We start from the raw sequence: 49,766 nt of genomic DNA, 5'->3' as shown, positions 1-49,766 counted from the left end.
CCTTTTGCACTTCCACGAGCTGTGCCACCCGCGCTGCGCCTGCCTTTTCCGGCGAGCCGCAGTCAAACGGCGGGGCGGGATCGTATTCAAACGCAAGCTGGAGCCGCCTGGCAACTTCTTCGCCCGCGAGCTCTGCCGCAAGGACCAGGCCGAAGTCGATGCCTGCCGTGACGCCGCCCCCGGAAAGGCGGTTGCGGTCGCGCACCACCCGTTCGGCCACGGGCTCGGCGCCGAACCGTGGCAGATAGTGTCGCCACATCCAGTGACAGGCGGAGCGGTAGCCCTGCAGCAGGCCGGCAGCGCCGAGAAGCAGCGAACCCGTGCAGACCGAGGTGACGTAGCGGGCGCTCGCACCCTGCTGGCGCAGGAACGCGAGCGTCGCCTCGTCGTTGAGCAGGGCGTCGATGCCAAACCCGCCAGGCACGCACAACACTGTCAGAGGCGGGCATTCCTCGAACGTGGTGGTCGGCACGATCTCGAACCCTACATCGGTCATGACAGGGCGGCGGTCCTTCCACAGAAGGTGGACGCGGGCGCCAGGCACCCGGCTTAGGACCTGCGCAGGACCGGTCAGATCGAGCTGCGTGACCTGGGGGAACAGCAGAAAGCCGATGTGAATGGAGGTGTCCATGCGATGACGTTAGAAGGCGATGACAGTCGTCATCATCGGCGCTGTCCCGGCTGCGGGCAATGCCAGAGTGGCTGCAGTTTCTGCCATCCAGACACGGTGCAATCGATGCCGCGGGGGAACCTTGAAGGGCGGGGTTGAGGCGTCGCTGCCCATCGGGCAACAGGCCTGCGAGCGCCACGCGGGATCAGCTGCTCGCGGGAGGCGAATGCGCGGCATGTGCGATCTGGCTGCGGCCGATGCCCAGGTCGCACAGCTCGAGGTCCGACATTGCACGCAGCTCACGCACTGCACTGCGATGGCACCGTGCCCGGGCTTGGTGCGCGGAACAACAAAGCCAGCCGGAATTTGAAAAGGGCCCGGATTGTGGAGGGTGCCATGAGATGGAGTTGCAAGGTGGTGGCTGGCACCATCATCGGGACTGCTCCTGATGCGGGCAATGCCAGAGTCGCTGCAGTTTCTGACATTCAGCCGTGGCGAATTCGATTCCGCCGGCATGGATGAGCAACCCTGTTCGGCATCGCTTTGAAAGGCGCCCTGTCTGGCGCGATGCAATCAGCGTCTAATGGCAGATTGACCTCCGTTCGGTTTTGCAGGAATCCCTACGATGCGACTGTCCAATTTCCTCAGAGCCAACACCGAGCAGATTGGCGCAGAACGTGATCGAGGAAACACGTGTACGCCACCCCGGCACGACGCTTGTCCTCGAGGGGGCGGATCAGGGCACCGACGGCGAATGGGACGAAGGGCGCATGGGCCAACTGCTCTCGAACCTGCTGGAGAACGCCGTTCTGTACGGCAAGCCTGGGAGTCCGGTGACCCTCACGCTGGCCGGTCGCGCTGACCACGTCACATTCACGGTGCACAACATGGGTGAGCCGATCCCGGAGCACCTGCGTGTCAGCATTTTCGAGCCGCGGAAACGGGGGAACGCCCAGGCCGAGCGGCGTGCGCCCAACGGCCTGGGCCTGGGTCTGTACATCTGCCGTGAAATCATGCGCTCGCACAAGGGCGCATTGGCTCTCCGGTCGACGCTGGAGCACGGGACGACATTCCAGGGCACATTGCCGCGGCATGCCGCGGCAGTTCCCTAAACCCCTAGCGGGTGCCGTGCACTTCGACCTCGACCCGGCGATCGGGTTGCAGACACTTGATCAGCGCTGGCGTACGTGGTTGCTAGCGCGTTCGTGCGAGTGCTTGGGCGTCGTGAAGAAGGCGTACGAGCGCCTGGTGCCAGACCTCTAAGTCACCTGAGTCTTCGGCTTCGAGGCCTCAGTTTGAAGTCCGGGTTCAGGCCGATGCGCCTAGGGCATGCGCCCAGAAGCATCCTGAGCGGATCTGCACCAAGAATCGTTGCCTGAACCTGGCTGCGAAGCGGGAGGCCGAGTCGTAGCCGACGCTGAATGCGATCTGGCCGATCGGCAGGTCCGTCACCTGCAACAAGGCCAGCGCCCGGGTCATCCGGACATCGATGAGGAGTTGCTGGAAGGAGAGGCCCTGCTCGGCCAGTCGACGGCGCAGGGTCGCTTCACTCATCGCCACCCGTGCGGCCACCTCCTGGGCCTTCCAGGGCCGCTCCAGGTCCTGGGCCACCAAGGTGCGAACGCGCTGGGCCAGGTCGGCGCGACGGTCCGGCCCGAACCTGAGACCTTTGTGCGCGAGCCAGATCAGGACATCGCGAACGCGGTTCTCCGCCACTTTCGGGGGAAGCAGGTCCGCCTCGGCGTGGGCTGTCACCGCGCGCTCGAATGAAGCCAGGAGGTCGGGTTCGAGGTCCCGGATCGCCCAGGCGTCGCAGAGCGCAGGCACGTCGGCGTACTCCGCGGCAATGGCCGCGATCAGGTGCGGGGCCGGGCTCAACAGCGTGGCGATGAATTCACCGTCCACCGGCGTGCTGACGAGATCGAAGGCGAGAGCCGTCGGCACCATCGCGGCCTGGCCGGCCTCGAGCTGGATGGTATGGGCGCCCCGTGTGATTTGCTTGCGTCCACGTCGCAGCACAAGCAAGGTGGGTCGTTCGGCCACCACGCTGTGGACGACCAGCCTCGTGCAATGCCGCGCGACAGCTGCAGCGCCTGTGTCGTCGGCCGGTTTGCCGTGCCGGGTGTGCGCAGGGTTCGTCGTCAAGGTCTAGCGTCCTTTGTCCGGAAAGCCTTCCGGTCCAGCGGCAATTGCACTGTTCTGATCAAGGTTTGCCGATAGAGGCACACCTCAAGCCGAAAGCCCACGTCGGACCATCAGGATCGAATCGGCCCCGCCCGATATGCGTCTGTTCTTTTGCACGCTTGCGCGCCTCTACAGCCCCAGGGCCCTCACGCGCGCTGTGGGTCTTTCGGGTATCGTTCACCCGCCGATGAACGAAAACATTCTGTCGATCTCCGGGCTGTCCAAGTCCTACGCCTCGGGCTTCCAAGCGCTTCGCTCGGTGGACCTGCAGATTCGCCGCGGCGAGATCTTCGCCTTGCTGGGCCCCAACGGCGCGGGGAAGACCACCCTGATCAGCATCGTCTGCGGAATCGTCAATGCGAGCGCGGGCCGGGTTCTGGTTGACGGGCATGACATCTCCACGGACTACCGCACGACGCGCTCCATCATCGGCCTGGTGCCGCAGGAGCTGACGGTCGAGGCGTTCGAAACGGTGTGGAACACCGTGAGCTTGAGTCGCGGCCTCTTTGGCCTGTCGCCCAAGCCCGCCCACATCGAGAAGGTGCTGAGGGACCTTTCGCTCTGGGACAAGAAGGACAGCCCGATGCGCACGCTCTCCGGCGGCATGAAGCGCCGGGTGCTGATCGCCAAGGCGCTCTCGCACGAGCCGAAACTCCTGTTCCTGGATGAGCCGACTGCAGGTGTCGATGTCGCGCTGCGCCAGGACATGTGGGCGCTCGTGCGCCGGTTGCGCGACAGCGGGGTGACGATCGTGCTGACCACGCACTACATCGACGAGGCCGAGGAGATGGCCGATCGGATCGGCGTGATCAGCAAGGGTGCCATCGTCCTCGTGGAGCAGAAGGCCGAATTGATGCGCAAGCTGGGTCGCAAGCAGTTGACGCTGCACCTGGTTCGCCCTCTGGAGAAACTGCCAGTCGCGCTTGCAGCGTATCCGCTGGCCCTTTCGGTCGACGGTACCCAGCTCACCTACACCTATGACGAAAGGGGCGAGCATTCCGGCATCGCGCAGCTGCTGCAGGACGTGGAGGGGGCTGGCATTGCTTTCAAGGACCTGCAAACGAGCCAGAGTTCGCTGGAGGACATCTTCGTCGACCTGGTGACGGAAAAGACCGCATGAACCTCCACGCAATCCGTGCCATCTACAGGTTCGAAATGGCCCGAACGTTCCGCACGCTGTTGCAGAGCATCGTCTCGCCAGTCGTGTCGACGGCGCTGTACTTCGTGGTCTTCGGCTCGGCGATCGGTTCGCGCATCCCCGAGGTGGGGGGCGTGAGCTATGGCGCCTTCATCGTGCCCGGCCTGGTGATGCTGTCACTCCTGACGCAAAGCATCTCCAATGCCTCCTTCGGCATTTATTTCCCGCGGTTCGCCGGCACCATCTACGAGTTGTTGTCGGCGCCCGTCTCCCCGCTGGAGATCGTCATCAGCTACGTCGGGGCGGCGGCCACCAAGTCGGTGATGGTGGGCCTGATCATTCTGGCCACGGCGGCGCTGTTCGTGCCGCTCAAGATCATGCACCCGGGCTTCATGTTGCTCTTCTTGCTGCTGACGGCCGTGACCTTCAGTCTGCTGGGCTTCATCATCGGCCTGTGGGCTGAAGGTTTCGAAAAGCTGCAGTTCATTCCCACCCTCGTGATCACGCCGCTCACCTTTCTTGGCGGCAGCTTCTACTCCATCGACATGCTGCCGCCCTTCTGGCAACGGGTGACCTTGGTCAACCCGGTGGTGTACCTGGTGAGCGGCTTCCGCTGGAGTTTCTATGGGACGTCCGACGTGGGCGTGGGTGTCAGCCTCGCGATGACGCTGCTTTTTCTGCTCGCCTGCTTGGCGGTGGTGCGCTGGATCTTCAAGACGGGGTACAAGCTCAAGAGCTGACGCAGAGGATGGCGTGTGCCAGATGTGCGGCTTGGGGTGGCAGGCGACGTCTGCTTGCGGCCAGAACCGGGCGACCCCGCGCTACCGCGTAGGACAGGTACTTGCGAGAGAAGCGCAGGGGGCTGTCACAGCCGCTGCGGGGACTGACCGAACGTCTCTCCTGGCATCCCAGGAGGCACCGACGATGAGCAAGCTCGACGAGAAGGACCGCGACAGTCTGGTCAAGACGCAGTTCGCATTCGAGAAACAACGCAAAGAGCCCTTGGAGGACGCGGACCATGTCCGCAGCGCTGTCGCTCGTTTCAACTAGGTGGAAGGGGTCACCGATGCGGAGCGGGATGCCGCGTGGAAGCGCATCCAGGCGGCAGCGAAGAGATTCAAGGTCGAGCTTCACGAAGCCGACTGGCGGGAAGTCGGCCGAGCCAGGAAATGGGCGCTGCACACAAGCGTTCCAGCGCAGCGGGCAGGGCGGGTGCCTCAGGCGACAGGCCTGGGACTGTGGCGCTCGAGGAAGCCCAGCAACTCCGCGTTGACCTCTGCCGCAGCCTCCTGCTGGACCCAGTGGCCCGCACGGGGAATGATCCTGGGCGGTTCCATACGGGTGCAGACGCTTTCGCGCAGCCGCTCGAGTCCGCCCGGGACCTGGTGATTGCCCCAGTCCCGGGCGCCTGAAAGGAAGAGCGCCGGAACATCGACCGTGCGACCCGCGAAGGCCCTCAGTTCACCCGACAGGCCGGTGTCCAGCATGACCCGGTACAGCTGCAGGCCGCCCTGGAACCCGGTGCGGGCGTACTCCTGCACATAGACGTCCAGGTCGGCGTCGGAAAGCCACTCGCAGGCGGCGATCTGCGCGGTGGAAGGCATGCACGGCGCGACCGATTCCGGCATGGTTCGGTCGGCGTCCATGACGTAATACCGGGGCAGCTTCGCCAACTCGGCGCTGGACCAGGCCTGCAGCGGGAAAGGCTGGTTGTCTTCCCAGTCACCGCTTTTCATGTGGAAGTAGGCCCGCAGGAAGCTGTGCAGCCCCTGCGGAGGGTGCATCAGGTGCTCATGGGCCAGCGGGCTGGCGAAATACGGCCAGTAGTGCTTGCGTGGCGGCGACAAGGCACCCAGCGCCACAAGCGCTTGCGCGGCGTCCTGTGCCGGCGCTGGTTCACCTTGCAGCGGTAGCGACGGCGCGCCCGGGAAGGTCGCGCTCATGAACGCCACCGAGCGAAAGACATCCGGTCGCAGCAACGCGCACCAGCCGGCCACATGGGCGCCGTAGTCATGGCCCACCACCAGCGCGACCTGCTCGTGCCCCAACGCACGCACCAGACCCAGCGCATCCGCCACTCGGTTGACACTGGAAAACGGGCGCAGGTCGTCCGCGTAGTGAACCATGGTGCCGCCGCTGCGCCCGAATCCCCGCAGGTCCGGCGCGATGACGTGATAACCCGCCTGCGACAGATGCACCAGTTGGCGGCGCCAGCTGTAAGCGAGTTCGGGGAAGCCGTGCAGCAGGAGGATGCATGGGCGATGCGGCGACTCATGACCGGCTTCGAGCACATGCATCTGGCAGCCGTTGTGGTTGTCGACCACCTGCGACCTGATGCCCAAGGGCAAGTTCAAGGATGTGTATCCGTCAAGGTCGTGTGCCATTGAAGCTTGAGGCTACCGGGATTTGCGCGGAAGTCCAAGGGCTTTCGCCCGCTCCCGGCCGAGCCCGTTCAGTTGCAGAAGAGCTGAGAATCCACGCGCAGGCAGTTGACCTGCACAGCGGCGTGTGCGGCGGAATGACTCGCCGCAAGAAGCGGGTCAAGCGTCGGCAGACCGGCTCCGACGGCGGAACGACGTGGCTGCGTTGACGGCCCAGGTGCTCGAGTAGCTCTTTGCCGGCAGCCTAGGGGCAGCTAACGTGGCTGAGACAGCGCCGCTACGGAAAACTCTGCTGGTTGACCCCAGGGCTGGGCTCGCCGTCCGAGGCGTCTGGCGACTGGGGATGCTCGAGCTCAGCGGCCTCCCGCATCTGGATCAGCCGCTCCAATGCCGTCTGAGATCCCTGTCCTGAGTGCCCCTCGGGTGGAGAACTGTCGTCGGGTTTGCCATGGGGCCGCGTCATAGGGGCGGACCCTAGCTGCTGATCCTTGCCTCGATGTCAGCATCGAGAATCAGTTGTAGAAAACACCGCCAACCCCGACGTCCTTGAGTAGATTGTTTTGGCTCTCGTCCTACAGGGAGCTCAAGCGCAACCGCATAGTCTCTTCAGCTAATGGGAGAAACGTCATCGGAACGCACACGCGCAGACAGCCGGCAGAAGATTCTGGCCCGCCTCGCGGTGCTTCAACGGCTGAGGGACGAGGCAAAGGAGTGCGGTCGTCTCCGGATGCTGGAAAGCATCGAAATGCTGATGCAAGGCGAGCAACGGGCACTGGCAGAAGCCCAAGAAGAGGGGACCCGGGCTTAACCCTCTGAGTTCGACGGCCGTTGTTCCATCTCCTGCTCCCACCAGCCACGCGTGCTGACTTGCGCGGCATCTGCTGCGGCTTCGAGTGCGCCCATGTCCTCGGGGCTGAGTTTGAGCTGGGCAGCCCGGGTCAGACTGGCCAGGTAATCCGGTCGGGTGACACCCACGATGGGCGTGGCCCCTTTGGCGAGTGCCCATGCGATGGCGACCTCGGCGGCCGCCGCGCCCAGCCTGTCGCCCGTTGACGCCAGCATCGTGTTGAGCCCGTCCAGCTGTGGCAGGACAGCGTTGTAGTGCCGCGCCCGGTCCGTGCCTTCTGGCAGGGGGTTTGCGCTGCTGTACCGGCCGGCCAGTGCTCCCTGCTCGAGCACCATGTACGCAAAGAATGGGATGCCGCGCTGGCGGCAGTAGTCCAGGATGCCCGCCCGCTCGGAGCTGCGGTGAAGGAGGCTGTAATGGTTTTGTACCGCTGTGACCTGGAACCCGGCCTCGCCAAGGATCTGGTCGGCGAGTGCGATCTGTGCCAGGTTGTGGTTGGAGACGCCGACGTGCCTGACCGTCCCCTGTTTCAGGAGCGGCAGCAGCCGCGGCGTCCACCGCTCCACATCGGCCGGGTTGTGGATCCAGTACAGGTCGATGTAGTCCGTGCCCAGCCGCTGCAGGCTCTGCGCCAGCATCTCGGCCACCGGATCCGGGCCGTTCCCCGCAGCCTGCGGCGTGAATTTCGTTGAGAGCTGGTAGCTCTCCCGGGGGTACCGGCTAAGCACCTGTCCGAGGACGGTTTCAGCCCGCCCCATGCCGTAGACAGTGGCTGTGTCCCACAGGTGAAAGCCGGCCGCCTGGGCGAGGCGGGCAATTTCGTCGTAGTCAGCTCGGCGCGTGCCGCTGCCGAAGTAGCCTTCGCCTGCCACGCCGCTGTCCCCCCAGGCCCAGGTGCCGAGCGCGAACGCGGGGATCTTCACAGGGATGGTTGTCATGGTGCTCCTTGGTTTCAGAACGGCGGGCCATCGCGGCCCGTCCCCATTGGCGTGACTGTGAAACAGCCGCGATGCGGGTGTGAGCCTGATGCGCCGCCATGCTTGCCTGATCCTCCGGCCGCGCGCCCTGGCGTTGCCGCCCGTGGCCGTGCATGACATGCTTGGCGGGATGAGTCGATTGGCTGATGTCGCGGGCCTGATTGCCGAGCATGCGCCCACGGATGGTTTCCATTCCACGGCGTTCGACCGGCTCATGCTCGCCCGAGCCTCCACGGTGACGTTGCCGATGCCGAACGTCTACAGGCCGCAGCTGTGCCTGGTTGCGCAGGGCCGCAAGGAGGTGAGCGTGGGCCCGCGCACCTTCTCCTACGCACCCGGGCGCTATGGGGTGGTGATTCACGACCTGCCAGTGACAGGGCGTGTGATCGAGGCCACGCCGGCGAAGCCGTACCTGTGCCTGTTCCTGGATTTCGACCCGGTGATGTTGGGGTCGCTGGCGAGCCAAATCCCCGTGGTTCCGGTACAGGCGGCACCGGCGATGCGCGTGTCCGAGGCCGGTGCTTCGCTGGTGGAGGCCATCCTGCGCCTCCTGCGACTGCTCGACGAACCCTCGGCGGTGCCTGTGCTGGGACCATCGGCCGAGCAGGAGGTTCTTTACCGCCTGCTCACCGGGCCCGATGGACCCCGGATGTGGCATGTCACCTCAAGCCAGGGGCGGCTGGCCCAGGTTGGGCGCGCAGTAGGGTGGATTGGCAGGCACTACCGCCAGGGGTGGAAGATCGAGCGCCTGGCTGCCGAGATCGGCATGAGCCCTTCAAGCCTGCATGCGCACTTTCGTGCGGTGACGGCCATGACCCCCCTGCAGTTCCAGAAGCAGCTACGGTTGCAGGAGGCTCGCAGCCTCATGCTGGTCAACGACCTGGACGCGGCCGCCGCTGCGTTCCGTGTCGGATACGAAAGCGCTTCGCAGTTCAGCCGCGAATACCGCCGCCACTTTGGCGAGCCTCCGGCGCGGGATATCGCCCGGCTGCGGGCGTCGGCTGCTTGAGAATTTGCGCCGAGCAGTTCCGGGAAACGCCTGGCCGTCGTGATATCCGCTTTCGGCCAGAAGCGGACGCGTGGCTCCGGGGACGTCCCGGCACACCCGACGGGTGGAGCGCACGTTTGCAGCTCTTGCCCTGCGGTGGTTGTCAGCCGGACTGGTGCATCATCAGAATGCAATGACCACGGCGACCCACCCACTGTTTGATCCCTTGCGCCACGAACCAGTGACGCAGGCGGGATGGGACAAAGCAGCGGCGCTCGCTGCGATCCATTCCATCGTGATGGACGCATCGGATGCGTTCTCGCCTCAGGGGCTGTGGCCCGCTCATCCGCTTGACGAGCCTGATCCACCAGAAGCGCGGTACTCCATGTTGTATATGGGGGCAGCAGGGGTCATCTGGTCGCTGAAGCGCCTGGCTCATTGGGGCCCGGGTACAAAAGGACTCCATGCCGGTTTCACGGATGTGGTGCCCACACTCATTGCACGCAACCGGGACCTTGGACTCATGCAACAGGGTGGAACGGCTTCATTTCTGATGGGCGATTCCGGGTTGCTCCTTCTGGAGTGGTCGCTGAAGCCGTCCCGGGATGTGGCTGATCGCCTCTTTGATGTGGTGCAGGGCAACCTGTGCCACCCAGCCAAAGAAGCCCTGTGGGGATCGTCAGGAACCTTGCTTGCTGCCATTCACATGGCAGAAGCAACAGGTGAGCGCCGGTGGGCTGACCTTTGTGAACGCGGCGCCACGCAGCTGCTCGACGCCACCGTCGCCGACCGAACGCTTGCGACACTGCAATCACTGGCCTTGCGCGACGAGAACTGCATGAACTGGCATCCGGTTCATGACCCCATCGGGGTGATCGGACGGGTCCCGCCGGTCCAGGATTGCCACGGCGCTCCCGGCATCGTTGTGCGACTCGCGACAATGCCCCGAAGCCCTGCCTGGGATCACCTTCTTCTCGCGGCCGGTGAGCTCACCTGGCGAGCGGGTCCGCTGCGAAAAGGCCCAGGCCTTTGTCACGGTACCTCCGGGAATGGATACGCGTTTCTGAAGCTATGGAGAAGAACCGGAGATGCCCAATGGCTGACCCGAGCGCGAATTTTCGCAATGCATTCTGCCGAGCAAGTGGAGCGCGAAAGGACAGCGCGGGGACATGGCAGATATTCGTTGTGGACGGGAGACCTTGGCGTAGCCCACTTCCTGGCCAGCTGTATCTCCGCAGACAGCGCGGTGCCTACGCTTGACGAGTTCTAGGTCGTTCGCTCGCCACGTCTGCCTTCAGCCCAAAGCGGTCGTTGCGTCGGACCTTGGGCCAAAACTTCTCAGAGACGATCAAGATTCAGGGGCCACTCCTTGCCCAGCCAGTACGCGTGCTCGGTGTGGTCCTTCAGGTCGTCTCCGCTCAGGCCGTGCACCAGGATGTCCAGTCCCCCACGGTGCTGGTCCAGCCAGGGGATGATGCGGTCGAACTCGTCGGCCGAAAAGGCGATCTGCCGGCTCCAGCGGGTGTGTGGGCCGACGTTCTGCTCGTGCAGGCGGCCCACGGCCACCTTGAACAGTGCCCCCGCCTGGTCGCAGAGTGCGCGTGCCTGCTCCACGGTGGAGGCGTCGAAGTAGACGTGGGCGTGGTAGGCGCGGTGGACGTTCGAGGGGCGTCGGGCCATGGCCGGATTGTGCCGGAGCGCATCCGGGCCACCAAGGCCTTCTTCGTCACCTCGGCATTGCGCCCTGCCGAGGGCCGCTTCCGCTTCGAGTCGAAGCGGAAGCGCTCTACACCCGGCGGCCCAGGCCTGCGCGGTCAGTCATCGGCTTTGCGGCATCCGCTCGCCCGATCCGTACCGCACGTGCGCGCCATCGCGCGCCCGTGCGGCGGGACCGCAATCAGCCGAGGGCTCGACGCAGGACTTACTTCAGCCCGGAGTAGTTGACCGGGATGAACGCGTAGCCCTTGTTCGGGATGGCCCGCAGGTGGCCGATGCCCGGGAATGCGAGGTGGGCGCCGGCGACCAGGTTGCCGTCGCGCGCCGCATCCGCATACGCCTGCTCGCGCGCCTTCTCGGCCTGCGCCGTGTCCGTGTCGAACGCGATGGTCACCGTGGGGTCGGTGAACTGCACCGCGGCGACGTGCATCAGGTCGCCCCACAGCACCAGGCGCTGGCCCTTGCTCTCCACCGTGTAGACGGTGTGGCCCGGCGTATGGCCGTACGCGGGTTGCGCGCTGATGCCAGGAAGGATCTCAGTCGGGCCGTCGAAGGTCTTCAGCTTGCCGGCCTTGACGTAGGGATTGACCGAGGCCATCGCGCCCTGGAAGAAGCCCTTCGCATCAGCTGGGGCGGCGTCCAGGTTGGCCTTCGCCAGCCAGTAGTCGGTGTCGTGCTTGTCGATGTGCAGCGTCGCGTTGGGGAAGGCGCGCCGCGCACCGGCCATCAGCCCGCCCACGTGGTCCGGGTGCATGTGCGTGATCAGGATCTGGTCGACCTGCTCGGGCCGGTACCCGGAGGCGCGCAGGTTCTTCAGCAGGTTGCCCAGCGTCGGGCCGAACAGGCCTGCAGCGCCCGTGTCGATCAGCACCAGTTGCTTGCCCGTGTTCACCAGGTAGCCGTTCACCGAAGTCTCGAGCGGGTTCTCCTGGAAGTTCTGGCGCAGCGCGTCGGTTTCGCGCGCCTTGTCGCCCTTCAGAAGGTCGAGGACCGGCAGCTTCACCGTGCCGTCCGACAGCGCGGTGATCTCGAAATCCCCCAGCGGCATGCGGTAGAAACCGGGCGCCTGGGTCTTGGCAAAAGGCGCGGCCGCCTGGACGGGCAGGGCCGTCGCGCCGAGGGCGAACAGGCACGATGCGAGAAGGGATGCGCGGAAAGAGCGGGACATGGAGGATTCCTTGTTCTAGGGGGCGTAACTTCAAATGTGGCGGGATGGTAACGAAGGTGGCGATCCCGTGCAGACGCAGGGTTACGGCCCAGCTTTACGCCTGACGCCTGGCGCCGGGTCACGGCAGGGCCCCGCGCTCGAAGTTCCGCCGGCAGTTCCCTGGCCCGGGTGCGTGACCCGATGAGAGGGGCAGGGCCTTGCGCTGATCGGTCTTCGAGCCGCCGTCCGACACCGGCGCGCTACCGCGGTCTTAGTCTGTGGCGACACCTCAGGAGACATCCATGTCCAGCAAGCAAAAGCTCGAGCCGACCGGCGAACGCGCCGAGGCGACCGAAGCGATGGCGTCCACCCCGATCAGCGGAAAGACCCATGAGTACCGCGCCGACGGGGATCACGATCCCCGCCCCGATTCAGCATCGTCAGGACGTGCATCAGGCAAGTCCAGCACTGATCGCTCGCCGGAGGCACAGGGGGCGCCGCAGGACGGTGTCGAGGCGGAGCGCCACATCAGCGAAGGCATTCCGGGCGCGGGCCGGTCGCCTGCCTAGGGCGGGCCCGAGTGCGCGGGGGTGCCACGGTCGCTGAAACACGAGGCGCCGGACCGGCGGTGTCGGCCGATCCCGTCCTGCCCGTGCGGCTGCTAACCTCCGGCCCATGACTGCCAAGACGCCGCCCCCGGACACCTGGCTGCAGGCTGCGCGCGACCAGTGGGTGTGGCGCGGCCAGGCGCGGCCGCACTTCGCCGAAGCGCCGAAGGCCGGCCAGCTGTCGGTGTGGGACTTTCCGCGGCCGCCGCGCCTGGCGCCCGAGCCCCGTGAGGTTCGCATCGTGTGGGATGGCCTTCTGGTCGCCTGCAGCACGCGCAGCGTGCGGGTGCTGGAGACCGCGCATCCCCCCACCTACTACATCCCCTGGGACGACGTGGCGCGCGAGCTGTTGCGGCCGGCGCCTGGCGCGTCGTTCTGCGAATGGAAGGGCCCCGCCCGCTACTGGGATCTGGTGCACGGCCCCAAGCGGCTTCCCTCGCACGCGTGGAGCTACCCGCAGCCGATGGCGGGCGCCCAAGCGCTGGCCGATGGCGTGGCGTTCTACGCCCACGGCCTGAGCTGCAGCGTCGGCGGGCTGCCTGCGAGGGCCCAGCCGGGCGGCTTCTACGGCGGCTGGGTCACGCCCGACCTGGCCGGCCCGTTCAAGGGCGAGCCGGGCAGCGAAGCCTGGTGAGCGTGCGCCGGGCAGGGCGCATGCACGGAGGCCGGGCCGTCTCCGGTCGCGTCGGCAGGACGGCTCAGCGGCGCAATGCGGACAGCGTCAAGCTGTCGCGTTCACCGTCGAAATAGCGCAGCAGGCACGCGTGGAACCGGGGCTCTTCGGGCGCGACGGCGTCGAAGAGGGTGAGGCAGGAGCGCAGCTTCATCGAGTCCACCTCGCCAAGGATCTCGCGGGCCTGCATGCCCTCCAGCGCCAGCAGGCTGTCGCAGCAGGCCAGCAGCCGCTGCCGCAGCAGGGGGTGCGCGAGGTACGCCCGGGCCTCGTCGGCATTGGCCAGGCCATAGAAGCGGGCTGTCTCGCTGCGTCCCAGCGACTTCAGCTGCGGGAACACGAACCACATCCAGTGCGTGCGCTTCCTGCCCTGGCTCAACTCCTCGCAGACCTCGGCCCAGACCGGGGACTGCGCCGCGACGAAACGCTCGAGGTTAAAAGGGTCGGCGGCCATCGCGCCAGCATACGGCAGCCCGCGGCGCAAGAGGTCGGCCGGGGCCGGGCGGACAGGCCTCCGGCCGATGGGCTGGAGGCTGCCGTGTCCCTGGCGCGGGGGGATAATCGAGGGCTTCTTATGCACGACGCAGCCCTCGTTCTTTTTTCTGGCGGACAGGATTCCACGACCTGCCTCGCATGGGCCCTGGACCGCTATGCCCGGGTCGAAACCATAGGCTTCGACTACGGCCAGCGCCATGCCGTGGAGCTGACCTGCCGCACGCAGGTCCTGGCACGCCTTCGGCAGGAGTTCCCGCAGTGGAAGGACCGCCTGGGCATGGACCACCTGCTCGACCTCTCGCTGCTGGGCCAGATCAGCGACACGGCCCTGACCCAGGACAAGGCGATCGAGATGTCGGCAGCGGGGCTTCCGACCACCTTCGTGCCGGGGCGCAACCTGCTGTTCTTCAACTTCGCGGCGACGGTGGCGTACAGGCGCGGGCTGACCGTGCTGGTCGGCGGCATGTGCGAGACCGATTATTCAGGCTACCCCGATTGCCGGGACAACACGCTCAAGGCGCTGCAGGTGGCGATCAGCCTGGGTCTGGCCGCGCCCGTGGTCATCGAGACGCCGCTGATGTGGCTCGACAAGGCGGCCACTTGGCAACTCTCGCACGCGCTCGGCGGCACACCCTTGGTCGACCTCATTCGCAGTGACACGCACACCTGCTACCTGGGCGAACGCGGGGAGCTCCATGACTGGGGCCACGGGTGCGGCGCCTGCCCGGCCTGCGAACTGAGGCAGCGCGGCTACCGGGCTTTTGCCGCCGGGCAAGCTGCCCGAAGCGAGGTGGCGCCGTGACCTACGCCGTCAAGGAAATTTTCTACACCCTGCAGGGCGAGGGTGCCAACGCGGGCCGCCCGGCCGTCTTCTGCCGCTTCGCGGGCTGCAACCTGTGGTCGGGCAGGGAGGCGGACAGGGCGGACGCGGTCTGCAAGTTCTGTGACACCGACTTCGTGGGCACCGATGGGAGCGGTGGGGGCAAGTTCGAGGACGCGCAAGCGCTGGCGGATGCCATCGAAAGCCACTGGCCCGGCGCCGACCGCTCGCACCGTTTCGTGGTCCTCACCGGGGGTGAGCCCCTGTTGCAGGTGGACGAGGCCCTGCTGGGCCGCCTTCACGACAAGGGCTTCGTGGTGGCTGTCGAAACCAACGGCACCGTGCTGCCACCGCCGGGAATCGACTGGATCTGCGTCAGCCCCAAGGCCGGGTCAGAGTGGCTGCTGCGGCACGGCAACGAACTCAAGCTCGTCTGGCCCCAGCCCGGCTTCGACCTGCAGCAGTTGAGCGAACTGCCCTTCGCGCACCGGTTCCTTCAGCCCATGGACGGGCTCGAGCGTCGGGCCAACACGGCTTCATGCATTGACGCGTGCCTGCGTCATCCGGCATGGAAGCTCGGCACGCAGATGCACAAGATGGTCGGCCTGCGATGAACTTCGAAGTCAGCCAGCGCTTTCATTTCGACGCGGCGCATTCGCTGCAGCGGGAGATCGACACGGTGTCCAGCGCCCGCATCCACGGCCACACCTACCACGCCGAGGTGACCATCGCCGGGACCCCCGATGCGCAGGGCATGGTGGTGGACCTGGGCATCGTGCGGCGCGAGATCGCCAGCGTGCAGCAGCAGCTGGACCATCACCTGCTCGATGAGGTGCCTGGCCTGGGCCCTGCGACCTTGGAAAACCTCTGCAGGTTCATCTCGGCGCAGCTGCGGCCCCGCTTCGCGGGCCTCGCCAGCGTCAGCGTGTGGCGCGAATCCGTCGGCGATTCCTGCCGATTGACGATCTCCTAGACGCCGCGCCGCCCGGCAGGGTGCCCGGCCTACATCGCCGGCTCCGTGGGTGTCGCGTCCCGGTCCTCGCGTTCCTCCATGGACGCCGTCGCCACCGGCAGGTCAAAGAAGATCCTCACGCTCATGCCGGCTTCCGCGCTGGCCCAGATGCAGCCGCCGTGGGTCTCGATGATGGAGCGGCAGATGGCCATGCCCAGGCCTGCGCCCCGCCGGTCCTCGCTGGCCTGCCAGAACGGCAGGAACATTCGCGACAGGTCTTCCGGCGGCAGCGGCGGGCCGCTGTTGGCCACCGAAAACCGGACGAAGCCCTCCTGGGCGCTGGCGGCCAGCAGCACGCGCCCGGGCCGCTGCGTGAACTTGAACGCGTTGTCCAGCAGGTTGGCGAACACGCGCAGGATGCGGTCCGCGTCGGCCTGCACATCGGGCAGCCCGTCCGCGGCCTCCACGCGCAACTCGATGTCGCCACGGGCGACCAGGGGCGCGAACGCTTCGCGCGAGCGCTGCAGCAGCCAGAGCGGGCTGACGGCCGCGAGCTTCAGCATGGACTGGCGGCGCCGCGTCGACACGGCCACGGCCAGCAGGTCGTCCACCATGCCCGCCATGCGACCGCCCGACTGTTCCATGCGCTCCAGCAGTGCGTACAGCGGCTCGCCGCCGGGGAGCTTGCGTGCCGTCCGCTGGGCGACCTGGATGTTGAGCATCAGCATCGCCAGGGGGTTGCGCAGGTCGTGGCTGACGAAGGCAAGGATGTCCTCGCGATCGCGCAGCATCCTGGAGGCGGCGTCCAGGGCGCGCCCTACTTCGTCCGCCTCTTCGAGATCCAGGGGCGGCACGCGCACGTTCTCGCCCCGGCCCAGGGCGGCCGCGTGGTGGGTGAGGGTGCTGATGGGCCGCACCATCCGCTCGCCCAGGCGCCGCGCCAGGGCGAAGCCGGCGGCCAGCAAGGCGAGCGTGCCCCCCAGCAGCCACGCCACCGACACCCACAGCTGGTGCTCGAACTGGGCGCGCGGGATGCCGATGGCCACGGACCAGCTGGAAACGCCCGAGCGGCTGAAGACCGAAACCACGGGCACGCCGTCCAGCGCGTCGGTCTCGAGCCGGCCCTCGGACGCGCCGGCCATGGCCTGCAGCAGCGCGGGCGCCGCCCGCTGCCCCACGTAGCGCTCGGCCTCGCGCGTGCGCGCGACCACGAAGCCCTGGCTGTCGAGGATGGCCCCCACCCAGCCCGCCGGCAGCTTCTGGCGCTTGAGCGTCTCGCCCAGGCGGTCCGGGAAGAAGCCCATCGACAGGTCGTAGAGGACCTCGTCCCCGCTGAGCACCGGCACGTCGATGCCGATCACCGGCTGGCGCGACACCGGGCCCAGGTACAGGTCCGACACAAAGGCCTGCCCGGTCTGGAACACGCGGCGCACGACCTCGGGGTTGCCGTTGTGGGGCAGGGCCTGGCCGAAGGGCTGCAGGGTGTTCAGGCGCTGCTGGCCCGACCGGTCGGTGAGGGTGATGTTGTTGCCGTGGATCTGGCTGAGCACCGCGCGCGCCTGGCGGTCGAAGGCGCCGATGTCGCCGGCGGCGAGGTGCGGCGAGGTCGCGAGCACCTGCAGGGCGGTGCGGCCGCTGGCGAGTTCCAGGTCCACGGCCTGCGTCAGGGCGCGCGCGGTCTCCAGCGCGCTCTGCTCGACGACGGCCCGCTGCTGGCGAAACGAATGGACGATCAGCAGCGCTGCGGCCAACGCGGCTGGCAGCAACAGGGCCTGGACCAGCCAGTTGAGCTGTTGTTTGGCTCTCATCGTGCGAAGTGGACGCATCCAGTATCGGCAGGCACCTGACGCTGCACTTGCGCCATGTCAAGGCCGAGCCCCGGTGTGGCCGGGCCACAACCGGCCGTGTGACGTGGATGAGTCGGGGTGCGCGGATGAGGTCGGGCTCGTGCCCGGAGGCGTCGCTGGCTCAGGCGGGCTGGGCCCCGCCCGTGAGCGCGGCCACCGGCTCGATGTAGATGCGGCGCAGCGTGGGAAAGCGCTCGCGCACGCGTTGCTCGATGCGGCGTATGGTCTGTGTCACCTCGCCGGCGCTGCAGTGCTCGCGCAGCGTGAGGTCCATGGTCACCAGGGCGTCCCCCGCGCCCACGTACATGGAAAGGATGGGCCCGACCCCGGTCACGCCCGGCTCCTGGTGCGCGATCTCCCGGATCGCCGCCGCGGTCTCGGGCCGTATGCCCTCGCCCACGAGCAGCCCGCGCGACTGGCGGATCAGCAGGATCGCGACGCCGGCCAGCAGCACCCCGATGAGCAGGGATGCGACGCCGTCCAGTTCCGGCATCCCCAGCGCCTGGCTCGCGGCGATGCCTGCCGCCGCGATCGCCAAGCCGGCCAGGGCCGCGCTGTCCTCGGCGATCACGGTGAAGGTGGACGGGTCCTTGCTGCTGCGCAGGGCCTTCCAGAAGGGCTGCCCTGCGTGCTGCCGCAGGAACTGCCGCAGCCCGATGCCCAGGCTGATGGATTCGAAGACCGCCGCGCAGGCCAGCACCACGTAGTTCCAGAAGGGGTCGGCCAGCGGCTCGGGCGCGCGGATGTGCTGCACGCCCTCGTACACCGAGACGCCGCCGCCCAGGCCGAAGATGAGCACGGCGACGATGAGGCTCCAGAAATACAGCTCCTTGCCATGGCCGAATGGATGGTCCGCCGAGGGCGCGCGGCGGCTGCGATGCAGGCCCACCAGCAGCAGGATGCTGTCGCCGGTGTCCACCAGGGAGTGCACGCCCTCGGAGAGCATCGCGGAGCTGCCGGTGACCCCGGCCACGGCGAACTTGGTGACGGCGATCGCGAGGTTCGCAGCCATGGCGCCATAGATGGCGGTTGCGGATTCGGCCATCCGGCGATGCTCGCCGCGCGCGCGGCCCGCGCGTGTCGGCGCACGGCGACGGGGTGCATCGGCCTTGCCGGACAGCCGGGGCGAATGGATGGGCCGACGTGCGCCGGGCGCGCCGCGCTGTGGCAAGCTCGCCGGCATGAACCCCCTCGGCGGACTGCATCGCATCCGGGCCGGCGTGCTCGACCTGGCCTTCCACGCCAGCGGCCCGCAGGACGGCCCGCCCGTGGTCCTGCTGCACGGCTTCCCGTACGACGTGCACAGCTATGAAGAGGTGGCACCGCGACTGGCCGCGCAGGGCTGCCGCGTGCTGGTACCGCACCTGCGCGGCCACGGGCCCACGCGCTTCCTCGCCGCGGACACGCCGCGCTCGGGCGAGCAGGCCGCCCTGGGCGCGGACCTGCTCGCCTTCATGGATGCGCTGGCCCTGCCGCGCGCGGTACTGGCGGGCTACGACTGGGGCGGCCGCGCGGCCTGCGTGGTGGCGGCCCTGTGGCCGCAGCGCTGCAGGGGCCTGGTCTCGGTCAACAGCTACAACATCCAGGACATCCCGCACGCCGGCGAGCCCGACACGCCCGAGGCCGAGCGGCGCCTGTGGTACCAGTACTACTTCCACACCGAGCGCGGCCGGCGCGGGCTGGCGCAGAACCGGCGCGCGCTGGCGCACCTGCTCTGGCGCGAGTGGTCGCCCACCTGGGCCTTCGACCCGGCCTGCTTCGAGCGCAGCGCGCCCGCCTACGACAACCCGGATTACGTGGAGGTGGTCATCCACTCCTACCGGCACCGCTACGGGATCGTGCCGGGCGATGCGGCGTATGCGGCCATCGAGCAGCAGCTCGCCGCCCAGCCGCGCATCGCGGTGCCCAGCCTCACCTTCGACGGCGCCGACGACGGCGTGCGGCCCGCGTGCGCGGCCGCCGCCCACGCGCGCCACTTCAGCGGCCCGCGCGACCACGACGTGGTGCCCGGCGTGGGCCACAACCTGCCGCAGGAGTGGCCCGAGGGGTTCGCTGCCGCCGTGCTCCGGCTGGCGCGCGGCTGAGCTGCATCCGGCCCGGCGGCACCCCGCCGCCGGGCTGGGCTGGAGACCTTCGAACCTCGCCAGGCTCTTGCAGGCCGGTCGCCCTGGAACGGTGCGCTCCCTATACTGCGTGCACGCCCGCAGCGCGCCGCCATGCCCGAGTCTTCCATTCCCCCCAGTTCCGTCGCCAGCATGCTCGCGCGGGAGACGCGCGCGGCCGCCTGGCTGCGCGCGGCCCTGCTGCTCAGCCTGCTGGGCCCGGCACTGCTCCTGGTCTTCGTGGGCTGGTCTTCGCACCGCCAGGCCGAGGCCGAGGCGCGCGCGCGGCTGACCCGCCTGGCCCAGATCGCGCAGGAACAGGCCCAGCGCATCGTGGAGACCAACGAGGTCATCTCGCGCGCCGTGCTCTCGCGCACGCAGGGGCAGTCGAACGCGGCCCTGCACGCGCAGAGCGCCGAGCTGCACGGCCAGCTCGCCGCGCTGGTGAAGAACCTGCCGCAGCTGCAGTCGGTGTGGCTGTGGGACGAAGCAGGCCGGCCCATCGCCACCAACCTGCGCCCCGACCCGCCGCCCAGCCTGGACGTGAGCGACCGCGAGTATTTCATCGCCTCGCGCGACGCGCCGGGCCGCAGCTGGTTCGTCAGCGCGCCCCTGCGCAGCCGCACCACCGGCGAGCTCTTCTTCGATTTCACGCAGCGGCGCAACGGGCCCGACGGGCAGTTCGCCGGCGTGCTGTCGGTGTCGCTGCTGCCGGCCTACTTCCGCGAGTTCTTCAGCAAGCAGCTGGGCGACGAGCCCGGGCTCACGCTCTCGCTGTTCCGCGCCGACGGCACCATCATCGCCCGCTACCCGGAGCCGCCCCAGGGCTCGCACCTGGGCGACGCCAGCCCGCTCTTGGCCGCCATGCAGCGGGGCGACGCCGCCGGCAGCCACGGCGGCGTCAGCTCCATCGACGGCCAGCCGCGCTGGGTGTCGTTCCGCCGTGTCGGCACGCTGCCCCTGTACGCGGCCGCCACCGGGCGGCAGGACCTGCTGCTCGCGCCCTGGCGCATGCGCACCTGGGTGCTGGCCGCCTTCACGCTGCCGCTGGCGCTGTGCCTGGCCGGGCTGTGCTGGTTCGCCCTGCGCGGCGCCCGCCGCGAGCATGCGATCGCGCTCGCGCACGAGCAGCAGTACGAGCAGCGGCTGCGGGCCGAGGAGGCGCTGCGGCAGGCGCAGAAGATGGAGGCGCTGGGCCGGCTCACCGGCGGCGTGGCGCACGATTTCAACAACGTGCTGATGGTGGTGCAGGCCAATGTCGCGCTGGCGCGCAAGCTGCAGGAGCGGGGCCGGCCGGTGGACCAGGCGCTCGCGCCCATGGACCGCGCTGTCGCGGCCGGGGCGCAGCTCACGCGCCAACTGCTGGCCATCGCGCGGCGCCAGCCCCTGCAGCTGCGCAGCGTGCAACTGCAGGACCTGCTGCCCGCGGTGGGCACGCTGATGACCAGCACCCTGGGGCGCGACCTCGCGATCGAGGTCGAGGTGGCACCGGACACGCTGCCGGTCACGGTGGACGAAGCCGAGCTGGAGCTGGCCCTGATCAACCTGTGCCTGAACGCGCGCGACGCCATCGCGGGCGGCGGCCGCATCCGCATCGTCGCCGGGCCCGCAGCGGCCCCCGAAGACGCGCCCGGCGGCCCGGCCGGCCTGCCGTGGGTGCGCGTGGCCGTGGAGGACACGGGCGAGGGCATCGCGCCCGAGCTGCTGGCCCGCGTGACCGAGCCCTTCTTCACCACCAAGCCCATCGGCAAGGGCACCGGGCTGGGCCTGAGCCAGGTGCAGACCTTCGTGCAGCAGTGCGGCGGCCGCCTGCAGATCCACAGCGAGCCCGGCCAGGGCACCACGGTCGCGCTGCTGCTGCCGGCCTCGCGCCGGGAAGGGGTGGCGGCGGTACGTGGCGCGCCGGCCGCGCCCGGCGCCCTGCATGCCCGCGTGATGCTGGTGGAGGACAACGAGGACATCGCGTCCTCCCTGCAGGCCATCCTCGAAAGCACGGGCGCCACGGTGTCGCGCTTCGGCTCGGCCGAGGCCGCGCTGGCCGCGCTGGTGGCCCAGCCGGTGCTGCCGCAGGTGGTGATCAGCGACATCTCGCTGGGCACGGGCATGACCGGCATCGACCTCGCACGCGAACTCGCGCAGCGCGCGCCGGCCCTGCCGGTGCTGCTGATGACGGGCTACACCGACCGCCTGCAGGACGCCGTCTCGCTGGGCCTGAAGGTGCTCGCCAAGCCGGTGCCGCCCGAGCGGCTGGTGCAGGCCCTGCAGGACGCGCTGCCGCACCACGGCCTGGCCGCGGCCGGGGCCACGGCCGGCTAGGTCACGGTCCTAGCGGGCCGGCGCGCTTGCCCCCGGCCGGGCACGGGCCGCCGTCGAGCTGCTGGAACTGCTGCTGCTCGTGTGGCGCACGGTGCGCCGCGTCACCACGGTCTTCCTGTGCACCACGCGGTGGTGCACCACCCGCACGCGGGTGAGCAGGGCCTCAGGCACCTGCACCTGCGCGCCGGGGGTCGCCGCGAGGGCGGGCTGCGGTGCCGGCGGCATCGCCGGTCCGGGCGCGGTTTCGGCCCCCGCACAGAGCGTGCACAGGGCGAGGCCCAGGCCCGGCAGGATGGAATGGAGGGGGTGGGCAGGCATGGTCGGTTCCTCTGGCAGTGGATTTCGTCACGCTGCCGTGGCCCGCATGCAGCGTCCATCGGCGGCCTTCGCGCGCGCCTGTAGGCCGCCACAGAGGAGAGCGGGCCAGCCCTAGGGAATTTCCTGAAGGGCTTAGGCATCCTGCTCATAGGGCAGGCCGGGCCGCTGCCTAGACTGGGCCGCAAGCTCATCGTTTCCCTGGCCTCCATGCGACCCCGCCTTTCCCCTTCCGTGGCCAGCCTGGCCCTCATGCTCGCCCTGTCCAGCTGCGGCGGCGGGGGCGGTGGCGGCAGCCCTGGGCCGGTGAACGCCTCGGCCAGCGCCACGCCCGCCACCGGCGTGGACACGCTGCCGGCCGCCGCGCCCGAGCTGCTGTTCGAGCAGGCGGCTGCGCTGGCCCAGGGCCAGCCCTTCGAGCTGCCCGCGCCCCCGCAGGAGCAGGGCACGTCCACGCAGGCGGTGGAGTTCGCGATGGCCGCGCCGCTCTCGCGCGTGCTGGCCCTGGACGGCGCGCCGCTGAACGGGCCGCGCGCGGTGCTGGCCGTGGCGGCCACGGGCACGGCGCCGGCGTACTTCACCCCGCCGCAGCTGCGCCAGGCCTACGGGCTGGACAGCGTGGCCGCCGCATCGCCCGCCGACCTGGGGGCCGATGCCGGTGCCCGCCTGGGCGCCGGCCAGACCGTGTACGTCATCGTCGCCACGCACGACCCGGCGACGCTCTCGATGCTGAACGCCAGCGCCAGCCAGTTCGGCCTGCCGGGCTGCAGCGCCACCAGCATCAGCTACACCAGCGCGCTGCCGCTCGCGCCGGCGTCCACCACGGGCTGCAGCTTCGCCGTGGTCGGTGCCACCAGCGGCGGCGGCTTCGGCCCGGTGAGCGCCAGCGTCGACCGCCGCTGGGCGGTCGAGGAGCAGCTGGACGTGCAGATGGTGCATGCCATGGCGCCGCTGGCGCGCATCGTGGTGGTCGTCTCGCCCACGGCCTACGGCAGCGACCTGGCCGGCGCGATCCAGCTCGCCAGCCGCATGGGGCCGGGCACCGTGAGCATGAGCTTCGGCGCGCCCGACAGCAGCGGCTGGGCCCTGTACGACGGCGTGTTCGGCGGCGAGGGCATGCTGTTCGTGGCCGCCGCCGGCGACAGCGGCTTCAACGGCGGCACCGTGTCCTGGCCCGCGGCCCACCCGAACGTGCTGGCGGCGGGCGGCACCTCGCTCAAGCTCGTCGATGGCGTGCGCACCGAGACGGCCTGGTCCAGCGCGGGCGGCGCCGCCAGTGCCTGGCGCGACGCGCCGGCCTACCAGGCCGGCTATTCCATGACCCGCCCGGCGCGGCGCCAGGTGCCGGACGTGTCGGCCGACGCCGACCCGGCCACCGCCATGATGGTCTACGCCGACGCAGGGACCGGGCCCTCCTGGTACCTGGTGGGCGGCACCAGCGCGGTCGCGCCGCTGTGGGCCGGCCTGCTGGCCGACGCCAACGCCCGGCGCCAGCTCGCCGGCAAGGCCGTGCTGGCCGGCACCGCCGTGCACACCGCGCTCTACCAGTCCATCGCGCGCTTCTCCATGAGCTACGGCGCCGGTTTCGACGACGTCACGTCGGGCAGCAACGGCGACTGCTTCACCTGCAGCGCGCGCCCGGGCTACGACCTGGCCACGGGCCTGGGCACGCCCAGGGCCGGCAGCCTGCTGCAGTCCCTGGCCACGTACTGAGCGGCAGGGGGCGGGGCCCCGGCCGCTCCGCTACCATCCCCCGATGCCCTTCACCGTCGCCGTCCGCACGCTCTGCGAATTCGCCGCGCGGCGGGGCGACCTGGACCTGCGCTTCACGCCCGCGCCCAGCGCGCAGGAAGGCATCGCCGGCCACCTGTGGGTGACCGAGCGGCGCGCCGAGGGCTACGAAACCGAGATCGCGCTGCGCGGCAGTTTCGAGGGCCTGGAGGTGCGCGGCCGCGCCGACGGCTTCGACCCCGCCCTGAACCGGCTGGAGGAGATCAAGACCCACCGCGGCGACCTCGCCCGCCAGCCCGCCAACCACCGTGCGCTGCACTGGGCGCAGGCGCGCTGCTACGGTGCGCTGCTGTGCGAGGCGCGTGGCCTGGCGCAGCTGGACATCGCGCTGGTCTACTTCGACATCGCGACGCAGCGGGAGACCGTGCTCACCGAGACCTGGGAGGCGCCGGCGCTGCGCGAGGCCTTCGAGGCGCTGTGCCGCGACTTCCTGGCCTGGGCGCAGCAGGAGTCCGCCCACCGCGCGGCCCGCGACGCGGCCCTGCAGGCGCTGGCCTTCCCGCATCCGGACTTCCGCACCGGCCAGCGCGAACTGGCCGAGGCGGTGTACCGCGGCGCGGCCACCGGCCGCTGCGTGCTGGCCCAGGCGCCCACCGGCATCGGCAAGACCGTGGGCACCCTGTTCCCGCTGCTGAAGGCGGCGCCCGCGCAGGCCCTGGACAAGGTCTTCTACCTCACCGCCAAGACCACAGGCCGGCAGCTCGCGCTGGACGCGGCGCAGGCCCTGGGCGCGGGGCGCACGCTGCCCCTGCGGGTGGTGGAGCTGGTCGCGCGCGAGAAGGCCTGCGAGCACCCGGGCAGCGCCTGCCACGGCGAATCCTGCCCGCTCGCCCGGGGCTTCTGGGACCGGCTGCCCGCCGCGCGCAGCGACGCGCTGCAGTCCGGCCTGCTCGATGCCCCGGCCCTGCGCGAGGTGGCGCGCCGGCATGCGGTCTGCCCGTACTACCTGTCGCAGGAGCTGTGCCGCTGGACGGACGTGGTGGTGGGCGACTACAACTACTGGTTCGACGGCAGCGCGCTGCTCCACGCGCTCGCGCTGGAGCAGGGCTGGCGCGTCGCCGTGCTGGCCGACGAGGCGCACAACCTGGTCGAGCGTGCCCGCGAGATGTACTCGGCCGAGATCGCCCAGGCCGACCTGCGCGCGCTGCGGCGCACCGTGCCGCAGGCGGTGCGCGGCGCGCTCGACAAGGTGCAGCGCGGCTGGTCGGCGCTGCGCAAGGCCCGCGAGGCGGCGGGCGACCGGCTGGACGGCCTGCCTGCAAACTTCCTGCAGGCGCTGCGCGGCGCCTGCACCGCCATCGAGGAGCATTTCGCGCAGGCCGCGCCGGGCGCCTCGCTGGACGAGGGTCTGCAGCAGGCCTGGTTCGGCATGCTGGGTTTCCTCAAGCTGGCGGAAACCTTCGGCGAGCATTCGGTGCTGGAGTGGCGCGAGCAGCCGGCCGCGCGCGGCGGACGTCCCGACGCGGTGCTGCGCATCCAGAACCTGGTGCCGGCCAGCTTCCTCGCGCCGCGCTTCGCCGCCACGCGCACCAGCACCCTGTTTTCAGCCACGCTCAGCCCGCCGCGCTATGCGCTGGACATGCTGGGCCTGCCGCAGCACACCGCCTGGGTGGACGTGGCCTCGCCCTTCAGCGCGGCGCAGCTGCAGGTGCGCATCGTGCAGCGCATCTCCACCCGCTGGGCCGACCGTGGCCGCTCGGTCGCGCCCATCGCCGAGCTGATCGCGCGCCAGTTCGAGGCGGCGCCGGGCAACTACCTGGCCTTCTTCAGCAGCTTCGACTACCTGGCGCAGGTGGCCGACGCCTTCGAGGCCGCGCACCCGCAGGTGCCGGCCTGGCGCCAGTCCCGCCGCATGGGCGAGGCCGAGCGCAGTGCCTTCCTCGCCCGCTTCCAGCCGGGCGGGCAGGGCGTGGGCTTCGCGGTGCTGGGCGGCAGCTTCGGCGAGGGCGTGGACCTGCGCGGCGACCGGCTGGTGGGGGCCTTCGTCGCCACCCTGGGCCTGCCGCAGGTGAACCCGCGCAACGAGGCGCTCAAGGCCCGGCTGGAGCAGGCCTTCGGCCGCGGCTGGGACTACGCCTACCTGGTGCCCGGGCTGCAGAAGGTGGTGCAGGCCGCGGGCCGCGTGATCCGCACGCCCGAGGACCGCGGCGTGGTCTGGCTGATCGACGACCGCTTCGGCCGGCCCGCGGTGCGCGAACTGCTGCCCGCCTGGTGGCGCATCGCGCCGGCGGGCGATGCGGTGGCTCAGGCCTGAACGCGCGCCAGCGCGCGGGCCTGCCGCATCCGGTGCGAGAAGGCCAGCGCGCCGGTCACGACCAGGGTGGGGAACACCACGGCCTCCAAGAGGCCGGCGATCATGTCCAGGTGATTCATCATGGCGCGCATTCCTTGCTGCGTCGGGCGCGACGCAGCGCCCATGGCCCAGGTATAGGCGCCTGCCGCGCTGCCGGCCAGGGGGCTTGCGCGCGGTTTGAGGGATGGTCCCGACAGGACAAACCCTCGCGCGGCACTAGGATGCGTCATCCCGAAGGAGAACGAATGCTGCATCCCCAGGCCCGTGCGCTGCTGCGCATGATGGAAGACAAGGGCGTCCCGCCCACGCACACCCTCAGCGTCGACGAGGCGCGCCGCTTCTACCGCGAGCGCCGGGCGGTGACCCAGCCCGCGCCGCCCGCCGTGGGCGAATCGCGCGACCTGCGCATGCCCGGCCCGGCCGGCGAGATCCCGCTGCGCCTGTACCGCCCGGCGGGCAGCGCGGCCGGCGCGCTGCTGCCGGTGCTGGTGTACTACCACGGTGGCGGCTGGGTGATCGGCGACCTGGACACGCACGACACGCTGTGCCGCGAACTGGCCAACGGCAGCGGCTGCGCCGTGGTGGCGGTGGACTACCGCATGGGGCCGGAGCACCGCTTCCCCGCCGCCAGCGACGACGCGCTCGCCGCCGCGCGCTGGGTGCGCGCGAACGCGGCCTCGCTGCAGGTCGACGGCGCGCGCATGGCGCTGGGCGGCGACAGTGCAGGCGGCAACCTCGCGGCTGTGACGGCGCTGGCCATGCGCGATGCGGGCGACGCACCGGCGGCCTTCCAGCTGCTGATCTATCCCGCCACCGACCAGCGCTGCCTCACTGCGTCCTACCAGGCCAACGGCCAGGGCTACCTGCTCACGCAGGACACCATGCGCTACTTCCACGGCCACTACTTCGGCGACGACACGCACAACCTGGACTGGCGCGCCTCGCCCATGCTCGCGGCCTCGCTGGAGGGCGTGCCGCCCGCGCTGGTGCTCACGGCCGGCTTCGATCCGCTGCGCGACGAAGGCACGGCCTATGCGCAACGCCTGACCGAGAGCGGCGTGCGCACCACGCTGGTCTGCTTCGAGCGCCAGATCCACGGCTTCATCCTCATGGGCCGGGTGCTGGACGAGGCGAATGCGGCCGTGCAGCTGTGCGCCGACACGCTGCGGCGGGCCCTGCAAGCCGGTTGAACGCGGCGCGCCGCGTTCTGTCGCAAGGGCTGCGGCCGCCGGGTCAGAGCGCGACCGAAGGCCGCTGCGCCATCGCCGCGCGCCAGCGCCGCAGGTGCGGGTGCGCCTCGCCCGGCTGCAGCTTGACCACGCGGGCGAAGTCCACGGCCACCACGGCGGTGATGTCGGCGATGCTGAAGGCCTCGCCGGCCAGCCATTCGTGGCTGGCGAGCTGGGCGTCCAGGGTGTCGAAGAAATGCGCGATGCGGTCGCGCCCGCGCTGCGCCAGCTCGGGGATCTGCGCGTAGTCGCGCGGGCCGGGCAGGGCGCGGTTGGCCATGGCGGGCGAGCCGTTGCGCAGGGCCTCGGCCACGGCCAGGAGGCCCTCGAACTCGGCCCGCCAGTGCCAGCTCGCGACAGCGGCTTTCTCCAGCGGCGTGCGGCCCATCAGGGGCGGCTCGGGTTGGGTGGCCTCGGCCCAGGCGGCGATGGCGGCGTTGTCGGTCAGCACCACGCCCTCGGGCGTGCGCAGCGCCGGCACCGTGCACAGCGGGTTGACCGAACGGAAGGCCTCACCCAGCTGTTCGCCGCTGCGCAGGTCGACCTGCACCGTCTCGTGCGCGATGCCCTTCTCGGCCAGCAGGATGCGCGCGCGGCGCGGGCTGGGTGCGGTGGCGCAGTCGTAGAGCGTGACCATGGCGCGGGCCTCAGCCGCCGGCGGCCAGCTTGTCCTGCGTCTTCGTGTCGAAGTCGGAGGCGTCGTGGCGCTCGTGCAGCTGGCTGGAGGGTTCGCCGAAGGTGCGGTTGACCATGCGGCCGCGCCGGACCGCGGGCCGTGCGTGCACCTCGTCGGACCAGCGCTGAACGTTCTTGTACTCCTGCACCTGCAGGAACTCGCCCGCGCCGTACAGCAGGCCCTTGGCCAGCGCGCCGTACCAGGGCCAGATCGCCATGTCGGCCACGGTGTAGTCGTCGCCCGCCACGTAGCGGCGGTCTGCCAGGTTGCGGTCCAGCACGTCGAGCTGGCGCTTGACCTCCATCGCGTAGCGGTCGATCGCGTACTCGATCTTCACCGGCGCATAGGCGTAGAAGTGGCCGAAGCCGCCGCCCAGGAAGGGCGCCGAGCCCATCTGCCAGAACAGCCACGAGAGGCACTCGGCGCGGGCCGCGCCCGAGGTCGGCAGGAAGGCCGAGCCGAACTTCTCGGCCAGGTACATCAGGATCGCGCCGGACTCGAACACGCGCTGCGGCGTGGGCCCGCTGTGGTCCACCAGCACCGGGATCTTGGAGTTGGGATTGGCCTCGACGAAGCCGCTGCCGAACTGCTCGCCCTCGTTGATGCGAACCAGCCAGGCGTCGTACTCGGCGCCGGCATGGCCGAGCGCGAGCAGCTCCTCCAGCATGATGGTGACCTTCACGCCGTTGGGCGTGGCCAGCGAGTACAGCTGCAGCGGATGCCGGCCCACGGGCAGGGGCTTCTCGTGCGTGGGGCCGGCCACGGGCCGGTTGATGCTGGCGAACTGGCCGCCGTTGGCCTTGTTCCAGGTCCACACCGCGGGCGGCGTGTAGTCGGGGGTCTGGGACATGGGAGATACCTTCAGGTGGGGGCGTGGCAGCGCAGGGGCGCGCCGCCGGAAGCCGGCCAGTATAGGGAAGCCGGCCCGGGCCTGCAGGCGGGGCCCCGGCCGGCGATTGTCTGGCTGAGCTGGATGGCCGAGAATGGGACCGGTCCCGTCCAGCTGCGCACGTCCCCTCCGCCCCCGCCCATGCGAATGATCCTCCTGCCCCACGGGGCCACCTGCTACGAGCTGGCCGGTCCGCGCGAAGGCGCCGTGGTCGTGCTCCTGCACGGCGCCACCGCGCCGCTGTGGACCTGGGACGCGCAGGTCGCGCCGCTGGTGGCCGAGGGCTTCCGCGTGCTGCGCTACGACATGTTCGGCAAGGGCCTGTCCGACTGCCCGCGCGCGCGCTACGACCGCGCCTTCTTCTGCGAACAGCTGCTCGGCCTGCTGGATGCGCTGGACCTGCAGGCGCCGGTGCACCTGGCGGGCTTCTCCTTCGGCGGCGCCATTGCGGCCCACTTCAGCATGCTGCACCCCGAGCGGGTGGAGAGCCTGGCCCTGGTCGCGCCCCTGCTGGATTTCGGCGAGAGCGCGCGCCTGGTGCGGCTGGCCCGGCTGCCGCTGCTGGGCGGGCCGCTGCTGCGGCTGCTGCTGCCACGCCAGGCCGGCGCGCGCGTCGCCCGGCTGTGGCAGGGCTCGGCACGCGCCGGCCAGTACGCGGCCCTGTTCGCGCAGCAACTGGCGCGGCCGGAGTTCCAGCGTGCCTTCCTGGCCTTCCTGCGCAGCGACGCGCTGGGCGACTATTCCGCTGCGTACCGCGCGCTGGGCGATGCCGGCCGCGAGGGCCTGCTGGTGTGGGGCAACGCCGACGAGGACATTCCGCGCGCGCACATCTGGCGCATCCTCCAGCTGAACCCGCACCTGCACGGCCGCGAGATCGACGGCGCCACGCACGGCATCCCGTTCCAGCACGCCGAGCGCCTGGGCGAGATGCTGGTCGATCACCTCAAGGGCAACGCCGGCAGCGCCTACGCCGCGACCGAGCTCGCCGGCCTGGGCCGCTGACCGGCCTCTCAGCCCGCGTCCGGGTCCGCCGCCGGGCCGGGGGCGGCGGGCGCGGGCGTGCTGTCCGGCACGGGCTGGGCCTGCTGTTGCTGCTGCGCGGCCACGCGCCGCAGGCTGTGCAGCTCCATCACGGCTTCACGGCTCTGCCCGGCGTCCTGCCAGGCGCAGATGGCCAGGTGGTTGGACACCGCCAGCACATCCATCACCGGGCCACTGCCGTCCCCTGCCTTCACCTTGTCGCCCTTGCGGATGCGTTCAACTGCCACGGAAGCCTTGTCTCGTTCCGGGCGATGCTAATCGGATGTGCATGCCGAGTCTGTAGGACGGCGCGCGGCTGAGTTGCGCGGATGCATCGGGGCCTGGGCCCGCGGACGGCCCCACGCCCCGCGGAGCCCACGGCGCGGCCCGGGTCGCCCGGTTATGGACAATCGATGTTTTCGCACCCGCGCCGCCATGCCCCCTTGCCTTTGCCCGACACCCGATCCCGCCCCGGCCGGAGGCCGGCCGTGAGCCCGGCCCAAGCGCAGCCGCCCGGCGTGCCGCAGGGCCAGGTCCAGGCGCAGGACCACAGCCTGCTGCTGCCCGATGGCGTGCGCCTCTTCGCGCGCAGCTGGACGCCGGCGGGCAGCGACCGGGATGGCGCGCCGGCGCCGCTGCTGCTGTTCCATGATTCGCTGGGCAGCGTGGCGCTCTGGCGCGACTGGCCCGCCCAGCTGGCGGTGGCCACCGGCCGGCGCGTGCTGGCCTACGACCGCTGGGGATTCGGCGCTTCGGACCCGCGCGTTCCACTGCCCGGCGTGGGCTTCGTCGCCGGCGAGGCGCAGGCCGTGCTGCCGGCGCTGCGCGACCAGCTGGGCTTCTCGCGTTTCGTGGCGCTGGGGCACAGCGTGGGCGGCGGCATGGCGCTGCACGCCGCCATGGACTTCGCGGGCGATTGCGAGGCGGTGGTCACGCTCGCGTCGCAGGTCTTCGCCGAGGCCACCACGCTGCAGGGCATCCGCGAGGCGCGCGAGGCCTTCCGCGACCCGGCGCAGTTCGAGCGCCTGGCCCGCTACCACGGCCCGCGCACCCGCTGGGTGCTGGACGCCTGGATTGACACCTGGCTGCACCCGGACTTCGCCCGCTGGAGCATGGTCGAGCAGCTGCCGCGCGTGCGTGCGCCGGTGCTGGTGCTGCACGGCGACTCGGACCCCTACGGCGCCACCGTGCATGCGCAGCTGATCGCCGCGCATTGCGGCGGCCCGGTGCAGCTGGAGATCCTGGCGCAGACCGGCCACTTCCCGCACCGCGAGCGCAGCGAGGACGTGCTCGCGCGCATCGCCCGTTTCCTGGCCTGAGCATGCAGGCGCCCGCGCCGGACCGGCCCTGGTGGCTCTACCTGCTGGAGTGCGAGGGCGGTGCCTACTACGCCGGCGTCGCGCTCGACGTGGAGGCGCGCTTCTACCAGCACCTGTTCGGGCGCGGCGCGAAGTTCACGCGGGCCTGGCCGCCGCTGCGCGTGCTGGCCGCGCGCGCCTACCCCAGCAAGGGCGAGGCCCTGCGCGCGGAGCTGTGCCTCAAAGCCCTGCCGCGCGCGCGCAAGCCCGCGTTCTTCGAGCCGCCCGGCTGACCGTGGGCTGACCGTGCCGCCCCTGTGCATGGGACCTGCGCCTGCGGCGGCGCAACCCCTTGTCCCACGCCCCTGCAGCCCCCATCTGTGCAGGCTATGGCCATGAAAGGAAGCAATGCCATGAGAAAGTCCGCCGCCTGGGCCGGCCTGGTCCTGTCCGCCCTGCTGCTCGCCGGGCCCGCATGGAGCCAGGGCGAGCCCACCATCGACCAGATCTACCAGGCCGCCTCCAGCGGCCAGATGCAGCAGGCCGACCGCATGATCGGCGAGGTGCTGCAGCGCCACCCCAACAGCGGCAAGGCGCACTACGTGAAGGCCGAGCTGGCGGCGCGCGAGGGCGATGCCGCCGTGGCGCGGCGCGAGCTTGCCGAGGCCGAGCGCCTGGCCCCGGGCCTGCCCTTCGCCAAGCCCGAGGCGGTGCAGGCCCTGCGGCGCGAGGTGGCCGTGCCCAGCGGCGGCGCCGCCACGCGCGGCCTGGGCGAGTCGGCCCGCAGCGTGGCGCCGCAGCCGGCGCCCGCGCCCGCCGCCTCGCACTTCCCCTGGGGCCTGCTCGCGCTGCTGGTGCTGGTGATCGTGGCGGCGACCGCCTTCATGCGCAGGCGCAACCCGCCCGACGCGATGGCGGGCGGCATGGGTGGCATGGGCGGTCCCGGCGGTCCCTATGCCGGGCCCGGCGGCTACCCGCCGCCCGGCTACGGCCCGGGGGCCTACCCGCCTGGCTATGCCCCTGGCTACGGTCCCGGCGCGGCACAGCCGCAGGGCGGGCTCGGCAGCTCGCTGGGCCGTGGCCTGGCGACCGGCCTGGCCGTCGGTGCCGGCGTGGTGGCGGCCGAGGAGATCGGCCACCGCATGTTCGACCACCGGGGCAACCCGATCGAGGGCAACCCGGCCCTGGGCCCCATGGGCGGCGCCGAGGGCAACGGCATGCTGGACCCCTCGGTCAACAACGACATGGGCGGCCAGGATTTCGGCATCGGCGATGCCGGCTCCTGGGACGACGGCGGGGCCGGCGGCGGCAGCAGCGACTGGGACAGTTGATCCAGGTCAAGTGCGGCCCATGACCGGGGCCGCACTTGAGCAAATTCCCTAATCCCGGCCCGGAACACTGCCTTACGTTACAACTTTCGGACTGGAATCACCGGCTGTCGTCCGGCGCCATGTTCGTCAGGGAGCATGGCATGGGCGAGAGGGCGGAGCCGCAGGCACTGGAATCGACGCGGCTGCGGCGCGTGCAGGCCCTGGACCTGGCGGACCGGCAGCCCGAGCCGGTGCTGGACGGGCTGGTCGAACTGATGGGCGAGATGGCGGGCGCGCAGTACGCCATGCTCACGCTGGTCGGCGAGGACCACATCTGGGTGCAGTCGGCGCTGGGCCTGCCGGCCGGGCGCAAGTTCCCGCGCGAGGGCAACTTCTGCGCCTTCACCATCCTGGCCGACGCCGTCTTCGAGGTCGAGGACGCCGCGCAGGACCCGCGCTTCCGTGAGTCCGCCTGCGTGCGCGAAGCGCCCCACATCGCGCACTACGTGGGCGCCCCGCTGTGCATGCCCGACGGCGAGCGGGTGGGCGCGCTGTGCCTGCTCTGGGACCGGCCAGGCCGCCTGCCGCCGGCGCAGGCCGCGCTGCTGGAGCGCATGGCCGCGCGCCTGGTGCAGGTGCTGCTGCTGCGCCAGCGCGAGCACGAAGCCGTGGCCCTGGCCGAGGGACGCACGCAGCTGCTGCAGGACGTGATCCAGCACATGCCGGCCGGCCTCGCGGTCTTCGATCCGCAGCTGCGGCACGAGCTCAGCAACCCGCTGGTGCGCGACTACATGGGCCTGCCGGACCACCTGCTGGAAGCGCCGGACGCCAGTTACGGCACCCTGGCCGCGCACCTGGCGAGCCGGGGCTTCTACGGCCCGGGCCGCCCCGAGGAGCTCACCGCAGAGCGCCTGCGCGGGGCCACCGACCCGACCCGGGCGCGCTACGACCGCCGCCTGCCCGACGGCCGCATCGTGGAGCGCCACGGTGCGGTGATGCCCGACGGGCGGCTGGTCATCACCTACACCGACGTGACGGTGGCGCGCCAGGCCACGGCGGAACTCGCGCGCAGCCGGGGCATGCTGGCGCTGGCCCTGGACGCCGCGCGCATGGGCGTGTGGGAGATGGACCTCGCCACCCGTGAAGTGCAGGCCTCGCCCGGCTGGCCCGAGGCCCTGGGCCTGCCCGACTGGCGCAGCCTGGGCGACGCGCTCTCGGCCACGCGCCTGGCGGACGGCCGTGCGCCGGGCCGGCTCGCGGTGCCCCTGCTCAAGGGCGAGGTGGACCGCATCAGCGTCGAGCACGCGCTGCCGCTGGCCGACGGGCGCACCGTGTGGCTGCTCACCCAGTACCGCGTGGCCGAGCGCGACGCCAGCGGCCGCGCCACGCGCCTGGTCGGCACCTCCTGCAACATCGACGAACGCATGCAGGCCCGCGTCGCGCGTGAGGCCGCGCTGCAGGCGGCCGAGAGCGCCAACCGGGCCAAGAGCGAATTCCTGGCCACCATGAGCCACGAGATCCGCACGCCCATCCACGGCGTCATCGGCATCAGCCGGATGCTGGCCGACAGCCCGCTGGACGCGCAGCAGCGCGCCTGGCTGGGCGTGCTGGACAGCTGCGCGGCCGCCTTGCTGGGCCTGGTGGACGACGTGCTGGACGTCTCGCGGATCGAGGCCGGGCGGCTGGAGCTGCGCGAGGAGCGCGTGGCCCTGCACGCCCTGCTGGAGGACGTGGCCGCGGTGGTGGGCATCAAGGCGCGCGAGCGTGGCCTCGCGCTGGAGTTCTCGCTCTCGGCGGGGCTGCCGGACGCGGTGCGCGGCGACGGCCAGCGCCTGCGCCAGGTGCTGACCAACCTGCTGGGCAACGCCGTGAAGTTCACCCCGAGCGGGCGCATCACGCTGCAGGCCGGCGTGGTGGCGGGCGAGCGCCTGCGCATCGCGGTGCGCGACACCGGCATCGGCATCAGCCCGGCGGACCAGGCGCGCCTGTTCAAGCGCTTCACGCAGGTGGAGGCGGGCAGCACCCGTCGCCACGGCGGCACCGGCCTGGGCCTGGCCATCTCGCGCGAGCTCGCGCGGCTCATGGGCGGCGACATCACGGTGGAGAGCGAGCCTGGCCAGGGCGCCACCTTCACCCTGGACCTGCCGCTGCGCGCGGACGCGCCGGAGGCTGCCCTGGCCATGGCGGCGGGCGCCGGCGCGGCCGGCACGGCCCGCGGGCGCATCCTGGTGGTCGAGGACAACGCGGTGAACCGGATGGTGGTCGAGGGCCTGCTGGCGCGCGCCGGCCACGCCCAGGTGACCCTGGCCGAGGACGGCGCGCAGGCCGTGACTGCCTGCCGCGAAGCCGCCTTCGACCTGGTGCTGATGGATTGCCAGATGCCGGTCATGGACGGCTACGAGGCCGCGCGCGAACTCCGCAGCGCGGGGCTGGCCATGCCCATCGTGGCGCTCACGGCCAACGCCTCGGTCGAGGACCGGGCGCGCTGCCTCGCCGCCGGCATGGACGACTACCTCGCCAAGCCCATCGACGGGCAGATGCTCGCGGAGCGGGTGGCGCACTGGCTGGAGCAGGCGGCGCAGCGATAGCCGCCGCGTCGCCCTCGGAGGTGCAGCGAGAAAGCCGCCCGCCCTGACGAGACCGGCCGCGCAGCCGGCGGGTCAACGAACGGCGGCCCGGCGGCTCAGCCCGCGCCGTGGCACTTCTTGAATTTCTTCCCGCTGCCGCAGGGGCAGGGGTCGTTGCGGCCGGGCGTGTCCGCGCGGCGCACCTGCTCCACCCGCGGGCCCAGGCTCTTCCACAGCTGGCGCAGGTCGTACACCGCCCAGATCGCGGCGCCGATGTCGTCCAGCCGGCGCTCGCTCACGCTGGGCGGGCCGTCCTCGCTCAGCATGGACACGGCGGGCGGCGCGTCGTCGCCCTCGGTCAGCGCCACGATGCACTGCAGCGCATCGTCCAGCATGCCGGCCGCCTCGCGTTCGCGCGGCGCCGCCCAGTCCTCGGGCCAGCTTTCCACCGCGTACATGAAGCCCAGGGCCCAGACCTGCCCGTAGGCCGGCAGCTCGGCGGCGGGCACCTCGGGGCGCTCCTCCTCCGGCATGGACAGCACCGCGCCGCGCGTGTCCAGCATCTCGGGCTGGAAGGTGCGCTCGTCGTCCAGCGTCTCCACCGGCGCGTCCAGCGCGGCCTCGATCTCGGCCCAGCGGCGGCGCCAGCGCCACACGAATTCCATGTGGGCCATGGGCTGGAAGGTCTCGCCCAGCAGCACGGGCCAGTAGTCCTCGGGCGGCACGCTGCGGCGGCAGCACACCAGCGCGGCCATGAAGCCCTCGCAGAACTCCCACTGCGGGATTTCCTCGTCCTGCTCGCGCATCGCGTCGAGTTCGGCGTCCAGCGCGTCGTAGTCCTCGGCGGTCAGCGGCTCCAGCGCTTGCGGTGTCTCGTTCATCCCGGGATTGTGCCGCCCGCGCCGCCGTCCAGGCTGACGATGCGCTGCCAGTGCAGGCGCGGATCGGCCCCATAGTCGGCCACCACCCAGGTGCGCCCGGCCGGCGCTGCCGCCGGGCCCGCGGCCTCGGCCAGCACCTCCAGCAGCACCCGCACCGAGCCCGCGTCCAGCGCGGCGAAGGGCTGGTCCAGGCAGGTGACCCGGGCGCCGGCCGCCAGAAGCCCGGCCAACGCGACCTTGCGCCGGCTGCCGGTGGAAAGCATGAAGAGCTGCTTGTCCAGGTGCGGCGTCAGGCCCAGCGCCTGTGCGAGTTCCTCGCACCGCGCGCCGTCCCAGCCCGGGCAGCGCGCCTGCAGGTCGCGCCAGACCGCGGCGGGCGTGTCCGCGTCGCGTCCCGGCAGGGCCAGGTCCAGCCAGAGCCCGTCGGGCAGCGCGGGATCGCCGGGCGCGGGCGCGATGTCGCCGCCCAGGCGGCGCAGCAGGCGGGTCTTGCCCGTGCCCTCGTCGCCGGTGACGGCGACCAGGCCCGCGGGCAGCGGAAGGAGGGAGGAAGGCAGCACGACCATGGGGCCGCATCATGCCTGCAGCGTGCAGCCCGCCCCCGGGCACCCCGCATGACGCACCCTGCGGCGGCGCCAGGGCACCTGGCGCATGCGGCATCATCGGCGCCTGACCATGAACCTCGCCCAGACCCTGGCGCGGATCGCCCGCGCCGACCCCGACCGCCCCGCCATCCTCCACGGCGGCCGCCTGCTGCACACCTACGGCGCCTGGGCCGCGCGCTGCGCCCGGCTCGCCCACGCGCTGCGCGCCCAGGGCCTGGCGCCCGGCGACCGCATCGCGCTCTTCATGCACAACCATCCGGCCTACCTGGAGCTGGTGTACGGCGCCTGGTGGGCCGGGCTGGCGGTGGTGCCCATGAACGCCAAGCTGCACCCGCGCGAGGCCGCCTGGATCGTGGAGCACGCGCAGGCGCGCCAGGTCTTCGTCACGCCCGGGCTGGAGGCGGACCTGGCGCTGCAGGTGCCCATCGTCGACGTCACCGGGCCGGCCTACGCGGCGCTGCTGGACGGCCCGCCCATGGAGATCGAAGAGCGCGGGCCGGACGCGCTGGCCTGGCTCTTCTACACCAGCGGCACCACCGGCAAGCCCAAGGGCGTGATGCTCACGCATCGCAACCTGCTGGCCATGGGCCTGGGCTACTTCGCCGACGTGGATGCGGTGGATGCGCGCGACGCCATCGTCTATGCCGCGCCCATGTCGCACGGCGCCGGCCTGTACGCCATCCCGCACGTGATCGCCGGCGCCCGCCACCTGGTGCCGGCCTCGGGCGGCTTCGACGCCCCCGAGCTGTTCGCGCTCTCGCGCAGCGTGGGGCGGCTGGCCATGTTCGCCGCGCCCACCATCGTGCGCCGCCTGGTGGCGCACGCCGAGGCCAGCGGCGAGGGCAGCGAGGGCTTCAAGACCATCGTCTACGGCGGGGCGCCCATGTACGTCGCCGACATCCAGCGCGCGCTGCGCGTGATGGGGCCGCGCTTCGTGCAGATCTACGGCCAGGGCGAGAGCCCCATGGTCATCACCGCGCTCTCGCGTGCGCAGATCACGGACGGCACGCACCCGCGCCATGCGCAGCGGCTGGCCTCGGTGGGCATCGCGCAGACGCCGGTGGAGGTGCGCGTGGCCAACGCGCAGGGCCAGCCGCTGCCGGTGGGCGAGGTCGGCGAGGTGCTGGTGCGCGGCGACACCGTCATGGCCGGGTACTGGCGCGACGAGGCCGCCACGCAGGCCGCGCTGCGCGGCGGCTGGCTGGCCACCGGCGACATGGGCTCGCTGGACGAGGAGGGCTTCCTCACCCTGCGCGACCGCAGCAAGGACCTGGTCATCAGCGGCGGCTCCAACATCTACCCGCGCGAGGTCGAGGAGGTGCTGCTGCAGGCCCCGGGCGTGGCCGAGGTCTCGGTGGTGGGGGCGCCCGATGCCGAATGGGGCGAGGTGGTGGTGGCCTTCGTGGTCGCGGGGCCCGGCGAGACCCCCACGGCCGAGGCCCTGGACGCGCACTGCCTGGCGCACATCGGCCGCTTCAAGCGGCCCAAGCACTACCGCTTCGTCGCCGCGCTGCCCAAGAACAACTACGGCAAGGTGCTGAAGACGGAGCTGCGCCGGCTGCTGCAGGCAGGGTGATCCGCATCGCGGTGGCCCGGCCGCCGCGTGCTCGCCGCCGCCCCGTCGCGCCTCAGCGCCCGCGCAGGGCCTGCAGCGGGTTGAAGCCGGTCACCAGGGCCGAGGCCAGCAGCACCAGCAGCACGCCGGGCAGCATGCCGGGCGTGAAGGGCTCGCCCAGGAACAGCCCGCCCCAGGTCACGCCGAAGAGCGGGATCAGGAAGGCTGAGGAGGTCGCCGAGCTGGCCGGGATCTCGCGCATCAGCCGCATGCTGATCCAGTAGATGAGGCCGGAGGTGAAGGCGCCCAGCACCGCGATGGCGAGCAGGGCGTCCGTGCGCCACTGCACCTGGGGCATGAAGGCGGCGGCCGGCAGCAGCAGCACGGCCGAGGCCGCCACGTGCACCGCGGCCGAGGCCGGCAGCGGATGGTGCAACTCGGTGGCGCGCTTCATCAGCACCGAGCCGAAACCGTAGCAGGCCGAGGCGACCACGCAGGCGGCCACGCCCAGGCTCACGCGCCAGTCGGCGGCCACCGGCCCCAGCTGCACCAGCAGGGCCACGCCGCCCAGGCCGACGGCGCAGCCCGCGAGGCGCCGGGCGGTGAGCCGCTCGTCACCCGAGATCGCGGCCGCCATCACGCCGAACAGGGGCACCGTGGCATTGAGCACCGCCGAATACCCGGCCGGCAGCACCAGGCCGGCGGCGTTGAAGCACAGGAAGGGCAGCACCACCGTCAGCAGGCACAGCACCACGATGGCGCGCCAGTGCTTGCGCTGCGGCCAGGGCTGGCGCGTGGCGCGCATCAGGGCGGCGAGCACCACGGCCGCCAGCACGCAGCGCAGCAGCGCCATGGGCACGGGCCCGAAGGCGGGGGCCGCGATGCGGATCAGGGGGAAGGAGCCGCCCCAGATGGCGGAGAGCAGGACGATCTGGATGAAATGGCGGGACTGCATGCCTCGCCGATTGTCGCGCACCCGGGCCGGCGCACGGGCCCCGTGGCCCGGGCCGTGCGGAGTGGCGCGGCCCCTGCGCCGGGGCGCGTGGCCGCGCGGCCGGCAGCGCCTGCGCTCAGCCCAGGGTCATCAGCGTCGCATTCCCGCCCGCGGCCGCGGTGTTGACGGACAGCGAGCGCTCCACCAGCAGGCGCTCCATGGGGATCGCCTCTTCGCCGGGCGCGAGCCGCTCCACCGGCACCACGGCGCCCGGGCGCTGCGCGAGGCGCTGCTGCACCACGGCCAGTTCGTGCAGGCTGCCGTGCAGCAGCACGGCGTCGAAGGCGACGCCGGGCGCGAAGGGGTCGCGTGCGACCGCCACGCAGGCCTGCACCGCGGCGGGCAGGCTGGCGCGCAGGGCCTGGGCCTGCGCCGGCCAGACGGCGCTGCTGCCGGCGGCCAGCACCGCGGCCAGCTGCAGCAGGCGGTCGGCGGGCGCCTCGGCCAGGCACAGCACCGCCTCGCGCGGCTGCAGGCTGTAGAGGTTGCGTTCGCCGGTCGGGCCGCGCAGCTCGACGCCCGCGCGGCCGGGCACGCGCGCGGCCAGCCGCGCCAGCGCGCCCGCGAGCTCGGGGTGGCGGCTGCGCGCCCACGCCGCCAGCGCGCGGGCCGCAGGCCCGGCCGGCTCGGCCGCCGGGGCGGACGCCGTGCCCGCGCCCGCACTGTCGGCCAGCGCCCGCAGTGCCACGTCGTGCGGCACGCGCTGCAGCAGGCGGTACAGGTAGAGCGGCCCGCCCGCCTTGGGCCCGGTGCCCGACAGGCCCTCGCCGCCGAAGGGCTGCACGCCCACCACCGCGCCCACCATGTTGCGGTTCACGTACACGTTGCCCGCGTGCGCCGCCGCGCTGACCCGTGCGATGGTCTCGTCGATGCGCGTGTGCAGGCCCAGGGTGAGCCCGTAGCCGGTGGCATTGATCTGCGCCAGCAGCCCGTCCAGGTCCTCGCGCCTGTAGCGCAGCAGGTGCAGCACCGGCCCGAAGACCTCGCGTTCCAGCTCGGCGATGGATTCGATCTCCACCAGCGTGGGCAGCACGAAGCTGCCGCCCGCCAGCGGCTGCGGCGCGTGACCGGGCACGGCGTGCACGCAGCGGCCGCGGGCCCGCATCGCCGCCAGGTGGGCTTCGATGCCTGCACGCGCGTCCTCGTCGATCACCGGGCCCACGTCGGTGGCCAGCAGCGCCGGGTCGCCCACGCGCAGCTCGGCCATCGCGCCGCGGAGCATGGCCAGCAGCCTGTCGGCGGCCTCCTCCTGCACGCACAGCACGCGCAGCGCGGAGCAGCGCTGGCCGGCGCTGTCGAAGGCCGAGGCCAGCACGTCGCCCACCACCTGCTCGGCCAGCGCGGAGGAGTCCACCAGCATGGCGTTCTGGCCGCCCGTCTCGGCGATCAGCGGCACCGCGCGGCCGGCCGGCGTGCAACGGCCGGCCAGCGCGCGCTGCAGCAGCCGCGCGACCTCGGTCGAGCCGGTGAAGAGCACGCCCTGCACCCGCGGGTCGGCCACCAGCGCCGCCCCCACCACGGCGCCGTCGCCCGGCAGCAGCTGCAGCGCGGCCTGCGGCACGCCCGCGGCCCACAGCAGGCGCACCGCTTCGGCCGCCACCAGCGGCGTCTGCTCGGCGGGCTTGGCCAGCACCACGTTGCCGGCCGCCAGCGCGGCCGCCACCTGGCCGGTGAAGATCGCGAGCGGGAAGTTCCAGGGGCTGATGCAGGCCACGGCCCCGAGCGGGACGTGCGTCGCGTTGTCGAAGTGCGTGCGCAGCTGCCGCGCGTCGTAGCGCAGGAAGTCCACCGCCTCGCGCACCTCGGCCACCGCGTTGGCCGCCGTCTTGCCGGCCTCGCGCATCAGCAGCTGCATGAGGCGCGGCATGGCGGCTTCCAGCGCATCGGCGGCGCGCTCCAGGCATTGGGCGCGCGCCGCGGGCGCGGTGGCGGCCCAGGCGGCCGCGGCGGCGCAGGCCGCGTCCAGCGCGGCGTGAACTTCCGCGGGCGTGGCGTCGCGGGTGAAGCCCACGGTGTCGCGTCGGTCGGCCGGGTTGGTGACAGCGCGCATCGCGGTGGGGGCCGCCTCCACCTGTGCGGCGCTATCCGCCCCAGTGCCCCGCGGCGCGGCCGCCAGCAGCGGCGGGGCCTGCACCGGCGGCGCGCAGGCGGCGTCGCCAAAGTCCGAGGCCAGCGCCTGCAGCGTGGCCTCGCTGGCCAGGTCCAGCCCGCGCGAATTGGCGCGGCCCGCGCCGTAGAGCGCACGCGGCAGCGGGATCGCCGGGTGCGGCAGCCCGGCCCGGCCCTCGGCCGCGGCCCAGGCATCGATCTGCTCCACCGGGTCGCGCACCAGCTCGTCCAGGGGCAGCGTGTCGTCGGCGATGCGGTGCACGAAGGAGGTGTTGGCGCCGTTCTCCAGCAGGCGCCGCACCAGGTAGGCCAGCAGGGTCTCGTGCGTGCCCACCGGCGCGTAGATGCGGCAGGGCCGGCCCAGCCCGCCCTGGGCCGGGTCGGCCACCACCTGCTCGTACAGCGGCTCGCCCATGCCGTGCAGGCACTGGAACTCGTACTGCCCGGGCACCCACGCGGCCGGGTCGGCCAGCGCGTGGATCGCGGCCACGGTGTGCGCGTTGTGCGTCGCGAACTGCGGGAAGATCTCGCGCGGCGCGGCCAGCAGCCGGCGCGCACAGGCGATGTAGGCGGCGTCGGTGTGCGCCTTGCGGGTGTAGACGGGGTAGTCGTCCTGGCCGTCCACCTGCGCGCGCTTGATCTCGCTGTCCCAGTAGGCGCCCTTGACCAGGCGCACCATCAGCCGCCGGCCCGAGCGGCGGGCCAGGTCCACCAGCACGTCGATCACGGCCGGGCAGCGCTTCTGGTAGGCCTGCACCACGAAGCCCAGGCCGTCCCAGCCGGCCAGCGTCGGCGCCTGGCACAGCGCCTCCAGCAGGTCCAGCGAGAGCTCGAGGCGGTCGGCCTCCTCGGCGTCGATGTTCAGGCCGATGCCGTGGCGGCGGGCCTGCTCGCACAGCCCCAGCAGCACCGGCAGCAGTTCGTTCATCACCCGGTCGGCCTGCGCGCGGCTGTAGCGCGGGTGCAGGGCCGAGAGCTTGACCGAGATGCCGTTGCCGTCGAGGAAGCCCCGGCCTGCGCTGGCGCGGCCTATGGCGTCGATGGCCTGTTCGTAGTCGCGCAGGTAGCGCTGCGCATCGGCCTGCGTCAGCGCGGCCTCGCCCAGCATGTCGAAGGAGTAGCGGAAGCCCTGGGCCTCGCGCGGGGCCGCGTTGCGCAGGGCCTGGGCGATGGTCTCGCCGGTGACGAACTGCTCGCCCATCATGCGCAGGGCCAGGTCCACGCCCTTGCGCACCAGCGGCTCGCCGCCGCGCGCGACCAGCCGGCCCACGGCGGCCGAGAGCCCGTCCTCGCTGTGGGTGGCGGCCAGGCGGCCCGTGACCAGCAGGCCCCAGGTCGCGGCGTTGACGAAGAGCGAGGGGCTGCGGCCCAGGTGCGTGTGCCACTGGCCGCGCGCGATCTTGTCGCGGATCAGCGCGTCGCGGGTGGCGCTGTCGGGGATGCGCAGCAGCGCTTCGGCCAGGCACATCAGGGCCACGCCCTCCTGCGAGGAGAGCGCGTATTCCTGCAGCAGGTCCTGCACCAGGCCCGCGCGGCCGGCCGCGGAGCCACGCTCGCGCAGCGTGCCGGCCAGGCGCCGGGCCAGGGCCTGCACGCCCGCGTGCAGCGGGCCCAGGCGCGCGTGTGGCAGCAGGGCTTGCACGGCCTCGGGTTCGGGGATGCGGGTGGCGGCGGTGACGGCGCGGCGCAAGGGCGTGGCGGCCGCCGGGGAGGGCTCGAAGAAGCGCGCACGCGCGGCAGGGCGGGCGCCCGGGGCCGCGACGGGGGCCGGCCCGGCAGCGGCCGGCCCGGCCGGGACGGGTCGCGCCGCCTCGCCGGACGCCCTGCGCGCGCCGGGGTCCAGGGCGGTGTCGGTGCTGAGGGTGGCGGGCATGGCGGGCTCCTGACGGTTCGATGAAACTTCCACCATGGTCCCGATTCCGCTTAGGATATTGTTCGGTTTTTAGAAGACATCAACGAGTTTTTCACCATGGCAGACCCCCAGGCTGGCGAACTGGACCGCACCGACCGCCGCATCCTGCACCAGCTGCAGGACGACGGCCGCATCTCCAACCTCAAGCTGGCCGAGGCCGTCTCGCTCTCGCCGACGGCGGTGCTGGCGCGGGTGCAGCGGCTCACGCGCGAGGGCTACATCCAGGGCTACGAGGCGCGGCTGAACCCGCGCCTGCTGGGCGCGGGCCTGCTGGTGTTCGTGGAGGTGCTGCTGGACCGCACCACGCCCAACGTGTTCGACGAGTTCCGCGCCGCGGTGCAGGTGCACCCTGAGATCCTGGAGTGCCACATGGTGGCCGGCGGCTTCGACTACCTGCTCAAGACCCGCTGCGCCGACATGGACGCCTACCGGCGCTTCGCCGGCACCGTGCTGTGGCAGCTGCCCGGCGTGCGCGAGACGCGCACCTACGCGGTGATGGAAGAGGTCAAGCACTCCAGCAAGCTGCCCATCCCGCTGGCCTGAGCGGGAGGGCGCACGCGCTGCCGGCCCGCCTCAGCGCGTGGGCAGCAGCAGGTCCAGGCTGAACTGCGCATCGCCGGGCATCGCCTGGGCCACGCCGCCGCTGGCGAGCGCGCTGGACAGCGGCGGCTGGGGGGCCTGCGGCAGGGCCAGCGCGAGGCGCGCTCCCACCGGCTGGGCCTGGGCATCGAAGGCCTGGGCGCTGCCGTCCCAGCCGATCACCACGAAGCCGCCGCCCCGCAGCGCGACCAGCGCGCCGCCCTGGGCCAGCGGCGACAGCGGCCCCAGCGCCAGTCCGTCGTTGCCGAAGCGCTGCAGCCCGTCCGGCCGCAGGGCGATGTAGCCGCCGCCCTCCAGCGGCTGCAGCTGCGTGCCCACGGGCAGCCCGCCCGCGCTGGCCGCCTGCGCGTTCGCCGGGACCGCGGCGCTGCGGCCCGCGCTGCCCACCGGCCGCCAGTCCAGCTCCAGCACGGGGGAGGGGTCCAGCGCACTGAACAGGCGCGGGACCAGCACGCCGCCGCCGGGCAGCGCGGCGATGCGCGAGAGGTCCGGCTGCCGCGCGGGAGAGAGCCTGTCGTCCAGCAGCTGCGCGGCGCCCAGCGCGGCGCCGGCGGCGTCGAAGCGCTGCAGCTGCGCCGTGAGCAAAGGCGTGCTGCCCGGCACCACCGCCGATTCCTGCCAGGCCAGGGCGAAGCCGCCGTCGCGCGTGGGGATCACGCGCGCTTCGCCGCTGGGCCCGGCGCTGGCCATCAGGCTGGCCGTGACCTGGCGCACCGGCTGGCCGGCCACCACCGGGCTGCCGTTGCGGTCCCAGCGGGTGAGCAGCAGGCTGCGCGTCTCGGTCGCCGCCGCCGTGTCGTCCTGCACCTGCGTGAAGGCCGCCACCACCGAGCCATCGCCCAGCACGCCCAGCGCAGCGCCGGCCAGCGGCCGGTCCAGCGGCAGGGTGAGCGGGGCCCCGGTGGCCTGGCCCCTCGGGTCGAAGGCCTGCACCCGCAGCGAGGCCGGCGTGCCGGTCGAGGGCAGCAGCCAGGCCAGCGCGAAGCCGCCGTTGTCCAGCGCGCCCAGGGCCACGGACGCGCCCGCCTGCAGCCCGGGCGCCGCATAGGGCGGCAGCGCCAGGGCCTGCAGCCCGGGCTGCCCGGGCACGGCGGCGCTGGCCGGGCTGGACGGTGCGGCGGCCGGGGTGCCGGCCGCCACCGCGACCGTGCCGCCCGCCGCGCTGCCGGGCGCCAGCCGGGCCGTGGCGGCCGACGCGTCCGACAGCAGGCCGCTGTCCGCTGCGGCCGAGGCCGTGGATGCCGTGGCGGTTAGGGCGCCACCCCCGCCGCCGCACGCCGCCAGGCTGGCGGCCACGAGCGGGGCGATGGCGAACTGGATGAAACGGTGCATGGGGACCTCTCGTGGATGTGAGCCCATCAGAGCCGCGAAACGGCTGGGCCAGGAGCAGACGCCGCCGCAGGCCCCGGTAGTCCCCGGCCTACAGCGCGCTGCGCCGATCGCGGGCCAGCAGCGGGGGGCGGCTGGCGCCCCCGGGTATGCTCGCTGCCGATGGACGACAGCAACCAGATCCTGGTGCCCCCTTCCTTTCTCGCGCTGTACAGCACGCCCTCCGGCCTGCGGCTGCGCGAGCCGATTCACGCGGTGCGCGCGCGCTACGAGCTGTGCGAGGACCTGGCCCAGGCGCTGGTGGAGCAGGCGGCGACGGCGCAGTTCAAGTCCGGCGGCGGCACGCGCGAGGTGCTGGCCGGGCTGCTGGGCGCGCTGGGCGGCACGGACGCCGGGCTGATGCCGGGCGAGCCGATCTGGGTGGTGACCCGCCTGGCGGAGCTGCTGGGCTGGCAGGCCCCGGAGGACGCCGCCTGAAGCGCGACGCGCGCCTGGCCGGCCTCGCCTTCCTGGCCGTCACCTCGCTGGGCTGGGGCCTGAACTGGCCGGCCATGAAGGTGCTGCTGCGCGAGTGGCCGCCGCTGTTCGCGCGCGGCACCTCGGGGCTGTGCGCCGCGCTGCTGCTCGCGGCCATCGCCACCGCCCGCGGCGAGCGCCTGGCGGTGCCGCGCAGCGCCTGGCCGCAGCTCGCCTGGGGCGGCGCCTTCAACATCTTCGCCTGGATGGGCCTGGGCACCCTGGCCATGCGCTGGCTGGCGGTGAACCAGGCGGCGCTGCTGGTCTACACCATGCCGGCCTGGGCCACGCTGCTGGCCTGGCCGCTGCGCGGCCAGCGGCCGGGCCCGGCCAGCCTGGCGGGGCTGGCGCTGTGCTTCGCCGGCGTGGGCCTGCTGTTCCTGGGCAGCAGCGCCGCCCTGCAGCCGGGCCAGGGCCTGGGCGTGGCCTTCGCCCTGGCGGCCGCGCTGCTCTTCGCGCTGGGCACCACGGTGCTGCGCCCGGCCCCGCTGCCGCCGCTGGTGGGGCTGGCCTGGCAGCTGGTGGTCGGCTGCGCGCCCATGCTGGTGCTGGGCCTGGCGCTGGAGCACCCGCAGCTGGCCGCGCTGAGCTGGCGCGGCGCGGCGGTGATGGCCTACATGACCCTGGTGCCCATGGGCCTGTGCTACCTGGCCTGGTTCGCGGCCCTGGCCCGGCTGTCGCCCACGGCCGCCGCCATCGGCACCCTGCTCACGCCAGTCATCGGCGTGGTCGCCGCCGCGATCAGCCTGGGCGAGCCGCTGGGCCTGCGCGAGGCTGCCGCGCTGGCGCTCACCCTGGGCGGGGTGGCCCTGGCCCTGCGGGCGCGCCAGTCGCGGGCCTGAGGGGGCCGGCCCGCGCTGGCGTCGGGAAAAGCCCGTCATCGGCCTTCTTTTCCGCCCATGCCGGGCTCAAGCGCAGCGCCAAACTGCCGATGAAGTGAGGAAGGCGGCCCCGGCCCGCGGGCCCGGGGCGCCCGTTCACCCGGCGCCGCACGCCCGTGCGCGCCACCAGGCCGCCGCAGTCCCGGGTGGCCGATCGCCATGGCGCGACGCGGGGCTGCCCCGCGGGGGCCAGCCCGAAGGAAGAACAACCCATGAACCAACTGAAGATATCGACCCGACTTGCCTTGCTGACGGCCTTCATGGCGGTGGCGCTCATGATCGGCGGCTGGATCGGCGTGAGCAACCTGTCGGCCAGCAACGAGAGCCTGCGCACCGTGTACGAGGACCGCACCGTGCCCCTGGGGCAGCTGCTCACCGTGCAGCGCCTGTCGCTGCGCAACCGCTACCTGGCCGTGCTGCCCTCGGTGCTGCCCGAGCGCACGGCCGAGAGCCTGAAGACCATCGAGGCCTCCGAAAAGGAGATGGACAAGACCTGGGCCGACTACAAGTCGACCTACCTGACCCCGCGCGAGACCGAGCTGGCCAAGGGCTTCGAGCAGCACCGGGCCGCCTGGAACGAGCAGTTCCTGCGCCCGGCCCTGGCCGCGATGAAGACCGACGACGTCAAGACCCTGCGCGCGCTGGTGCAGGACAAGGACCTGGCGCTGTACCCCAAGCTGCGCGACGACATCCAGGCGCTGGCGCAGCTGCAGATGGACGTGGCCAAGGAGGCCTACGACGACAGCCAGAAGCGCTACGCCATGGTGCGGTCGCTGGCGCTGTTCGGCGTGGTCGCCGGCGTGCTGGCGGTGTCGGTCGCCGGCTTCCTGCTGCTGCGTGCGATCAGCCGCGCGCTGGCCCAGGCCGTGGCGGCGGCCAATGCCGTGGCCGCGGGCGACCTGACCCACGAGGTGCAGGTGCGCGGGCGCGACGAGATCTCCGTGCTGATGGCGGCCCTGGCCGGCATGCGCGATGCGCTGGAGAAGGTGGTGGGCAGCGTGCGCGAGGGCAGCGACGGCGTCGCCACCGCCAGCGCGCAGATCGCGCAGGGCAACCAGGACCTGTCGGCCCGCACCGAGAAGCAGGCCAGCGCCATCCAGGAGACCTCGGCCTCCATGGAGCAGCTGGGCTCCACCGTGCGCCAGAACGCCGACAACGCGCAGAAGGCCAACGCCCTGGCCGTGGAAGCCTCGGGCGTCGCGGCCCGCGGCGGCGAGGTGGTGGGCGAGGTGGTGGGCACCGTGCGCGGCATCTCGGAAGCCTCGCGCCGCATCGCCGACATCATCAACGTGATCGACGGCATCGCCTTCCAGACCAACATCCTGGCGCTCAACGCCGCGGTGGAGGCGGCCCGCGCCGGCGAGCAGGGCCGCGGCTTCGCGGTGGTGGCCAGCGAGGTGCGCAGCCTGGCGCAGCGCAGCGCCGATGCCGCCAAGGAGATCAAGACCCTGATCAGCGACAGCGTCTCGCGCGTCGAGCAGGGCACCGCGCAGGCCGACCGCGCCGGCGCCACCATGGCCGAGGTGGTGGCCAGCGTGGAGCGGGTGACGCACCTGATGGCCGAGATCAGCGGCGCCAGCCGCGAGCAGAGCCAGGGCGTGGCCCAGGTGGGCGAGGCCGTGACGCAGATGGACCAGGCGACGCAGCAGAACGCGGCGCTGGTGGAGGAGATGGCCGCGGCGGCGAACAGCCTGTCCGGCCAGGCCCAGGACCTGGTGAAGGCGGTGGGCGTGTTCAGGCTGCGCGGCCAGGGCCACGCGGCCCGCGCCACCCCCGTCCCGCCCGCTGCCGCGGCGCAGCCCGCCATGGCGGTGAAGCGGCCGGACCTCTCGCGCCTGCGCCCGCCCGCAGCGGCCGCCGCGCCGGTGGCGCCCCGCGCACGCAGCGCGGCGCCCGTCGCCCCGAAATCCCCGGCGCCGGCCCTGGCGCTGGCTGCCGCCGGCGACGAGGGCGCCTGGGAAAGCTTCTGAGCGCCGCCGCCCGGCTCAGGCCGCGCGCGGCCTGACCTTGCCGGCGGCGAGCTTGGCCTGCCGCCGCGCGACCTCCACGTCCGCGTCGTGCACCAGCGCCACGCCCATGCGGCGCCGGGTGAAGCTCTCGGGCTTGCCGAACAGGCGGATGTCCGAGTTCGGCACCGCCAGCGCCTCGGCCACGCCCTCGAAGACGATGTCCTGCGCGTCCACGCCGCCGTAGATCACGGCGCTCGCGCCCGGGCTCTTGAGCGCGGTGTCCACCGGCAGGCCCAGGATGGCCCGCGCGTGCAGCTCGAATTCGCTCTGCCACTGCGTCGCCATGGTCACCATGCCGGTGTCGTGCGGCCTGGGGCTGACCTCGGAGAACCACACATCGTCGCCCTTGACGAAGAGCTCCACGCCAAAGACGCCGCGCCCGCCCAGGTTGTCGGTCACCGCCCGGGCGATCTCGCGCGAGCGCGCCAGGGCCGTGGCGCTCATGGGGTGGGGCTGCCAGCTCTCCACGTAGTCGCCGCTCACCTGCACGTGGCCGATGGGGTCGCAGAACTGGGTCTGCACCTCGCCGCCGGGCCCGTTCGCGCGCACCGTGAGCTGGGTGATCTCGTAGTCGAAATCGATGAAGCCCTCGACGATGACCCGGCCCGGGCCCACGCGGCCGCCGGCCATGGCGTAGTCCCAGGCCTTGCGCACGTCGGCGGGGCCGTCGATCTTGCTCTGGCCCTTGCCGCTGCTGCTCATCACCGGCTTGACGATGCAGGGGTAGCCGATGCCGGGCCGGCCGTCGGTGCCGTCGATCGCGGCCTGCAGCTCGGCCATGGAATCGCAGAAGCGGTAGGGGCTGGTGGGCAGGCCCAGCGTTTCGGCCGCCAGGCGCCGTATGCCCTCGCGGTCCATGGTCAGGCGGGCGGCGCGCGCGGTGGGGATCACGGTGGCGCGGCCCTCGGCCTCCAGCGCCTCCAGCACCGGGGTGGCGATGGCCTCGATCTCGGGCACCACCAGGTCGGGTTTCTCGCGCTCGATCAGCGCGCGCAGCTGGTCGGGGTCGCTCATCGCGATCACGTGGGCGTGGTGCGCCACCTGCTGGCCGGGGGCCTGGGCGTAGCGGTCCACGGCGATGGTCTCCACGCCCAGCCGCTGCAGGGCGATCAGCACCTCCTTGCCCAGCTCGCCGCTGCCGAGCAGCATGACGCGGGTGGCGGAGGGGGAGAGCGGGGTTCCTATC

The 49,766-nt window shown here is 71.9% G+C and carries 47 protein-coding genes; 26 read left to right on the top strand and 21 right to left on the bottom strand.

The annotated features are described in order from the left end of the window. Nucleotides 1-631, bottom strand: a 631-nt coding sequence (locus tag IM725_RS07410) for a DJ-1/PfpI family protein (protein ID WP_193779941.1), incomplete at its 3' end; no start/stop codon positions are given. A 184-nt stretch (nt 632-815) separates the two neighbouring features. Beyond that, nucleotides 816-1,013 carry a DUF1127 domain-containing protein gene (locus tag IM725_RS20790; protein ID WP_353805327.1) on the bottom strand — a complete coding sequence of 66 codons (198 nt, stop codon included), beginning with the start codon at nt 1,011-1,013 and terminating at the stop codon, nt 816-818. A 262-nt stretch (nt 1,014-1,275) separates the two neighbouring features. On the opposite strand from IM725_RS20790, the gene IM725_RS07400 reads away from it, so the two are divergent. Next, entirely contained in the window at nt 1,276-1,722 is a 447-nt protein-coding gene (locus IM725_RS07400; protein ID WP_193779939.1) for a sensor histidine kinase, read from the top strand. A 196-nt stretch (nt 1,723-1,918) separates the two neighbouring features. Here the strand turns inward: IM725_RS07400 and IM725_RS07395 are convergent, their stop codons facing one another. Further along, a complete protein-coding gene (locus IM725_RS07395) occupies nt 1,919-2,755 on the bottom strand; it encodes a helix-turn-helix transcriptional regulator (RefSeq protein WP_193779938.1) in 837 nt (278 codons plus the stop codon). Nucleotides 2,756-2,981: 226 nt separating this feature from the next. On the opposite strand from IM725_RS07395, the gene IM725_RS07390 reads away from it, so the two are divergent. The 3 genes from IM725_RS07390 (at nt 2,982) to IM725_RS20630 (ending at nt 4,982) form a co-directional block, all read left to right on the top strand. Further along, the gene (locus IM725_RS07390; protein ID WP_193779937.1) at nt 2,982-3,914 is read left to right on the top strand and encodes an ABC transporter ATP-binding protein; all 933 of its coding nucleotides are present in this window, start codon (nt 2,982-2,984) and stop codon (nt 3,912-3,914) included. After that, nucleotides 3,911-4,672, top strand: coding sequence for an ABC transporter permease (locus IM725_RS07385; protein ID WP_193779936.1), 762 nt, complete (start codon nt 3,911-3,913; stop codon nt 4,670-4,672). Before IM725_RS07390 ends, IM725_RS07385 begins: the two co-directional genes overlap by 4 nt. A 184-nt stretch (nt 4,673-4,856) precedes the next feature. After that, nucleotides 4,857-4,982 (top strand): DUF6582 domain-containing protein, encoded by a 126-nt coding sequence (locus IM725_RS20630; RefSeq protein ID WP_265334995.1) that lies wholly within the window; start codon nt 4,857-4,859, stop codon nt 4,980-4,982. Between the two features lie 167 nt (nt 4,983-5,149). Here the strand turns inward: IM725_RS20630 and IM725_RS07380 are convergent, their stop codons facing one another. Continuing rightward, the gene (locus tag IM725_RS07380) at nt 5,150-6,256 is read right to left on the bottom strand and encodes an alpha/beta fold hydrolase (RefSeq protein ID WP_287065800.1); all 1,107 of its coding nucleotides are present in this window, start codon (nt 6,254-6,256) and stop codon (nt 5,150-5,152) included. A gap of 861 nt (nt 6,257-7,117) precedes the next feature. Then, nucleotides 7,118-8,098 carry an aldo/keto reductase gene (locus IM725_RS07375; protein WP_193779934.1) on the bottom strand — a complete coding sequence of 327 codons (981 nt, stop codon included), beginning with the start codon at nt 8,096-8,098 and terminating at the stop codon, nt 7,118-7,120. A gap of 88 nt (nt 8,099-8,186) precedes the next feature. On the opposite strand from IM725_RS07375, the gene IM725_RS07370 reads away from it, so the two are divergent. Further along, nucleotides 8,187-9,146: an AraC family transcriptional regulator gene (locus IM725_RS07370; RefSeq protein WP_227753659.1), complete on the top strand. Its 960-nt coding sequence runs from the start codon at nt 8,187-8,189 to the stop codon at nt 9,144-9,146. Between the two features lie 172 nt (nt 9,147-9,318). Next, nucleotides 9,319-10,395 (top strand): lanthionine synthetase C family protein, encoded by a 1,077-nt coding sequence (locus tag IM725_RS07365; RefSeq protein WP_193779933.1) that lies wholly within the window; start codon nt 9,319-9,321, stop codon nt 10,393-10,395. Between the two features lie 68 nt (nt 10,396-10,463). Here the strand turns inward: IM725_RS07365 and IM725_RS07360 are convergent, their stop codons facing one another. Both IM725_RS07360 and IM725_RS07355 read right to left on the bottom strand, forming a co-directional pair. Next, nucleotides 10,464-10,805, bottom strand: a complete 342-nt coding sequence (locus tag IM725_RS07360) for a DOPA 4,5-dioxygenase family protein (RefSeq protein WP_193779932.1) — start codon at nt 10,803-10,805, stop codon at nt 10,464-10,466. Nucleotides 10,806-11,046: 241 nt separating this feature from the next. Beyond that, complete coding sequence (locus tag IM725_RS07355) at nt 11,047-12,009, bottom strand: MBL fold metallo-hydrolase (protein WP_193779931.1); 963 nt, start codon at nt 12,007-12,009, stop codon at nt 11,047-11,049. Nucleotides 12,010-12,290: 281 nt separating this feature from the next. On the opposite strand from IM725_RS07355, the gene IM725_RS07350 reads away from it, so the two are divergent. Continuing rightward, nucleotides 12,291-12,557: a hypothetical protein gene (locus tag IM725_RS07350; RefSeq protein ID WP_193779930.1), complete on the top strand. Its 267-nt coding sequence runs from the start codon at nt 12,291-12,293 to the stop codon at nt 12,555-12,557. Nucleotides 12,558-12,663: 106 nt separating this feature from the next. Further along, nucleotides 12,664-13,230, top strand: a complete 567-nt coding sequence (locus tag IM725_RS07345; protein ID WP_193779929.1) for a DUF427 domain-containing protein — start codon at nt 12,664-12,666, stop codon at nt 13,228-13,230. A gap of 64 nt (nt 13,231-13,294) precedes the next feature. Here the strand turns inward: IM725_RS07345 and IM725_RS07340 are convergent, their stop codons facing one another. Next, a complete protein-coding gene (locus tag IM725_RS07340) occupies nt 13,295-13,723 on the bottom strand; it encodes a DUF1810 domain-containing protein (RefSeq protein WP_193779928.1) in 429 nt (142 codons plus the stop codon). Between the two features lie 120 nt (nt 13,724-13,843). On the opposite strand from IM725_RS07340, the gene queC reads away from it, so the two are divergent. Genes queC through IM725_RS07325 form a run of 3 tightly spaced genes read left to right on the top strand, consistent with a single transcriptional unit; the run spans nt 13,844 to nt 15,557 of the window. Beyond that, nucleotides 13,844-14,566: a 7-cyano-7-deazaguanine synthase QueC gene (gene queC, locus IM725_RS07335; RefSeq protein ID WP_193779927.1), complete on the top strand. Its 723-nt coding sequence runs from the start codon at nt 13,844-13,846 to the stop codon at nt 14,564-14,566. Then, nucleotides 14,563-15,198, top strand: a complete 636-nt coding sequence (gene queE, locus IM725_RS07330; RefSeq protein WP_193779926.1) for a 7-carboxy-7-deazaguanine synthase — start codon at nt 14,563-14,565, stop codon at nt 15,196-15,198. The genes queC and queE overlap by 4 nt, the downstream gene beginning before the upstream one ends. Continuing rightward, the gene (locus tag IM725_RS07325) at nt 15,195-15,557 is read left to right on the top strand and encodes a 6-pyruvoyl trahydropterin synthase family protein (RefSeq protein ID WP_193779925.1); all 363 of its coding nucleotides are present in this window, start codon (nt 15,195-15,197) and stop codon (nt 15,555-15,557) included. Before queE ends, IM725_RS07325 begins: the two co-directional genes overlap by 4 nt. Nucleotides 15,558-15,586: 29 nt before the next feature. Here IM725_RS07325 and IM725_RS07320 read toward each other — a convergent pair whose 3' ends face one another. Both IM725_RS07320 and IM725_RS07315 read right to left on the bottom strand, forming a co-directional pair. Next, nucleotides 15,587-17,344, bottom strand: a complete 1,758-nt coding sequence (locus tag IM725_RS07320) for a sensor histidine kinase (RefSeq protein WP_193779924.1) — start codon at nt 17,342-17,344, stop codon at nt 15,587-15,589. A 160-nt stretch (nt 17,345-17,504) separates the two neighbouring features. Continuing rightward, nucleotides 17,505-18,428: a cation diffusion facilitator family transporter gene (locus tag IM725_RS07315; RefSeq protein WP_193779923.1), complete on the bottom strand. Its 924-nt coding sequence runs from the start codon at nt 18,426-18,428 to the stop codon at nt 17,505-17,507. Nucleotides 18,429-18,564: 136 nt separating this feature from the next. Between IM725_RS07315 and IM725_RS07310 the strand changes: the two genes are divergently transcribed. Together IM725_RS07310 and IM725_RS07305 are read left to right on the top strand one after the other, a co-directional pair. Then, a complete protein-coding gene (locus IM725_RS07310) occupies nt 18,565-19,467 on the top strand; it encodes an alpha/beta fold hydrolase (protein WP_193779922.1) in 903 nt (300 codons plus the stop codon). A gap of 132 nt (nt 19,468-19,599) precedes the next feature. After that, on the top strand, nt 19,600-21,801 hold the full coding sequence (locus tag IM725_RS07305) for a hybrid sensor histidine kinase/response regulator (RefSeq protein WP_193779921.1): 2,202 nt from the start codon (nt 19,600-19,602) through the stop codon (nt 21,799-21,801). A 9-nt stretch (nt 21,802-21,810) separates the two neighbouring features. Here IM725_RS07305 and IM725_RS07300 read toward each other — a convergent pair whose 3' ends face one another. Beyond that, nucleotides 21,811-22,119 carry a hypothetical protein gene (locus IM725_RS07300; protein ID WP_193779920.1) on the bottom strand — a complete coding sequence of 103 codons (309 nt, stop codon included), beginning with the start codon at nt 22,117-22,119 and terminating at the stop codon, nt 21,811-21,813. 207 nt (nt 22,120-22,326) lie between these two features. Here IM725_RS07300 and IM725_RS07295 point away from each other — a divergent pair, with 207 nt between their 5' ends. Together IM725_RS07295 and IM725_RS07290 are read left to right on the top strand one after the other, a co-directional pair. Further along, nucleotides 22,327-23,829, top strand: a complete 1,503-nt coding sequence (locus tag IM725_RS07295; protein ID WP_193779919.1) for a S53 family peptidase — start codon at nt 22,327-22,329, stop codon at nt 23,827-23,829. 43 nt (nt 23,830-23,872) lie between these two features. Continuing rightward, nucleotides 23,873-26,161, top strand: coding sequence for an ATP-dependent DNA helicase (locus IM725_RS07290; protein ID WP_193779918.1), 2,289 nt, complete (start codon nt 23,873-23,875; stop codon nt 26,159-26,161). On the opposite strand, the gene IM725_RS20625 is transcribed toward IM725_RS07290, so the two are convergent. Then, nucleotides 26,152-26,283: a hypothetical protein gene (locus IM725_RS20625; RefSeq protein WP_265334994.1), complete on the bottom strand. Its 132-nt coding sequence runs from the start codon at nt 26,281-26,283 to the stop codon at nt 26,152-26,154. The two genes, IM725_RS07290 and IM725_RS20625, sit on opposite strands and share 10 nt — an antisense overlap. Before the next feature lie 162 nt (nt 26,284-26,445). Between IM725_RS20625 and IM725_RS07285 the strand changes: the two genes are divergently transcribed. Continuing rightward, nucleotides 26,446-27,390 (top strand): alpha/beta hydrolase, encoded by a 945-nt coding sequence (locus IM725_RS07285; RefSeq protein ID WP_193779917.1) that lies wholly within the window; start codon nt 26,446-26,448, stop codon nt 27,388-27,390. A gap of 43 nt (nt 27,391-27,433) precedes the next feature. On the opposite strand, the gene IM725_RS07280 is transcribed toward IM725_RS07285, so the two are convergent. After that, the gene (locus tag IM725_RS07280) at nt 27,434-28,066 is read right to left on the bottom strand and encodes a glutathione S-transferase (RefSeq protein ID WP_193779916.1); all 633 of its coding nucleotides are present in this window, start codon (nt 28,064-28,066) and stop codon (nt 27,434-27,436) included. 10 nt (nt 28,067-28,076) lie between these two features. After that, a complete protein-coding gene (yghU, locus tag IM725_RS07275) occupies nt 28,077-28,955 on the bottom strand; it encodes a glutathione-dependent disulfide-bond oxidoreductase (RefSeq protein WP_193779915.1) in 879 nt (292 codons plus the stop codon). Between the two features lie 180 nt (nt 28,956-29,135). Between yghU and IM725_RS07270 the strand changes: the two genes are divergently transcribed. Beyond that, entirely contained in the window at nt 29,136-29,996 is an 861-nt protein-coding gene (locus IM725_RS07270; protein WP_193779914.1) for an alpha/beta fold hydrolase, read from the top strand. Nucleotides 29,997-30,004: 8 nt separating this feature from the next. On the opposite strand, the gene IM725_RS07265 is transcribed toward IM725_RS07270, so the two are convergent. Then, nucleotides 30,005-30,262, bottom strand: coding sequence for a hypothetical protein (locus IM725_RS07265; protein WP_193779913.1), 258 nt, complete (start codon nt 30,260-30,262; stop codon nt 30,005-30,007). Between the two features lie 240 nt (nt 30,263-30,502). Between IM725_RS07265 and IM725_RS07260 the strand changes: the two genes are divergently transcribed. The 4 genes from IM725_RS07260 (at nt 30,503) to IM725_RS07245 (ending at nt 35,210) form a co-directional block, all read left to right on the top strand. Beyond that, a complete protein-coding gene (locus tag IM725_RS07260) occupies nt 30,503-31,333 on the top strand; it encodes an alpha/beta fold hydrolase (protein WP_287065776.1) in 831 nt (276 codons plus the stop codon). A 2-nt stretch (nt 31,334-31,335) separates the two neighbouring features. After that, nucleotides 31,336-31,605 carry a GIY-YIG nuclease family protein gene (locus IM725_RS07255; RefSeq protein WP_193779911.1) on the top strand — a complete coding sequence of 90 codons (270 nt, stop codon included), beginning with the start codon at nt 31,336-31,338 and terminating at the stop codon, nt 31,603-31,605. 120 nt (nt 31,606-31,725) lie between these two features. Continuing rightward, a complete protein-coding gene (locus tag IM725_RS07250) occupies nt 31,726-32,643 on the top strand; it encodes a tetratricopeptide repeat protein (RefSeq protein ID WP_193779910.1) in 918 nt (305 codons plus the stop codon). A gap of 140 nt (nt 32,644-32,783) precedes the next feature. Further along, nucleotides 32,784-35,210: an ATP-binding protein gene (locus IM725_RS07245; protein WP_193779909.1), complete on the top strand. Its 2,427-nt coding sequence runs from the start codon at nt 32,784-32,786 to the stop codon at nt 35,208-35,210. Nucleotides 35,211-35,305: 95 nt separating this feature from the next. On the opposite strand, the gene IM725_RS07240 is transcribed toward IM725_RS07245, so the two are convergent. Further along, complete coding sequence (locus IM725_RS07240) at nt 35,306-36,070, bottom strand: YecA/YgfB family protein (RefSeq protein WP_193779908.1); 765 nt, start codon at nt 36,068-36,070, stop codon at nt 35,306-35,308. Continuing rightward, the gene (locus IM725_RS07235; RefSeq protein WP_193779907.1) at nt 36,067-36,636 is read right to left on the bottom strand and encodes an ATP-binding cassette domain-containing protein; all 570 of its coding nucleotides are present in this window, start codon (nt 36,634-36,636) and stop codon (nt 36,067-36,069) included. Before IM725_RS07235 ends, IM725_RS07240 begins: the two co-directional genes overlap by 4 nt. 109 nt (nt 36,637-36,745) lie before the next feature. On the opposite strand from IM725_RS07235, the gene IM725_RS07230 reads away from it, so the two are divergent. Further along, nucleotides 36,746-38,251: an AMP-binding protein gene (locus IM725_RS07230; protein ID WP_193779906.1), complete on the top strand. Its 1,506-nt coding sequence runs from the start codon at nt 36,746-36,748 to the stop codon at nt 38,249-38,251. Between the two features lie 52 nt (nt 38,252-38,303). Here the strand turns inward: IM725_RS07230 and IM725_RS07225 are convergent, their stop codons facing one another. Continuing rightward, the gene (locus tag IM725_RS07225; RefSeq protein WP_193779905.1) at nt 38,304-39,185 is read right to left on the bottom strand and encodes a DMT family transporter; all 882 of its coding nucleotides are present in this window, start codon (nt 39,183-39,185) and stop codon (nt 38,304-38,306) included. Between the two features lie 115 nt (nt 39,186-39,300). Then, complete coding sequence (putA, locus tag IM725_RS07220; RefSeq protein WP_227753655.1) at nt 39,301-43,206, bottom strand: trifunctional transcriptional regulator/proline dehydrogenase/L-glutamate gamma-semialdehyde dehydrogenase; 3,906 nt, start codon at nt 43,204-43,206, stop codon at nt 39,301-39,303. Between the two features lie 96 nt (nt 43,207-43,302). On the opposite strand from putA, the gene IM725_RS07215 reads away from it, so the two are divergent. Beyond that, nucleotides 43,303-43,788 carry an Lrp/AsnC ligand binding domain-containing protein gene (locus IM725_RS07215; protein ID WP_193779903.1) on the top strand — a complete coding sequence of 162 codons (486 nt, stop codon included), beginning with the start codon at nt 43,303-43,305 and terminating at the stop codon, nt 43,786-43,788. Nucleotides 43,789-43,818: 30 nt separating this feature from the next. Here the strand turns inward: IM725_RS07215 and IM725_RS07210 are convergent, their stop codons facing one another. Continuing rightward, a complete protein-coding gene (locus IM725_RS07210) occupies nt 43,819-45,177 on the bottom strand; it encodes a hypothetical protein (protein ID WP_193779902.1) in 1,359 nt (452 codons plus the stop codon). Nucleotides 45,178-45,336: 159 nt separating this feature from the next. Here IM725_RS07210 and IM725_RS20360 point away from each other — a divergent pair, with 159 nt between their 5' ends. The 3 genes from IM725_RS20360 to IM725_RS20705 all read left to right on the top strand — a co-directional run bounded on the left by IM725_RS20360 (nt 45,337) and on the right by IM725_RS20705 (nt 48,541). Beyond that, nucleotides 45,337-45,651: a hypothetical protein gene (locus IM725_RS20360; RefSeq protein WP_227753654.1), complete on the top strand. Its 315-nt coding sequence runs from the start codon at nt 45,337-45,339 to the stop codon at nt 45,649-45,651. Further along, complete coding sequence (locus IM725_RS07205) at nt 45,591-46,532, top strand: DMT family transporter (protein WP_407692507.1); 942 nt, start codon at nt 45,591-45,593, stop codon at nt 46,530-46,532. Before IM725_RS20360 ends, IM725_RS07205 begins: the two co-directional genes overlap by 61 nt. A 251-nt stretch (nt 46,533-46,783) precedes the next feature. Further along, the gene (locus IM725_RS20705) at nt 46,784-48,541 is read left to right on the top strand and encodes a methyl-accepting chemotaxis protein (RefSeq protein WP_193779900.1); all 1,758 of its coding nucleotides are present in this window, start codon (nt 46,784-46,786) and stop codon (nt 48,539-48,541) included. A 15-nt stretch (nt 48,542-48,556) separates the two neighbouring features. Here the strand turns inward: IM725_RS20705 and purT are convergent, their stop codons facing one another. Further along, complete coding sequence (purT, locus tag IM725_RS07195; RefSeq protein WP_321576191.1) at nt 48,557-49,765, bottom strand: formate-dependent phosphoribosylglycinamide formyltransferase; 1,209 nt, start codon at nt 49,763-49,765, stop codon at nt 48,557-48,559. Nucleotide 49,766 lies beyond the last annotated feature (1 nt).

Source organism: Ramlibacter aquaticus (assembly GCF_015159745.1).
Classification (GTDB): domain Bacteria; phylum Pseudomonadota; class Gammaproteobacteria; order Burkholderiales; family Burkholderiaceae_C; genus Ramlibacter; species Ramlibacter aquaticus.
Note: the sequence above shows the minus strand (reverse complement) of the source record. Positions and strands in the feature narration are given on the sequence as shown.

What these genes read in the sequence shown, in the direction of transcription:
- IM725_RS07290 (WP_193779918.1), top strand. Translation starts at nt 23,873, where the DNA reads ATGCCCTTCACCGTCGCCGTCCGCACGCTCTGCGAATTCGCCGCGCGG.
- IM725_RS07370 (WP_227753659.1), top strand. Translation starts at nt 8,187, where the DNA reads ATGCGCCGCCATGCTTGCCTGATCCTCCGGCCGCGCGCCCTGGCGTTG.
- queC (WP_193779927.1), top strand. Translation starts at nt 13,844, where the DNA reads ATGCACGACGCAGCCCTCGTTCTTTTTTCTGGCGGACAGGATTCCACG.
- IM725_RS07350 (WP_193779930.1), top strand. Translation starts at nt 12,291, where the DNA reads ATGTCCAGCAAGCAAAAGCTCGAGCCGACCGGCGAACGCGCCGAGGCG.
- IM725_RS07240 (WP_193779908.1), bottom strand. Translation starts at nt 36,070, where the DNA reads ATGAACGAGACACCGCAAGCGCTGGAGCCGCTGACCGCCGAGGACTAC.
- IM725_RS07315 (WP_193779923.1), bottom strand. Translation starts at nt 18,428, where the DNA reads ATGGCCGAATCCGCAACCGCCATCTATGGCGCCATGGCTGCGAACCTC.
- putA (WP_227753655.1), bottom strand. Translation starts at nt 43,206, where the DNA reads ATGCCCGCCACCCTCAGCACCGACACCGCCCTGGACCCCGGCGCGCGC.
- IM725_RS07210 (WP_193779902.1), bottom strand. Translation starts at nt 45,177, where the DNA reads ATGCACCGTTTCATCCAGTTCGCCATCGCCCCGCTCGTGGCCGCCAGC.
- IM725_RS07310 (WP_193779922.1), top strand. Translation starts at nt 18,565, where the DNA reads ATGAACCCCCTCGGCGGACTGCATCGCATCCGGGCCGGCGTGCTCGAC.
- IM725_RS07385 (WP_193779936.1), top strand. Translation starts at nt 3,911, where the DNA reads ATGAACCTCCACGCAATCCGTGCCATCTACAGGTTCGAAATGGCCCGA.
- IM725_RS07235 (WP_193779907.1), bottom strand. Translation starts at nt 36,636, where the DNA reads ATGGTCGTGCTGCCTTCCTCCCTCCTTCCGCTGCCCGCGGGCCTGGTC.
- IM725_RS07340 (WP_193779928.1), bottom strand. Translation starts at nt 13,723, where the DNA reads ATGGCCGCCGACCCTTTTAACCTCGAGCGTTTCGTCGCGGCGCAGTCC.
- IM725_RS07285 (WP_193779917.1), top strand. Translation starts at nt 26,446, where the DNA reads ATGCTGCATCCCCAGGCCCGTGCGCTGCTGCGCATGATGGAAGACAAG.
- IM725_RS07300 (WP_193779920.1), bottom strand. Translation starts at nt 22,119, where the DNA reads ATGCCTGCCCACCCCCTCCATTCCATCCTGCCGGGCCTGGGCCTCGCC.
- IM725_RS07375 (WP_193779934.1), bottom strand. Translation starts at nt 8,098, where the DNA reads ATGACAACCATCCCTGTGAAGATCCCCGCGTTCGCGCTCGGCACCTGG.
- IM725_RS07355 (WP_193779931.1), bottom strand. Translation starts at nt 12,009, where the DNA reads ATGTCCCGCTCTTTCCGCGCATCCCTTCTCGCATCGTGCCTGTTCGCC.
- IM725_RS07230 (WP_193779906.1), top strand. Translation starts at nt 36,746, where the DNA reads ATGAACCTCGCCCAGACCCTGGCGCGGATCGCCCGCGCCGACCCCGAC.
- IM725_RS07325 (WP_193779925.1), top strand. Translation starts at nt 15,195, where the DNA reads ATGAACTTCGAAGTCAGCCAGCGCTTTCATTTCGACGCGGCGCATTCG.
- IM725_RS20360 (WP_227753654.1), top strand. Translation starts at nt 45,337, where the DNA reads ATGGACGACAGCAACCAGATCCTGGTGCCCCCTTCCTTTCTCGCGCTG.
- IM725_RS20630 (WP_265334995.1), top strand. Translation starts at nt 4,857, where the DNA reads ATGAGCAAGCTCGACGAGAAGGACCGCGACAGTCTGGTCAAGACGCAG.
- IM725_RS07360 (WP_193779932.1), bottom strand. Translation starts at nt 10,805, where the DNA reads ATGGCCCGACGCCCCTCGAACGTCCACCGCGCCTACCACGCCCACGTC.
- IM725_RS07215 (WP_193779903.1), top strand. Translation starts at nt 43,303, where the DNA reads ATGGCAGACCCCCAGGCTGGCGAACTGGACCGCACCGACCGCCGCATC.
- IM725_RS07225 (WP_193779905.1), bottom strand. Translation starts at nt 39,185, where the DNA reads ATGCAGTCCCGCCATTTCATCCAGATCGTCCTGCTCTCCGCCATCTGG.
- IM725_RS20705 (WP_193779900.1), top strand. Translation starts at nt 46,784, where the DNA reads ATGAACCAACTGAAGATATCGACCCGACTTGCCTTGCTGACGGCCTTC.
- IM725_RS07345 (WP_193779929.1), top strand. Translation starts at nt 12,664, where the DNA reads ATGACTGCCAAGACGCCGCCCCCGGACACCTGGCTGCAGGCTGCGCGC.
- IM725_RS07365 (WP_193779933.1), top strand. Translation starts at nt 9,319, where the DNA reads ATGACCACGGCGACCCACCCACTGTTTGATCCCTTGCGCCACGAACCA.
- IM725_RS07245 (WP_193779909.1), top strand. Translation starts at nt 32,784, where the DNA reads ATGGGCGAGAGGGCGGAGCCGCAGGCACTGGAATCGACGCGGCTGCGG.
- IM725_RS07250 (WP_193779910.1), top strand. Translation starts at nt 31,726, where the DNA reads ATGAGAAAGTCCGCCGCCTGGGCCGGCCTGGTCCTGTCCGCCCTGCTG.
- IM725_RS07280 (WP_193779916.1), bottom strand. Translation starts at nt 28,066, where the DNA reads ATGGTCACGCTCTACGACTGCGCCACCGCACCCAGCCCGCGCCGCGCG.
- yghU (WP_193779915.1), bottom strand. Translation starts at nt 28,955, where the DNA reads ATGTCCCAGACCCCCGACTACACGCCGCCCGCGGTGTGGACCTGGAAC.
- IM725_RS07295 (WP_193779919.1), top strand. Translation starts at nt 22,327, where the DNA reads ATGCGACCCCGCCTTTCCCCTTCCGTGGCCAGCCTGGCCCTCATGCTC.
- IM725_RS07390 (WP_193779937.1), top strand. Translation starts at nt 2,982, where the DNA reads ATGAACGAAAACATTCTGTCGATCTCCGGGCTGTCCAAGTCCTACGCC.
- IM725_RS20625 (WP_265334994.1), bottom strand. Translation starts at nt 26,283, where the DNA reads ATGATGAATCACCTGGACATGATCGCCGGCCTCTTGGAGGCCGTGGTG.
- IM725_RS07320 (WP_193779924.1), bottom strand. Translation starts at nt 17,344, where the DNA reads ATGAGAGCCAAACAACAGCTCAACTGGCTGGTCCAGGCCCTGTTGCTG.
- IM725_RS07255 (WP_193779911.1), top strand. Translation starts at nt 31,336, where the DNA reads ATGCAGGCGCCCGCGCCGGACCGGCCCTGGTGGCTCTACCTGCTGGAG.
- IM725_RS07270 (WP_193779914.1), top strand. Translation starts at nt 29,136, where the DNA reads ATGCGAATGATCCTCCTGCCCCACGGGGCCACCTGCTACGAGCTGGCC.
- IM725_RS07305 (WP_193779921.1), top strand. Translation starts at nt 19,600, where the DNA reads ATGCCCGAGTCTTCCATTCCCCCCAGTTCCGTCGCCAGCATGCTCGCG.